We start from the raw sequence: 56,893 nt of genomic DNA on the forward strand, positions 1-56,893 counted from the left end.
GATGATCGGCCTCATCGAATCGCTGTGGTCGGCCTACTTCACCATCGCGTACAAGGATGTCGCGACCTTCGCCATCCTCGCTTTCGTACTGATCTTCAAGCCGACGGGTATCCTGGGGCGGCCGGAAGTCGAGAAGGTATAACGTCATGGCAAACATTGAGAATTCTGCAGGCAAGCCCGATGCCGGACTTGTCCGCAAAGGCCTTACCGAAGCCCTTTTCGCCGCTGTCCTGTCGTTTGGCATGTTCGTTCTCTATGTCGGCCTCAAGACCGACCAGAATATCAACAACGAGCTGATCATCGTCCAGCGCTGGGGATTGCTTGCAATCTTCGTCGCCGTTGCCGCGATCGGCCGCTTCGCCATGGTCGTTTTCATCAAACCGAATATCGACCGTCGCAAGCTCTCGAAGGCGCGCGAGGGCGAGCTCGACATCTCGACCGAGAAGGGCTTCTTCCGTCGGCATTTCCTGAAGATCTCGCTGATAGCACTGCTGCTCTATCCCGTGGTGATCGTGGCGTTGGTCGGCGCTCAGGGCTCGCTGAAATGGGTCGATAATTTCGGTATCCAGATCCTGATCTACGTGATGCTTGCCTGGGGACTCAACATCGTCGTTGGCCTGGCCGGCCTGCTCGATCTCGGTTATGTCGCCTTCTACGCGGTTGGCGCCTATTCCTATGCATTGCTGTCGAGCTATTTCGGCTTTTCCTTCTGGGTCTTGCTGCCGCTTTCCGGCATCTTCGCAGCCCTCTGGGGCGTCATCCTCGGCTTCCCGGTGCTGCGCCTGCGCGGCGACTACCTCGCCATCGTGACGCTTGCCTTCGGTGAAATCATCCGCCTCGTGCTCATCAACTGGACTGACGTGACCAAGGGCACTTTCGGTATCTCGAGCATTCCGAAGGCGACACTCTTTGGTATTCCCTTCGATGCGACGGCCGGCGGCTTTGCCAAGCTCTTCCACCTGCCGATGTCGTCTGCCTATTACAAGATCTTCCTCTTCTATCTTATCCTGGCGCTCTGCATGCTGACGGCCTACGTCACCATCCGGCTGCGCCGCATGCCAATCGGGCGTGCCTGGGAAGCGTTGCGCGAAGACGAGATCGCCTGCCGTTCGCTCGGCATCAACACGGTGACGACCAAGCTCACCGCCTTTGCGACGGGCGCCATGTTCGGCGGGTTCGCCGGCTCGTTCTTCGCAGCCCGCCAGGGCTTCGTCTCGCCGGAATCCTTCGTCTTTCTGGAATCGGCCGTCATCCTCGCCATCGTCGTTCTTGGCGGCATGGGGTCGTTGACCGGCATCGCGATCGCCGCGATCGTCATGGTCGGCGGCACCGAGGCGCTGCGCGAAATGGACTTCCTGAAAGCGGTCTTCGGGCCCGACTTCACGCCGGAACTTTACCGCATGCTGCTCTTCGGTCTCGCCATGGTCGTCGTCATGCTGTTCAAGCCGCGCGGTTTCGTCGGCTCACGTGAACCGACTGCCTTCCTCAAAGAGCGCAGGGCAATATCCGGAAGCTTCATCAAGGAGGGCCACGGTTGATGAGCCCCGTTATCAATACAATGTCGAGCGATACGCTTCTCAAAGTTGAACACCTGTCGATGAAGTTCGGCGGCCTGATGGCCATCAACGACTTCTCCTTCGAAGCCAAGCGCGGCGATATTACTGCGCTGATCGGGCCGAACGGTGCCGGCAAGACCACGGTCTTCAACTGCATCACCGGCTTCTACAAGCCGACGATGGGCATGATCACGCTCAACCAGAAGAGCGGCAAGCAGTACCTGCTGGAGCGTCTGCCGGACTTTCGCATCACCAAGGAAGCCAGGGTGGCGCGTACTTTCCAGAACATCCGGTTGTTCTCCGGTCTGACTGTTCTAGAAAACCTGCTCGTTGCCCAGCACAACAAGCTGATGAAGGCATCGGGTTATACCATCCTCGGCCTTATCGGCGTCGGTCCCTATAAGCGGGAAGCGGCCGGAGCGATCGAGCTTGCCCGCTTCTGGCTCGAGAAGGCCGACCTGATCGACCGCGCTGACGACCCTGCCGGCGATTTGCCTTATGGCGCCCAGCGGCGTCTGGAAATCGCTCGCGCCATGTGCACCGACCCGGAGCTGCTTTGCCTGGACGAACCGGCTGCAGGCCTGAACCCGCGGGAATCGGCAACGCTCAACGCGTTGCTGCAGAATATCCGTGCTGAAACCGGAACGTCGATCTTGCTGATCGAGCATGACATGTCGGTGGTCATGGAAATTTCCGACCACGTCGTCGTTCTCGAATACGGCCAGAAGATTTCCGATGGCACGCCGGATCACGTGAAGCACGATCCGAAGGTCATCGCGGCCTATCTCGGTGTCGAGGATGAAGAAGTGGAAGAGGTGATCGCGACCGTCGAGCAGCTCGAAGGAGGCGCAAACTGATGGGCGATGAAGTAATGACGGGTCAACCGCTCCTTCAGGTGAATGGCGTCGAAACCTATTATGGCAATATCCGTGCACTGGCCGGCATCGATGTTCACGTCAACAAAGGCGAGATCGTCAGCCTGATCGGCGCCAATGGCGCCGGCAAATCGACGCTGATGATGACGATCTGCGGCAGCCCGCAGGCCCGCACCGGTTCGGTCGTCTTCGAGGGCCGCGAAATCACTCGCATGCCAACTCATGAAATCGCCCGCCTGCGCATCGCGCAGTCACCGGAAGGCCGCCGTATCTTTCCGCGCATGACGGTTCTGGAAAACCTCCAGATGGGCGCCGGCCTCGACAATCTCAAATACTTCGCCGAGGACGTCGAGAAGATCTTCACGCTCTTCCCGCGCCTCAAGGAACGCCATGCCCAGCGCGGCGGAACGCTTTCGGGCGGTGAGCAGCAGATGCTGTCGATCGGCCGCGCCCTGATGGCGCGCCCGAAGCTGCTTCTTCTCGACGAACCCTCGCTCGGTCTTGCGCCGCTGATCGTCAAAGGCATTTTCGAGGCGATCAAGAAGCTCAACGAGGCAGAGGGGTTGACCGTTTTCCTCGTCGAGCAGAACGCCTTCGCCGCCCTCAGGCTGTCGCACCGCGCCTACGTGATGGTGAACGGCAAGGTGACGATGAGCGGCTCCGGCAAGGAGCTTCTCGCCAATCCCGAGGTCCGCGCTGCCTATCTCGAAGGCGGAAGACACTAGGTCGAAAGGAGAGTTTGATATGCAGGGACTTTTCTTCGAAGGCGATGCCGGCTCCCTTGTGGCGATCCGCGTCATCGTCGTGCTCTTGGGCTTCTGGACGGCTTGGCGTGCCGGCAAAGCGGTCGCCGAGAGCTGGAACAACTATCCGCTGGCCGTCGTCTACACCTTCCTGTTGGCCTGGGCGATGCAGTTCCTGCACCACGCCCTGTTCAACGGGCCGATGCTCGACGCTTTCTACTACATCATCGATTTCGTGACGCTGCTGGTCTTCTCGACGGCCGGCTTCCGCTACCGCCGCACCAATCAGATGGTCAACAACTATTACTGGCTGTACGAAAAAACTTCCGCGTTCTCGTGGAAGGACAAACATTGACAGTCCGTTGAAACTAGGCATGAATTGCCTTCCGAGTGGAACAGCTTCCCTGGTGCAGTCAATGGTGGGTAATGCGCCGGGTCTTGGACCGAAACCCGCCCAAAAATTGGGAGTAACAATATGAAGAAGTCTCTTCTGTCGGCAGTGGCTCTGACGGCGATGGTCGCCTTCAGCGGCAACGCTTGGGCCGACGTCCTCATCGCTGTCGCTGGTCCGCTGACTGGTCCGAACGCCGCATTCGGCGCTCAGCTTCAGAAGGGTGCCGAGCAGGCGGCTGCCGATATCAACGCCGCCGGCGGCATCAACGGCGAGCAGATCAAGCTCGAGCTCGGCGACGACGTCTCCGACCCGAAGCAGGGCATTTCGGTCGCCAACAAGTTCGTTGCTGACGGCGTCAAGTTCGTCATCGGCCACTTCAACTCGGGCGTTTCGATCCCGGCTTCGGAAGTTTATGCCGAAAACGGCATCCTCGAAATCACCCCGGCCGCAACGAACCCGAAGTTTACCGAACGGGGCCTCTGGAACACGTTCCGCACCTGCGGCCGTGACGACCAGCAGGGCGCCATCGCCGGCAAGTATCTTGCCGACCACTTCAAGGACGCCAAGATCGCCGTCGTTCACGACAAGACCCCCTATGGTCAGGGCCTTGCCGATGAAACCAAGAAGGCGATGAATGCCGCCGGTCTCACCGAAGTCATCTATGAAGGCATCAATGTCGGTGACAAGGACTTCTCCGCCCTCATCGCCAAGATGAAGGAAGCCGGCGTCTCGATCATCTATTGGGGTGGTCTGCACACGGAAGCCGGTCTCATCATCCGTCAGGCAGCCGACCAGGGCCTGAAGGCGACGCTGGTTTCGGGTGACGGTATCGTGTCGAACGAACTGGCCTCGATCGCTGGCGACGCAGTCGCCGGTACGCTGAACACCTTCGGTCCCGATCCGACGCTGAACCCGGCCAACAAGGAACTCGTCGAAAAGTTCAAGGCCGCCGGTTTCAATCCGGAAGCCTACACGCTCTATTCCTACGCTGCGATGCAGGCGATCGCCGGTGCCGCCAAGGCTGCCGGTTCGACAGACGCAGAAGCCGTTGCAACGGCCATGAAGGAAAAGGGTCCGTTCCCGACCGTTCTCGGCGACATCTCATTCGACGAAAAGGGCGACCCGAAGATCCCCGGCTACATCATGTATGAGTGGAAGAAGGGCCCGGACGGCAAGTACAGCTACTTCCCGCAGTAAGCTTCGCTTCCCCAATATGGGACATGACTATCGAAGCCCGGTTCCGACCGGGCTTCTTTTTTTGAATGTTTACATTCTCTTTCCTGGTTTGCTCGGCGTCACGAGGCCGAACCGATATGCCGGAGGCGTTACGGCGGATGGAGAACTCCGGGCATCGCCACGGAAGAGACGCGGACTGCCACGCTGTGTCAGGTATGTCTGCGAACACCTGTCAGCTATGTATCAGGGCCGTACAACAGGTGGGGAGATGGCCGGTAGGCCAGAGGGGGACTTTTGATGTTTCCTCACATCTCGTGCAGCACATGCGTTGCCTTTACGGCGGCTGATGCCCGGTTCTCGACGCCGAGCTTCACGTAGATCTGTTCGAGGTGCTTGTTGACCGTGCGCGCCGACAGTCCCAATATTTCGCCGATGTCGCGGTTGGCCTTGCCTTTGGCGATCCAGAGCAGCACTTCGGATTCGCGCTGGGTGAGCGAGAAGCGCTGGCGCAGCACCTCGTCGTCGCTGCGCTGATTGGCGGCGGTGAGGCGGAAGAGATATTCGTCGGGACCGATCGCGCCGAGGAAGGCGAGCTGCAGCGCCGCCTGGCCGGCATGGGCGATCGAGATGATACCGTCGCGCACCGCGGCGACACGGTCGCGCATCCAGCCGGCGATATGGCGGACGACGATGTCCATGCCGTCGTCGCTGCCCATGGCGGCATTGACCAGCCGTGTCGCTTGCGGCGTCGACCAGTGGATGGCGCCGTCGCCCTTGACTGCCAGCAGATGGCGGCCGGCTGCATCCAGCGCGATGCGGGCGCTTTGGGCCGAGCGAGCGTTGCGCAGATGCACGCGGATGCGGGCGCGCAGCTCGTCGATGTTGATCGGCTTACTGAGATAATCGACACCGCCGGATTCCAGCGCGTGCACGACATGCTCGGTCTCGGTCAGGCCGGTCATGAAGATGACGGGCACCTGCGCCACCGCGGCATTCGCCTTCAGCCGGCGGCAGGTCTCGAATCCATCCATGCCGGGCATCACCGCGTCGAGCAGGATGAGATCGGGGGTGATGCGCTCGACGATACCGAGCGCCGCCGCGCCCGATGTGGCGATCAGCACGGAGAAGCCGGATTGTTCGAGCGCGTCGCTCAAAAAGCCGAGCGCTTCGGCCGAGTCGTCGACGAGCAGAACGATGTCGCGGGGCAGGGCCGGCTCAGCCAATGGATTCCACCTTTTCGTCGAAGTCGTGCAGGAAGGTCATGAAGCCGGCAAGATCGAAGGCGGCGACATAGACGCGAAGCGCCTCGGTGAATGGCTGATTTGCCTCCACCTTGGCAAGGTCCGAAAGCTTGGCTTCGATGCCTCTGATGTAGCCGATTTCACCAAGCCGCAGCAATTCCTGCACATGGGCGGCACCTGGGCTTACCATCGGCGCTTCGATCTTGACAGGAATGGCAGGCGCGGCGTCGGCATAGATCCATTTCAAGCCAAGATGCAGGGCGAGCTTGTCGCGCAGCTGGCGGATGTCGACCGGCTTGCCGATCGCGTCGTTGTGGCTGTCGTCACTGTCGATCAGAACGGCCGCGTCGCCGATATTGGCCGAAAGCATCAGCACTGGCGCCGTCTGACCGGCCTCGCGCAGACGCGAGACGAGCTGCCAGCCGTTCATGCCGGGCATCAGGATGTCGACGAGGAAAAGGTCCGGCATGATGCCCTCGATCAGCGTCAGGCATTCGCCGCCGCCCGCCGCCGTCAGCACGATGAAATCGAGAGGCGCCAGGATTTCGCGCATCATCTCGCGATGGTCTTCGTTGTCATCGACGACGACGAGCGTGCGCCGCGGGCCGTCGTAGCCGGCGATGCGCTTTTCCTGCGGTGCCGCGACCGCCGCGCGCATGACGGCAGACAACATCAGCCGTACGCGGAAGGTCGAGCCTTCGTCCTTCACGCTCGAAACCGAAATCTCGCCGCCGAGCGTGTTGGTCAGAAGCCGGGTGATGGTGAGCCCGAGGCCGAGCCCCGGCATCGGCCGCACGCTTTCGGCCTCACCGCGCTGGAAGGGTTCGTAGATGCGGGTCAGGTCTTTCTCGGTGATGCCGCGGCCGGTATCGGCGACGGTGAAGGTCGCGACCTGGCTGCGATAGCCGATATCGAAGGTGACGCTGCCTTCGTCGGTGAATTTGATCGCATTGGAGAGCAGGTTGACGAGAATCTGGCGCAGGCGCTTTTCGTCGGTGCGGACGAATTGCGGCAAAGCGGCTGAGCGCTCATGGATGAAGGCGAGCCCCTTGGCCTGCGCCTGCGGGCGGAACATGTCGACGATCTGGTCGAGGAAATCCTGGATGTTGATTTCGTTGGAATAGACCTGCAGGCGGCCGGCCTCGATCTTGGAGATATCGAGCAGGCCGTCGATCAGCCCCGAGAGGTGTTCGGCGCTGCGGCGGATGACCTTGATCGAGGATTGGCGCGGCGCCGGGATTGTCTCGTCGCGCTCGAGAATCTGGGCATAGCCGAGCACGGCGTTCAGCGGCGTACGTAATTCATGGCTGAGCCCGACGACATAGCGGCTCTTGGCGCGGTTGGCGGCCTCGGCCGTTTCTTTGGCATTCTGCAGGGCGGCGTCGGTCTTCTTGTGGGCGGCGATTTCCTTGAGCAGCAGCGTGTTCTGGCGCGAGGATTCCTCCTCGGCGACGACGCGGCTGTCATGGGCGAGCACATAGAACCAGCAGACGACGCCTGATATCACCGAGAAGACGAAGAAGACGATGAGGATGGTGCGGTTGACGACCTCGGCCGTCTCGGGCGATGCGGCGGCGACCTGATGGGCGATCATTGCCAGGATCGCGCCGATGGCGGTCAGTGCCAGCACCACGGCGATGCCGTAGCGGCCGAGGCGCGTCGTCAGTTTCCCGACTATGGTATCCGGCAGCAGCGCCTTGGCGACGGTGCCGACCTGCGTGTTGAAACGGGCGGCCGGCTTGCACATGTCGTGGCAGCGGCTGTCGAGCGAGCAGCAGAGTGAGCAGATCGGCGCGGCATAGGCCGGGCACCAGGCCATATCCTCCGGCTCGAACGGGTGTTCGCAGACCGAACAGGTGATGTTTGTCAGGTTTTTCCAGCTCTGGCGCGGCTTGCGGGCGAGGTAGAATTTGCCTCTCGTCGCCCAGGCGATGACGGGCGAGGCGATCAGCGCGATGACGAGGGTGATATAGGGGGCGAGTGAGGCGGCGATCTCGCCGAAGGCGCCGAAATGGGCAATCAGCGATACCGTCGCCGACAGCGTCATGGCGCCGAGGCCGACCGGATTGATGTCGTAGAGGTGGGCGCGCTTGAATTCGATGCCGGGTGGAGCCAGCCCCAGCGGCTTATTGATGAACAGATCGGCGGAGATCGTGCAGAGCCAAGCCATGGCGATGATCGAGAAGATGCCGAGCGTCTCTTCCAGCAGCCGGTAGATGCCGAGTTCCATCAAAAGCAGGGCGATGGCGACATTGAAGACCAGCCAGATGACGCGGCCGGGATGGCTGTGCGTCAGCCGCGAGAAGAAATTCGACCAGGCGAGCGAGCCGGCATAGGCGTTCATCACATTGATCTTCAGCTGTGAGACGACGACGAAGGCGGCCATCAACAGCAGCGCCGCATTGTGCCAGGGGACCATGTAGCCGAAGGCGGTCAGATACATTTGCGCCGGGTCGGCGGCGCGGTCGAGGGGGACGCCCGAGGTGAAGGTGAGCACGACCAGGAAGGAGCCGGCAAGCAGCTTCGGCGCGCCGATGATGACCCAGCCGGGGCCGGCCAGAAAGACCGCCAGGCGATGGCGCCACTTGCGCTGCGGGTCCGGCGGCAGGAAGCGCAGGAAGTCGGCCTGTTCACCGATCTGCGACATCAGCGCCAGGATGACGGCGGAGGCCGCGCCGAACTCGACCAGATCGAATTCGGCGATGGTGCCCGGCGGGCCTGAGGCGTGGCGAATGCCGGCGAAGGCGCGCCAGAGATCGAATTTTTCCCAGTCCAAAAAGGCGATGAAGATGAAAGGCAGGATATTCAGCACGATCCAGAAGGGCTGGGTCATCAGCTGGAACTTGCTGATCAACCGCACGCCGTGCGTCACGAGCGGGATCACCATGACGGCGCTGATGATGTAGCCGATCCAGAGCGGGATGCCGAGGGTAAGCTCCAGCGCCCCGGACATGATCGATGCCTCGATCGCAAACAGCATGAAGGTGAAGCTCGCATAGATCAGCGAGGTGATGGTCGAGCCGATATAGCCGAAGCCTGCGCCGCGCGTCAGCAGATCGATGTCGACGCCGTGGCGGATGGCATACCGGCTGATCGGCAAGCCGATCGCCAACATGGCGATGCTGGCGACGATAATGGCATAAAAGGCGTTGGTGGTGCCGTAGGAGAGGGTGATCGCACCGCCGATCGCCTCAAGCGCCAGAAAGGAAATCGCGCCGATCGCCGTCTGCGAGATGCGCTGCGAGGAGAAATGGCGGGCGCTTTTGGCGGTGAAGCGCAGCGCGTAATCTTCCAGCGTCTGGTTGGCGACCCAGCGATTATATTCGCGTCTTACCGGAATGATGCGTTGGCGCGCTGCCATGTCTTCCTTTCGGCATTCCGGTTGGGGCTCATCGTCTCTCCGGCAGTTTTGGCGGGATGGGCGGGAAAGGCAAGAGGCGGGTGCCGGCTGGTTCACAGAATGGCAATATTTTTGCAATTGATCTGTCACATAAGCGCTCTAACTCTCCCGGCGTTCGTTCAACCATTTCGGGTATCACCATGTCTGTTTTAAGCCTTTGCCGCCTGAGCACCGCCCTTGTCTGCCTTCTTTCCATCGTGCCATCGCTTGCCAGCGCCGAGCAGGCCACGGCGGCGAAAGTTCCTTATGCGGAGGCTGGAAACACCAACAAGCGTGGTGACGCCTGCTTCTCGACGGCGGACACCAATGCCGCCGTTCACCTCCTCTCCGGCTTCCTCGAAATCTGGACCCCGCGCACGCCTTTCGTCGATGCGGGTGTCGAAGCCCCGGCCAAGGACAATTGTCCGGCAGTCGCCAAGACGGATTGGGACGGTATTCCCGCCAGCAAGACCGACGGCCATATCGTCAACCAGGCCGTCCATGACGCCAACATCGCCTATGTCGTCAATGCGACGCGGGCGCGGACGGCCGATCAGGCGTTGGCCGCCTATCTCGACGATCGGCGCGGCAAGAATGCCAGCATCGTCGATGGTCTCGGTCCGCTGACGGATGCCTGGAAGGCCGGCTCGAAGCAGACCACCACGATCACCGAGGTGGCGGCTGATGCGACGACGGTCAAATACGACGATAAGGGCAACAATCGCGGCGCCGGCAGCAAGCCGGACACGGAAAACAAGACCGATGCCAACCCCGACATGGGCCTTGCGATCGACTTCATCAACGCCGCAAGCGGCGACGGCTCGACGGAGCCTGCCAAGCGCTATTTCAAATATGGCCGTCCGTATCGCTGGAGCCAGGATGTGTCGGTCGTCCCGACGCTGGAGCCCGCCAAAAGCGTCAAGCCGGTCGAAGACGGCGGTTTCCCGAGCGGGCATACGGCGGAAGCCTGGCGGGATGCACTGGCCATGGCCTATCTCGTGCCGCAGCGCTTTCAGGAAATGATCACGCGCGCCAGCGAACTGGGTGAAGACCGCATCCTTGCCGGCATGCATTCTCCTCTCGACGTGATGGGCGGCCGCATGCTCGGCACCGCCACGGTCGTCTACAATCTGAACAAGGCCGACAACTCAGCGCTGAAGAGCGATGCGTATGCCCAAGCGCAGGCATGGCTCATCGCCAAATCAGGCGTTGCGGATGCGGCTGCGCTCGAAGTCGCCGCGCATGCAGCGCCGCTCGCGGCAGACCGTTTTGCCGATCATGACGCCAACCGCGCTTACGTGCTGCAGCGCCTGGGCTACGGCCTGCCGACCATCCATGCAACCGATCAGCCGGCGCGCGTGCCGCAGGGCGCCGAAGCGCTTCTCGAAACGCGTCTGCCCTATCTGGACGGCGCGCAGCGTCGCGACGTGCTTGGCACAACGGCGATTGCGTCCGGCTATCCGCTCATCGACGACGCGGAAGGGTACGGCCGCCTCAACCTGTTTGCCGCCGCCGATGGCTATGGCGCGTTCGACCAGGATGTCACCGTGACGATGGACGCGGCAGAGGGCGGTTTCAATGCGATCGATACCTGGCGGAACGATATCGGCGGCAAGGGCAAGCTGGTGAAGCGCGGCAGCGGCATTCTCGGGCTTTCGGGCGCCAACAGCTATGCCGGCGGCACCGTGCTGGAAGATGGCGTGCTGGTGGCCGGCTCGCCCTCGGCCTTCGGCACCGGCGGGCTGACGGTCAATGGCGGTTCGCTCATCGTGGCGGCTGACAAGCCGTTGACCGTAGGCGGCGATTATCAACAGCTCGCCAATGCGACAGCGAAGCCGACGCTGGGCGCGAACGGCGCAGGCGCGCTGGTCGTCGCAGGCAAGGCGGTGCTGGCCGGCGATCTCGACGTGACGCTTGCCGATGGCTATGCCCCGACGCCGGGAACGAAGATCGAGATCTTGAAGGCGAATGCCGTGACCGGCACCTTTGGCAAGCTCACGGTCTCCGGCCACAAGGCGAGCCTCTCCTACAGCCCGACAACGGTTACCTTGACGATCGACGGATAATTTCCGGTATCGAGCGGACAGGGCATCCCTGCTGTGGGATGCCCTTCCTGCCCCGGCCTGTCTGTTTGACCCCCGCACCTACGTCATTTTGCGTATGTGTTTTTGCGCTGCAGCACCCGATAGTCCCTTAAGCAACAGTTAATCTCCGTTTCCGGCCTGTTGCGGAACAAGAAGAGGGGCTCAACCTGATGAATCTCAAAACCACTATCACCGGTGCTGCGCTCGGCGCCGTCATGGCGGCATCGGCCGCTTTCAGCGGGGCGATTGCCGCCGACGACACGATCAAGGTCGGCGTATTGCATTCGCTCTCCGGCACCATGGCGATTTCCGAAACGACGCTGAAAGATGCCATGCTGATGCTCATCGACGAGCAGAACAAGAAGGGCGGCCTTCTCGGCAAGAAGCTCGAGGCCGTCGTCGTCGATCCGGCTTCCGACTGGCCGCTGTTTGCCGAAAAGGCACGCGAACTGATCGAGAAAGACAAGGTCGCTGCCGTCTTCGGTTGCTGGACCTCGTCTTCGCGCAAATCCGTGCTGCCGGTTTTCGAAGAGCTGAACTCGCTGCTCTTCTACCCGGTGCAGTATGAAGGCGAAGAATCCTCGCGCAACATCTTCTACACCGGTGCGGCTCCGAACCAGCAGGCGATCCCGGCCGTCGACTACCTGATGAACACCGAAGGCGTGAAGCGCTTCGTGCTCGAAGGCACCGACTACGTTTATCCCCGCACGACCAACAAGATCCTCGAAGCCTATCTCGAAGCCAAGGGCATTCCGAAGGAAGACATTCTCGTCAACTACACGCCGTTCGGTTTCTCCGACTGGCAGACTGAAGTCGCCAAGATCAAGGAATTCGGCTCGGCCGGCAAGAAGACTGCCGTCGTCTCCACCATCAACGGCGACGCCAACGTTCCCTTCTACAAGGAACTCGGCAACCAGGGCATCAAAGCCACCGACATCCCCGTCGTCGCCTTCTCGGTCGGCGAAGAAGAGCTTGCCGGTCTCGACACCAAGCCGCTCGTCGGTCATCTCGCCGCCTGGAACTACTTCGAGTCGGTCGAAAGCCCGGCCAACAAGAAGTTCATCAAGGAATGGCATGCGTTCACCAAGAACGACAAGCGCGTGACGAATGACCCGATGGAAGCCGCCTATATCGGCTTCAACGCCTGGGTCAAAGCTGTCCAGGCTGCCGGCACCACCAATACCGATGCCGTTCTCGACAACATCATCGGCGTCACCGTTCCGAACCTCTCCGGCGGCTATGCCACCGTCATGCCGAACCACCACATCACCAAGCCGGTGCTGATCGGTGAAATCCAGGCCGACGGCCAGTTCGAAATCGTCCAACAGACGCCTGCCGTCGTCGGCGACGAATGGTCGGACTACCTGCCCGACTCCAAGGACCTGATCTCCGATTGGCGCAAGCCTATGTCCTGCGGCAACTTCAATGTCGCGACCGGCAAGTGCGGCGGCAAGGGCTCCTGAGCGAACTGACCTGACACCAGCCTGAAGACTTCCGTCCGGATTGCAAATCCGGGCGGAAGCTCCGTCCCCGGCGGTCGCTGCCGAGAAGGCAACGCTGGAGCAATTCCAACAAAGGTGCACAGCGGTTCTGTGTCCGGAATTGCGTGAGAACACTGAGATAGAGCATTTCACACTATGCTCCGGTTAGGCGGGAAAGCCGATGTATCGCGCCATCAAGATTTTTCTTTTGACCCTTTGCCTGACCCTCTCGGGGCTGACGGCCGGCCTGAAGGCTCAGGACGATATCCATGCCCTCGTCGATGCGCTCGGCACCGGCGGGTTTCCGGAGCGCGAAGCCGCCATCAAGGCGCTCGTCGCCTCGAAGGATGCGCATGTCAGCCAGATATTGCAGCAGTTGAGCGACGGCCTGCTCTATGTCAATTCCGAGGAGGGCGGTCCAGTTCTCGTCCAAGGCGGCACCGAAGACGAGCCGACCTTTTCCGATCCGATCACCGGCGAGGCTGTCGCCGATCTCGATCCCGACATGATGTCCAAAGTCCGGATCAACAATTCCGTTCGTACCCTGATCGGCACCATCATGAGCCAGTTGACGCTGCTGAGCCCCGATCGCGGCGCTCGCCTTGCTGCGGCTCAAGGCCTGCTGAAGGATGCCGATCCCGCCAACCTTGATCTGCTTAATTCCGCGCTGGCGGATGAGAAGGACGCCGAGATCAAGAGCACCATGGAAGCGGCCCGTGCCGTGATGGTGCTGAAGGGCGATGTCAGCGCCGCCGAGAAGAAGGCGGCGATCGATACGGTCGCAGCCCGCGGCGGTCGCGACGCCCTGACCATTCTGACCACGGCGTTGACAACGGCGCCCGAAGATCTGAAGCCCGTCATCCAGGCGCATATCAGCTCGATCAACCGCAGCTTGGCGCTCTGGGATATCGTCCAGAACGTCTGGTACGGTCTGTCGCTCGGCTCGGTGCTGCTGCTAGCGGCAATCGGCCTTGCCATCACTTTCGGGGTCATGGGCGTCATCAACATGGCGCATGGCGAAATGGTGATGATCGGCGCTTACACCACTTATGTCGTGCAGGAATACATCACCTCGACCTTTCCTGAGCTTGCCGATTATTCGCTGGCCTTTGCGGTGCCGGCCGCCTTCATCTTCACCGGCTTCGTCGGCCTGATCATCGAGCGTGTCGTCATCCGCTATCTCTACGGCCGGCCGCTGGAAACCTTGCTTGCCACCTGGGGCGTATCGCTGATCCTGCAGCAGGCGGTGCGCAGCTATTTCGGCCCGACCAACCGCGAGGTTCGCAATCCGAGCTGGATGTCCGGCACCTTCGATTTCGGCGGGCTTGCCATCACTTGGAACCGGCTCTGGATCATCGTCTTTTCGGTCGTGGTATTCCTGACGCTGCTGATGCTGCTGAAGCGTTCCGCCTTCGGCCTGCAGATGCGGGCGGTGACGCAGAACCGGCGCATGGCCTCCTCAATGGGCATCCGGACCGGCTGGGTCGACGCCTTCACCTTCGCGCTCGGCTCCGGCATCGCCGGCATGGCGGGTGTCGCACTCTCGCAGATCGATAACGTCTCGCCGAACCTCGGCCAGAGCTACATCATCGACAGCTTCATGGTCGTCGTCTTCGGCGGTGTCGGCAATCTCTGGGGCACGCTGGTCGGCGCGCTTTCGCTCGGCGTCGTCAACAAGTTCCTCGAGCCTTTCGCCGGCGCCGTGCTCGGCAAGATCCTGGTGCTCGTCCTCATCATTCTCTTCATCCAGAAGCGTCCGCGCGGGCTCTTCGCACTCAAAGGAAGGGCGGTGGAAGCATGATTACGGCCTTCCTTCTCCGGTCTCTCGATCGCAGGATCTCGATTGCCATCGCCCTGTTGCTGGCGGTCGCCATTCTCGTACCGGTGCTCAATCTGGCGACCGGCCCGACCAACCCGCTGCACATCCCGACCTATATCATGGCGCTGTTCGGCAAATATCTGACCTATGCGCTGCTGGCGCTGGCGCTCGATCTCGTCTGGGGCTTCTGCGGCATCCTCTCGCTCGGCCACGGCGCCTTCTTCGCGCTCGGCGGTTATGCGATGGGCATGTATCTGATGCGCCAGATCGGCTCGCGCGGCGTCTACGGCGATCCTGTCCTGCCCGATTTCATGGTGTTCCTCAATTGGAAGGAGCTGCCCTGGTTCTGGTACGGTTTCGACCAGTTCTGGTTTGCGGCGCTGATGGTGCTCGCCGTGCCCGGCCTGCTCGCCTTCGTCTTCGGGTGGTTCGCCTTCCGCTCGCGCGTCAACGGCGTCTATCTTTCGATCATCACCCAGGCGATGACTTATGCGCTGCTGCTGGCCTTCTTCCGCAACGATATGGGCTTCGGCGGCAACAACGGCATGACCGATTTCAAGGACATCCTCGGCTTCAACATCCAGGCGGACGGCACGCGTGCGAGCCTCTTTGCGGCGACCGCGATCTTCCTGGCCCTGTCGCTGATGATCGCCTCGGCGATCGTGCGCTCGAAATTCGGCAAGGTGCTGGTCGGCGTGCGCGATGCCGAAAGCCGCACGCGCTTCCTCGGCTACCGCGTCGAGCATTTCAAGCTCTTCACCTTCGTCGTCTCGGCGATGATGGCAGGCATTGCCGGCGCGCTCTACGTGCCGCAGGTCGGCATCATCAATCCGGGTGAATTCGCCCCTGCCAATTCGATCGAAGTCGTCATCTGGACGGCGGTCGGCGGGCGGGCGACGCTGATCGGGCCCATCATCGGCGCGATCCTCGTCAACGGCGGCAAGACGATCTTCACCGGCCTCTTCCCGGAGATCTGGCTGTTTGCGCTGGGCGGCCTTTTCGTCGCCGTGACGCTGTTCCTGCCGAAGGGCGTCGTCGGCACGATTGCGCAATATCTCGGCAAGCAGAAGCTTGTCTCCAAGGCTGCCCCGCCGGCGGCTGAAGAAGACGACATCGAGCCGAAAATCCAGGCAGCGGAGTGAGCACAGTGATTCCCGACGTCAAACCCACCAGCGTGCTTTATCTCAACGGCGTGTCGGTTTCCTTCGACGGCTTCAAGGCGCTGAATTCGCTGTCGATCGTTATCGAGCCCGGTGAGCTTCGCGCCATCATCGGCCCGAACGGCGCCGGCAAGACGACGATGATGGATATCATCACCGGCAAGACCAGGCCCGATGAGGGCGAGGTGTTCTTCAACGGCACGATCGACCTGACCAAGAAGGATGAAGCCGATATCGCCCAGCTCGGCATCGGCCGGAAATTCCAGAAGCCGACGGTCTTCGAAAGCCATACGGTGTGGGACAATCTGGAGCTTGCGCTGAACCGGCGTCGTGGTGTGTTCCCGACGTTGTTCTACCGGCTTTCGGGCGAGGACAAGGCGCGCATCGAGGAGATCCTGGAAACGGTGCGGCTGACGCACCGCCGTGACGAATTCGCCGCCAACCTCTCGCATGGGCAGAAGCAGTGGCTGGAGATCGGCATGCTGCTGGCGCAGGAGCCGAAACTCCTGCTGGTCGACGAACCGGTGGCCGGCATGACCGATGCGGAAACGGCGGAAACGGCGGTCCTGCTCAAGGATATCGCCAGGACCCGCTCGGTCGTCGTCGTCGAGCACGACATGGGCTTCATCCGCGACCTCGGCGTCAAGGTGACGTGCCTTGCCGAAGGCTCGGTGCTGGCGGAAGGGTCGATCGATTTTGTCAGTTCCGATCCGAAGGTGATCGAGAACTATCTGGGGCGGTGATCAGTGCAACTTGGAGACTTGAACCTGACAAAAGAAGACGCTCTAAAACGGGCGGGTTTTACTGTGGGGTTTCATCATGGCTTTTCTCGGTATTCTGGTTGTGGCGCTCAGCGGCGCGGTCGTCTGGTATTGGCGTTTGAAAATGGCGCGTGAAGCGGGAAACGAGATCATCGATTCGGTCGAGCGGATGCGGGGCGCTTATAAGCGCAAAAAGTTTCGCAAGCAGGCCGAAGTCGCGCCGCTGGCCTCGATCGCCGATCCGGCGATTGCGGCGGTGGCCTTTTTCTTCTGCCTTGCCAAGGAAAAGCCGATCTATGTCGACGCTGCGAAGGATGTCGTTCGCAACCGCATGAAAGGCATCATCCGGCCGGGCGACATGGAAGAGGTGCTGGTTTTCGGCGAGTGGGCGTCCAAGAACGTCACCAGTCCCGAAGATCCGATCCGCCGGTTCCGGCCTCTCTGGATAGAGGCGCTCGACATGCAAGAGCGTCAGCAATTGATCGGTATTGCCGAGGACGTGGCCGCGGTCGGCGGCGAGAGAACGACGGAACAGGAGCACGCCCTGCAGACGCTGAGGCGTGGCCTAATGAACTGATGGGGAATGGGTGAACGGATGCTGACAGTCGAAAACGCAAATCTGCATTATGGCGCCGCCCAGGCGCTGCGCGGCATCTCGATCAAAGCGGAGATGGGAAAGATTACCTGCGTGCTGGGGCGTAACGGCGTGGGGAAGAGTTCTCTTCTGCGCGCCGTTACCGGCCAGCATCCGCTGTCGGCGGGTACCATCACCTTCAATGACACCAGACTCAACGGTCTGCCGCCCTTTGCCCGCGCCAAGCAGGGCGTCGGCTATGTGCCGCAGGGCCGCGAAATCTTCCCGCTGCTTACCGTCAAGGAAAATCTCGAAACCGGCTTCGCTCCGCTTGGTCGCCGCGACCGCAACATCCCCGACGACATCTTCAGCCTCTTCCCGGTGCTGAAGTCGATGTTGTCGCGTCGCGGCGGCGATCTTTCCGGCGGGCAGCAGCAGCAGTTGGCGATCGGGCGCGCCATGGTGACGCGGCCGAAGATCCTCGTGCTCGACGAGCCGACCGAAGGCATCCAGCCCTCGATCATCAAGGATATCGGCCGGGCGATCCGCTATTTGCGTGACTCCACAGGCATGGCGATCCTGCTCGTCGAACAATATCTGGATTTCTGCCGGGAGCTCGCCGATTACGTCTACATCATGGATCGCGGCGAGATCGTGCATGAAGGGCTTGCCGAAACGCTGGATACACCGGAGGCCCGCCGTCATCTGACCGTCTGACCGGCAGATGCCGCATTTTGCAGCAGTGGACCCAGCAATTCGCAGATCTGCCGCATCTGCTGCGGGCATCCTGGACGGCATGGGAATTGCTTGCTTTCTGCTATCTGCGCGCTTGAATGAAAATCAAAGGCGCGACCGAAAGGGACGATATGACGATTGCGGCGGCAGGCACGAGACCGCAAAGAGCGGAGGGGCGCGGGCATCTGGCGGCAAAGCTGTTCGATGGCCGTACGCGCATCCGTGAGCTCTATCAGGAGGGAGCGGCGAAGATCCGCCTGCCTGATACCTTCAATGCCTCCATGGAAGCCGTCATCATCAACACCGCTGGCGGGCTCACCGGCGGCGACCGGATGGATTGGAGCGTCGATGCCGGCGCCGGTACGCGCATCGACGTCACCACCCAGGCCTGCGAGAAGATTTACAAGGCATCGGCCGGCACCGCCGAGGTGACGACCAGCATCAAGGTTGGAGCCCAGGCTCGCGTCGACTGGCTGCCGCAGGAAACGATCCTCTTCGATAGAGCCGCACTTTTCCGCCGGCTGGATGTCGATCTTGACGAGAGTGCCGAATTTCTGGCCGTCGAAGCCGTCCTGCTCGGCCGCAAGGCGATGGGGGAGGCGGTGGAGACCGGGCTGTTCCGCGACCGCTGGCGCATCCGCCGCTCGGGCCAACTGATCCATGCCGAGGAACTCAGGCTTTCCGAAGGCGTGGCGGCGCTGGCCGCGCGGCAGGCCGTGCTCGGCGGGCAGGTGGCCTTTGCGACGCTGCTTTATGCCGGACCGCTTTCCGAAGCCTATCTCGCCAAGGTCCGGCCGCTCGTCGAAGGATCGATGGGCGGTGCAAGCGCCTGGGATGGCAAGCTTGTCGTCCGCCTTGCGGCGGCCGACGGATTCTCACTCAGAAAAATCCTGATCCCGGTCATTTCCGCCTTGCGCAATGGCGCGCCTGTGCCGAAAGTCTGGAATCTATGAACCTGGAGCATGATGCCGAAAAGTGTGAGCGGTTTTCGGACGACATCAGGCTCTAACTCTTTAATGCAGAACAGGATCATCCTGTTCTAGGTATGAAGCAGATGGGCAAGCAATGAACCTCACTCCGAGAGAAAAAGACAAGCTGCTGATATCAATGGCGGCGATGGTGGCGCGGCGGCGGCTGGAGCGCGGCGTCAAGCTGAACTATCCCGAAGCGATCGCGCTGATCAGCGATTTCGTCGTCGAAGGCGCCCGCGACGGCCGCCCGGTTGCCGAGCTGATGGAAGCCGGCGCCCATGTGATCGGCCGCGGCCAGGTGATGGAGGGCGTTGCCGAGATGATCCACGACGTGCAGGTGGAGGCGACGTTCCCGGATGGAACCAAGCTCGTCACCGTGCACGAGCCGATCCGGTGAGGAGATAGGAATGCTGGAGCTCAGGCCCAATTGCGAATGCTGCGATAAGGATTTGCCGGCGGACAGCACCGAGGCACGGATCTGCACCTATGAATGCACCTTCTGCGCCGATTGCGTCGAGGGTGTGCTGAAAGGTGTCTGCCCGAACTGCGGCGGCAATCTCGTCGCGAGGCCTATTCGGCCGGTTGATATGCTTGCCAAAAATCCGGCGTCGACGAAGCGCGTGCTGAAGGCCGAGGGCTGTGCGCCCAAGGCGGCTTAAGGAGGACGAGATGATTCCAGGTGAAATCATTGCCGCAAGCGGCGACATCGAACTGAATGCCGGCGCGCAGACGGTGACGCTGGAGGTTTCCAATACGGGCGACCGGCCAGTGCAGGTCGGCAGCCACTATCATTTCGCCGAGACCAATGCCGGGCTTTCCTTCGATCGCGCTGTTGCACATGGCAAGCGGCTCGATATCCCGGCGGGAACGGCGGTGCGCTTCGAGCCGGGGCAGACGCGCTCGGTGACGCTGATCCCGCTTTCCGGCAAGCGCGAGGTTTACGGCTTCCGCCAGCTGGTGATGGGCAAGCTCTAAGAGCGATGGTCGGGAGGAACGCATGCGTTTGAATATCTGCCTGGTCGGAGCGGCGATGCTGCTCATGGCTGGTAGCGCCTCCGCCGAGGAGATCGATTGCAACAGTCCCAAGACGCAATCGGACATGACGGCCTGCGAGGCGGCGCGCCATGAGGCTGCCGACAAGGCTCTGAATGCGCAATACAAGAAGACCCGCGCCGCCCTGGCGGCGATCGACAAGGACCTGGATGGCGACATGAAGGGCGCGGAGCAGGCGCTGGTCAAAGCGCAGCGCGCCTGGATCGATTATCGCGACGCCGAATGTGACGCCTTCGGCTTTCAGGCCCGCGGCGGCACGATGGAGCCGATGCTGGTCGCCGGATGTCTCGCCAACATCACGGACAAACGCACGAAAGAGCTAAAAGAGCTCGAAGACACGATGAGCAACTGAGGTGATCAGGAAGATCATGATCGTCGGCAATGGTGAGGTCGGAGAAGGGATGGCAGGCATCATCGATGCCGCCGATTTCGTCGTCCGCTTCAACGAATGTCGCTCCTATGGCGACGGCGGCAGCCGCACCGATGCCGTCGCGGTCTGCAATACCGGCCGGCCGGCGAAAGCGATGCTCGGTTCGCGTGAGTGGCGCGCCCATCCCGGCGTCGTTTCGGCGCGCGAGATCTGGAGCGTGCGCGATCCGGAAAAATTCGCCGCGCTGCGCGCGCCGCTTGCCGTCTCGCATCCGGAACTCGACGATTTCTGCGACGACTATACCGATGAGTTCAGTGCCTTCTGTGCCGATGCCGGCAAGAGGCACGTCGTCATCGGCAAGTCGATCCACGAGGCCGTCGACGTGTCGCTTTCGGCTTTTGATCCGCAGCCATATGTCGTGCCGAGCAGCGGCATGATCGTGATCGGCGAGGTGCTGGAGACATATGCCGATGCCGAGGTGACGCTCGCCGGCTTCGGCCATGCCGGCTGGGAATGGCACCCTTTTGCGGCCGAAAGGCAGCTTGTCGATAGTTATATTGCCGCCGGCCGCCTCACCCGGCTCGGCGGAAAAAACCTTATCTCTTCTTCCCACGGAGCCTGATGGATGCCCTACAAGATCTCGCGCGCCGCCTATGCCGGCATGTTCGGACCGACCACCGGAGACAAGGTGCGCCTTGCCGATACGGAGCTTTTCATCGAGATCGAGAAGGATTTCACCACCTATGGCGAGGAGGTGAAGTTCGGCGGCGGCAAGGTGATCCGTGACGGCATGGGCCAGAGCCAGGTGACGCGGGCGGATGGCGCGGTCGATACGGTCATCACCAATGCGGTGATCGTTGATCATTCCGGCATCTACAAGGCCGATATCGGGCTGAAGGACGGGCGCATCGTCGCGATCGGCAAGGCGGGCAATCCTGACATGCAGCCTGGCGTCAATATCATCGTCGGCCCGGGCACGGAGGCGATCGCCGCCGAAGGCAAGATTATCACCGCCGGCGGCATGGACAGCCATATCCACTTCATCGCGCCGCAGCAGATCGAAGAAGCGCTGATGAGCGGCATGACCTGCATGCTCGGCGGCGGCACGGGGCCGGCGCATGGCACGCTTGCCACCACCTGCACGCCCGGTCCCTGGCATCTGGCGCGGATGATCGAAGCGGCCGACGCCTTCCCGATGAACCTCGCTTTCGCCGGCAAGGGCAATGCCTCGCTGCCGGGGGCGCTCACCGAAATGGTGCTAGCCGGCGCCACCTCGCTGAAGCTGCACGAGGATTGGGGCACGACGCCAGGCGCCATCGACTGCTGCCTGTCGGTTGCCGACGAATATGACGTGCAGGTGATGATCCACACCGACACGCTGAACGAAAGCGGCTTCGTCGAGGATACGATCGGCGCGATCAAGGGCCGCACCATCCATGCCTTCCACACGGAAGGGGCGGGCGGCGGGCACGCGCCCGACATTATCAAGATCTGCGGCCAGCCGAACGTCATTCCCTCGTCCACCAATCCGACGCGGCCGTATACGGTCAACACCATCGCCGAGCATCTCGACATGCTGATGGTCTGCCACCACCTGTCGCCGTCGATCCCCGAGGATATCGCCTTTGCCGAAAGCCGGATCCGCAAGGAGACGATCGCGGCGGAAGATATCCTGCATGATATCGGCGCCTTCTCGATCATCTCGTCCGACAGCCAGGCCATGGGCCGCGTCGGCGAAGTGGCGATCCGCACCTGGCAGACGGCCGACAAGATGAAGCGTCAGCGCGGCCGGCTGAAGGAAGAAAAGGGTGACAACGACAATTTCCGCGTTCGCCGTTATATCGCCAAATATACGATCAATCCGGCGATCGCCCATGGTCTCAGCCATGAGATCGGCTCGGTCGAGATCGGCAAACGCGCCGACCTCGTGCTCTGGAACCCGGCCTTTTTCGGGGTGAAGCCCGACATGGTGCTGCTCGGCGGCTCGATCGCGGCCGCGCCGATGGGCGATCCGAACGCCTCGATCCCGACGCCGCAGCCGGTCCACTACCGGCCGATGTTTGCTTCCTACGGCAGGAGCCTCACCAATTCCTCCGTCACCTTCGTCAGCCAGGCCTCGCTCGACGCCGGCCTGAAGGGCCGGCTCGGCGTCGCCAAGCAACTGGTTGCGGTGAAGAATACGCGCGGCGGCATCTCCAAGGCATCGATGATCCACAACGACCTGACACCCGAGATCGAGGTCGATCCGGAGACCTACGAAGTGAGGGCGAACGGCGAATTGCTGACATGCGAGCCGGCGACGGTGCTGCCAATGGCGCAACGCTACTTCCTGTTTTAGGTCCACGTCCGATGTGCGACGGACGGCCCTGGTGAGAACAGGCATCCGCTGGCTGTTGCGGATCGTCTTCCTGCTTGTGCTTCTGGCGGCCAGCGGAATCTTCATTCCCAGGCCGCTGATTGCGCCGGGCAAGGCGTCGGCGGCGGTGACGCATCGGGTTCTCCTGCTGTCGGGTCCGATCCATACCGATATTGCCATTCCGCTCGACGCGGAAACGCGGGCGGCTTTCTCCTTCCTCGGCGATACCGGTTTTCCGCTTGGCCATCCGAATGCCGAATGGCTCATTATCGGCTGGGGCGGCCGTGCCTTCTATCTGGAAACGCCGACATGGGCGGAGCTGAAGCCGGTGCCGGTGCTGCGCGCGCTGACGATCGACCGTTCGGCGCTGCATGTGGACCTTGCCGGTCATATCACCGAGCCCCAGCCCACCGTTACGGCATTCGATGTCAGTGACGATCAATTGGCGCGGCTGCGCGATTTTATTTCGGAGAGCTTCGTCCGCGACGCAGGCACGGTGGTGCCGATCCCGGATGCAGGATACGGCGAGATCGACCGGTTCTTCGAGGCCAAGGGATACTTCAACGCCCTCTTCGGCTGCAACACCTGGACTGCCGCTGCCCTGCGCTCGGCCGGGCTTCGAACCGGCTTATGGAACCCGCTTCCACAAGCATTGCGATTATCTGTTTCTGTCTACAATTGAAGCAACCGCCGAGCTCGCCCACTCCTAAAGTGAATTGTGAATCGCACTCTCCATTTGGTTGTAAAAATCGCTGGGAAAACCGATGTTTTCCCCAGCTAAACCATTCTGGAACAGCGGCACTGACCAGCGTAGAAAATCGCTTTTATGTCAATTAGTTAAGTGTCTCTCTGAGCTGTTCGATTCAGGGATTGGAAAGCTGCATCCCCTGCTAGAAAAATTCTGTCCACCGAATCGTCTGAAACCGTTCGAATTTTAACGAGTCGATTAAGACACCCGCAGCAATTGGGCTCTTATCAATGCCTTGAAACGCCGGGCAGGAAGGTCGATTCTCATGAGAAACTGGATGTCGCTGCAGGCCGATTTTGGCAATTTTCAACATCGCAGAAACGTCTATGTCTTCGCGCTGAAGATGAGCTTTCTTGCCGTTGTCCTCTCCGGCGTCATCATGGTGCTGACGATACCGCCGCTTGGCTTTTTCGGCCTGTTGCCGGTGACACTCTCGCATGCGATCAGCTTCGGCGCCATTTTTTCCTGGCTCGTCGGCGGGACGGTTTCCGGCATGCTGTCGCTGGCTGCCGGTTTTGCCCTGCATGAGCTGACGCTGTCGCGGGCGGAGTTCGAAAAGCTCAGCCGCACGGACACGCTCTCCGGCCTGCTGAACCGGCGCGCCTTTACGGAGGCACTGGAAAAAACCGAGGGCAACGCTTCGCTTGTGATTTTCGATGTCGACCGCTTCAAGGCGATCAACGATCGCTTCGGCCATGCTTGCGGCGATGCCGTCATTACCGCAGTATCAGGCATGCTCACATCTACCTTCGATGAAATTTCCATTGTCGCACGGCTGGGTGGGGAGGAGTTCGGCGTCATCGTCTCCGGCGAGCCGCTGGAGGCACGGATGGAGCGCATCGAAGGTGTCCGAGCCCGGATCGCAAGCGGCGCCATCAAGGCGGACGGGCACGACATCCGCATTACCGTTTCCGGCGGTGTGGCCGATCTCGTCGCCGAGCGCAACAAGCAGCAGGTCTATGCTTCTGCCGACCGGGCGCTCTATCTGGCCAAGGCGCTTGGGCGCAATCGCGTCGTGCACGAGCGGGAGGGTTTGCATCATGCCTGGCACGGGCTTGCGGAGAACGGCGTCGATGTCGAAGGCAGGGGGCTGGAGAGCGACAACGTGATGCAGGCTTACGGAATATAAAGATGGATCCGAGTGAAAAACCATTGGTGCTTGCATCGGGAAGAGCTATTTTGCATGGTCGTCCTCTCAGAAAACGGACATACCATGCAGCGCGTTACTTCCTATCTTCCTGCCGGAACCCCTTCCTCCCATCCGACCGCCCAGGTCAAGCTGCCGCATGACTTGCGCCATTTGCGCCGCAAGCTGCTGCATCTGGAAAATGGCGAGATGGTCATGCTCGATCTCAAGGATGCGGTGCTTTTCGCCAATGGCGATCTGTTGGTACGTGACGACGGCGAGTTGATCGAGATCCTCGCTGCCGACGAGAAGCTCTTCGAGGTTCGCGGACGCGACCGCACGCATCTCGTGGAACTCGCCTGGCATCTCGGCAACCGGCATCTTGCTGCGCAGATCGAGGAAGACCGCATCGTCATCCTGCGCGATCATGTCATCCGCACCATGCTGCAGGGCCTCGGCGCCGTCGTTCTCGAAATCGACGAGCCGTTCCAGCCGGCGCGCGGCGCCTACCATTCTCACGGCGGGCATTCGCATGGGCATGATCACGATCTTGCTCATAATCACGGCCATGACCATGATCACGAACATGGCTACGAGCATGAGCATGAGCACCGCCACGATCGCGGTCATGATCATGACCATAGTCATGACCATGGACGGGATCATGACCATGGACATCACGACCACAAGCACGACTGAGCCTTGATGACGAGTGATCGCGAGCTCCAGGCATTGCTGCGCCTGACGGCATGGCTCTCGCCGGCCTTTCCGATCGGCAGCTTTGCCTATTCGGGAGGGCTGGAGCGGGCAGTGTCCGACGGGCTGGTTACAGATTCGAGCTCGCTTGCGGCCTGGATCGGCACGCTGATCGGCCATGGGTCGGTCTGGAACGATGCCGTGCTTCTGGCCGAAAGTCACAGGTACCAGGCAGAGCCCCTGCGCCTTGCCGAGATTGCCGCACTCGCCGAAGCGCTTGCCGGGTCGCGCGAGCGCCATCAGGAAACGATGTTGCTCGGCGAGGCTTTTCTTGCGGCGGCGCGGGCCTGGCCGGACGAGGTGTTCGAGCGATTGCCTGACAAGGTCGCTTATCCCATTGCGGTCGGGGCGGTGACGGGCGCCCACGACATAAAGCCCGAGAAGGCGCTTGCCATCTTCCTGCATGCCTATGCATCGCAGGCGATATCGGCAGGCATCCGTCTCGGCGTTGCCGGACAGAGGAATGGCGTTGCCATCCTTGCCGGTCTTGAAGAATGTATCGCGGAGGTCGCCCGACGGGCGGCAGCCTCGACGCTCGACGATCTGGGCTCGGCGACCGTGCAGGCCGATATTGCCAGCCTGCGCCACGAGATGCAGACGACGCGGCTGTTCCGCTCGTGACGGTGCGAAATTATCGCTGTGGCTAGAGCAATTCCAGCAAAAGTGCGCAGCGGTTTTGCGCCCGGAATTGCGTGAAAACAACGAGATAGAGCGCTTCCGTGATTCGAAGAAAAACAAGCGCTCTAAGTCATTTGACGGTGGCGCGGGCGGGCGGCTTCGCTATCATCAGCTTGGATTGGAGTAAGGCACATGAAATCAAGAAACGGACCTTTGCGTGTCGGCATCGGCGGGCCGGTCGGTTCGGGCAAGACGGCGCTGACCGAAAAGCTCTGCAAAGCGATGCGCGACGATTATTCCGTCGCCGTCGTCACCAACGACATCTATACGACCGAGGATGCCGAAGCGCTGGTGCGCATGCAGGCACTGCCTTCCGACCGCATCGTCGGCGTCGAGACCGGCGGCTGCCCACATACCGCTATTCGCGAGGATGCGACGATTAATTTGCAGGCGATCGCCGGCCTCAACCAGCGGATCCCCGATCTCGACGTCGTCTTCATCGAATCCGGCGGCGACAATCTGGCGGCGACCTTTTCGCCCGATCTTGCCGATATCACCATCTATGTCATCTCCGTCTGCCAGGGCGAGGAAATCCCGCGCAAGGGCGGGCCTGGCATCACCCGCTCGGACCTGCTTGTCATCAACAAGAAGGACCTGGCGCCCTATGTCGGCGCCGATCTCGAGGTGATGGACCGGGATGCGACGCGGATGCGTGCGAGCCGCCCCTTCGTCTTCTCCGACATGAAGCGCGGCGACGGCATCAGCTCGATCGTCAGCTTCCTCAGGGAGCAGGGCGGGCTCTGACGGTCAGAACGGCGAAAAAGGAATGGCAAAATAAACGGGCCGGGAGTTGACTCCCGGCCCGTTCATTTTGTGGGTTTTTTGACTATTCCGCCGCGAAGGGCGGCAGGCGGAGCACGTTGGTGTCGTTGCTGTTGGCGGTCTTGCGCTTGCTTTCCGGCTTTTCGATCGCGGTCAGGCGCTCCTCCAGCGAGTCGATCTCGCTGCGGTTCTCGCGGGTGACGCGGGTGAGATCCTCGCGCGACAGCGGCAGGTCCTCATTGTCCTTCCGGCCCACCAGCCGGCCGAAAGCCCAGCCGAGCAGGCGGGACAGATCGTCCATGATCAGGAAGAAGGAGGGCACGACGACGAGCGAGAGCACCGTCGAGACGATGATGCCGCCGATCACCGCGATCGCCATCGGCGCCCGGAAGGAGCCGCCTTCGCCGACACCGAGCGCGGAAGGCAGCATGCCTGCCGACATGGCGATCGAGGTCATGATGATCGGCCGGGCGCGCTTGCGGCCGGCTTCGACCATGGCTTCGACCCGGGCTATGCCCTGGTGGCGCATCTCGATGGCGAAATCCACGAGCAGGATGGCGTTCTTGGTGACGACACCCATCAGCATCAGGATACCGATCATGACGGGCATGGACAGCGGATTGCTGGTGAGGATCAGGCCGGCTGCGACGCCGCCAATGGCGAGCGGCAGTGAGAACAGGATGGTGAAGGGCTGGATCACGTCCTTGAAGAGCAGGATCAGCACCGTCAGCACCAGCAGGAGGCCCATCAACATGGCGTTGACGAAGCTCTGCTGCATCTCGGACTGGACTTTGGTGTCGCCGCTTTCGGCAAGGTGCACCGTGGCCGGAATATTGGCCTCCTTGACGATTTCACGGAACCGGGCCGAAGCCGTGTCGAGCGCCACGCCCTGCGGCAGGTCGGAACCGATCGAGACGACGCGGTAACGGTTGTTGCGCTTGATCGAGCTTACGCCCTCCGAATAGTCGATATTGGCGACGCTCGCGAGCGGAACGGTGCCGCCGCTGGCGGTCTGGATCTTCAGTGCCCGCAGCGCCGCAAGGTCGCGACGCATGTCGAGTGCCGCCTGGACACGGATCGGGATCTGGCGATCGTCGAGCGAGATCTTGGCAAGGGCCGCATCGACATCGCCGATGGTGGCGACGCGGATGGTCTCGGAGATCTGCTGCGGCGTGATGCCGAGGCGGGCGGCCTCGTCCTTGCGCGGGTAAACCTGCAGTTCCGGGCGGGGCAGGGCGCCGTCGGCGCTGACATTGGCCAGCAGCGGATCAGCGCGAAGCTTGGATTCCAGAATGCCGACGGCGTCGTTCAGGTCCTTCTCGTTCTTGGAGAGGAAGTTGAAGGAGAGGTCGCGTTCGCCGCGGTCGTTGAGCTTGAGGATATGAACGTCGGGAATGTCGCGCAACTTGGCGAAGACTTCCTTTTCGATATCCCATTGCGGACGTTCGCGGCCGTGGACTTCCACCTTCGGCAGCATCGGCCCGATGACCGGGATATGGCCGAGCCCGTCATTGACCATCTTCTTGATCAGCGATTGGTCGAGCTTGTGAAGCGCCAGCGTGATGGTGGCGCGGCGCAGTTCGAGATCCCCCTTCGGCGATGCGCCGCCGAGGACGAAGACGCTTTCGACGCCGTTGATGTCCTTGACCCGATCGTAGATCGCATCCGTCGTCTTCTCGGTATCGTCAAGCCGTGCATTGGGCGGCAGTTCGACGGAGAGAACGATGCGCGAGGCATCTTCCGGCGGCAAAAAGCTGCCGGGAACCTGCATCAGCAGCAAAACGGAGCCGACCAGGAAAGCGAAGGCGACAATCAGCGTCGCGTAACGCGTATACCAGCGCCCGGTCGTGCCGCGTATGAGACGGGTGTATCCACGCATCAGCAGGCCGTCATTGTCGTGATGGTCTTCCATGCCGTCTTCGGCGCGCATGAGATAGGCAGCCATCATCGGGGTGATGAGGCGCGCGACCATCAGCGAGAAGAAGACGGAGAAGGCGACCGTCAGGCCGAACTGGATGAAGTACTGGCCCGGAATGCCCGGCATGAAGGAAACCGGCACGAAGACGGCAATGATCGTGAAGGTGGTGGCGATGACGGCAAGGCCGATTTCATCAGCCGCCTCGATCGCCGCCCGATAGGGCGTCTTGCCCATCTTGATGTGGCGGGCGATGTTTTCGATTTCGACGATCGCATCGTCGACGAGAATACCGGTCGCGAGCGTCAAAGCAAGGAAGCTGACGAGGTTCAGCGAGAAGCCCATCATGTCCATGATCCAGAAGGTCGGGATCGCAGACAGCGGAAGGGCGATTGCCGAAATCAGCGTCGCGCGCCAGTTCCTGAGGAACAGGAAGACGACGATGACGGCGAGCAGCGCGCCTTCGAGCAGCGTATGGATGGCGGCTTCGTAATTGCCATAGGTGAAATACACCGAATCGTCGATCAGTTCGATCTTCACGTTCGGGTTTTCGGTCCGCACCTTGTCGAGGCTTTGCGCTACGGTTTCGGCGACGCTGACTTCGCTGGCGCCCTTCGAGCGGAAGACGCCGAAGGTGACAACCGGCGTGGCGTTGAAGCGCGAGAAGGATTTCGGCTCTTCATAGGTGTCCTTGATGACACCGAGATCGGACAGTTTGACGAAGCGGCCGTTCGGCAGTGCGATCGTCGTGTCGGCGAGTTCGGCGACGTTGCGGGCATCGCCCAGAACACGGATCGCCTGTTCGCTGCCGGCCACCTGGCCGCGGCCGGAGCCGAGGTCGATGTTGGTGCCACGCAGCTGCTGGTTCACGCTTGCAGCGGTGATGCCATAGGCATCGAGCTTGCCGGGGGTGAGTTCAATGCGCACTTCGCGCTCGGCGCCGCCATAGCGATCGACGCGGCCGATACCGGCCTGGCCCTGCAGCGCACGCTTGACGGTATCGTCGACGAACCAGGAGAGTTCTTCCAGCGACATATCGGGCGAGGAAACGGCGAAGGTCTGGATCGCCTGGCCCTCGACATCGACCTTGGTGACGATCGGCGCTTCGGCAGTCGCCGGCAGGTCGCTGCGGATTCGGTCGATCGCGTCCTTGACGTCCTGTACGGCCTGTTCCGTCGGCACTTCCATCCGGAACATCACATTGGTCTGCGAGCTGCCGTCGGTCACCGTCGACTGGATTTCGTCGATGCCGGTGATCGAGGCGATCGCGTCTTCGATCTCCTTCGTCACCTGCATTTCGAGTTCAGCCGGTGAGGCGCCGCTCTGGGTCACGCTGATCGAAACGAGCGGCACATCGATGTTCGGGAAGCGCGTGATCGGCAGCGAATTGAAGGACTGCATGCCGATGAACACCAGCAGGCAGAAGGCCAGAAGCGGCGCGATGGGATTTCGAATGGACCAGGCTGAAAAATTCATCGGATGGTCTCTTTAGTTGGAAGCCGGGGGCTGTTCACGCACCGGAGTGATGTGGTCGCCGTCACGGACATAAGCGCCCGCCTTGGCCACGACCTCGTCGCCGGTCTTCAATCCATCGACGATCTCGACATAGGCACCGTCCTGGATGCCGGTCTCGATCTTGGCGAATTTCACCACGCCATCCTCGACCTTGCGGGCGGAGGAGCCTTCATTGCCGGTCAGCACGGCGGTCAGGGGAAGCGATACGCCCTCGGTCTCGCGGACGATGATCTCGGCGCTGCCATACATGCCGGAACGCGCCTTGCTGTCATCGTCGATGGAGATATGGACGAGGCCGAGGCGGGTGACCGGATCGACGGTCGGCGACACCAGGCGGATGGCGCCGGAAAGCTTCTCGCGGCTGCCGGAAAGCGAAATTGCCGCCTTCTGGCCGGCCACGACCCTGACGATATCGCTTTCGGCGACCTCGGCGACAAGCTCGACATCACCGTCGCGGATGATGGTGAACAATGGGTCGCCGTTGCCGGCAGCTATCGCACCGACCTTGGCGTTTTTCGCCGAGACCGTGCCGGCGACCGGCGTCTTCACGTCGGTGCGTGCCAGCTTCAGATCGGCATCGGCGATCTGGCTGTCGAAGACCTTGAGATCGGCTTCGGCGACCTCGATCGCCTGTTCGGCGGAGACAACGCGGGCATTGGCGGCGGCGGCAGTCGCATCGGCCTGTTCGACCTGGGCGGTGGAAACCGTGCCCTTCTTGACCATTTCCTGGGCGCGGGCCTGCTGCTGCCTTGCCTGTTCGGCATTGGCCTGTGCCTCGATGAGCTGGGCGCGCAGCTGGGCGAGACTTGCCTGACCCTTGGCTTTCGTCGCCATCATCTGGCTCTTTTCCAGCACCAGCGCGTCGTCATTGAGCGTCGCCAGCGTGCTTTCCGCCTGAACCTTGTCGCCGACATCGGCTTTCAGCGTGCGGATCGACAGACCTTCGACCTGCGGCTGGATATAGACTTCCTCGACGGGCTTGATCGTTCCCGTGCCGATGACACGGTCGACGAGAGTGCGATTGACAGCCTTGGTGACGACGATTGCCGGCAGGTTCTGCTGCGGTTTTGCGACCGGCGTTTCCTGCGAAAATGCGGTTGATGCAGCCAGAGCTGCTGCGAAAAGGGTGGAGGCGCCTAGAATTCCAATCGGCTTACGTGCCATGCGTCTTCGTCCAATCTTATGATAAGGTTGGCCGAACTCGCGCGTCTGCCACTCAGCGCGCGATCAGGCCACTGCCCTTCCTGCATTCTCAGAGGTATCCGCCGATCCTTTGCCGTCTTGATCCCTCGCCGGCAAATTCGGCTTGTAGGTGGTATCGATTTGCTCGATCTACAAGTCCGGCAGAAAACAATTCCCCATGAGGCGATAATAATTACCATTCCGACGTCAATCAATCACCGCAAGGTTATGTCAACATTACGAAGATTGATCGCGCTTCTACCCCATGACGTTTGACGCCCGATAAATGCGACAGTTGCAAGGTGTTTTTTCCGGTCTTGCGCCGAAAAAACAAAACGCGCGGAAATCTTCCGCGCGTTTCGCTTCGCAATATTGCCGAAACTACTTGGCAGCGGCGTCGGTAATGTCGTGCGTCCAGGCGCCCGCAGGCTCCTTGCTGATGATCTTCTGGTCGAGCAACGCCTTTGCCGTGCGGGCATAGAGCGCTTCGTCCAGCTTGCCGGAGCCGTCGCCGACCAGCTTGGCGACTTCGCCCATCATGCGCTTCTGGTGGTTTTCGTCCTGACCGCCATTGTCCATGACGATCTCGGCGGCTTCATCGGGATTCTCGGTCGCATATTTCCAGCCCTTCAACGAAGCGCGGACGAACTTGACCATCTTTTCCTTGAAGGCCGGGTCCTTCAGCTTGTCTTCCATCGCATAGAGGCCGTCTTCGAGAAGGTCGTTGCCCATCTCGGTATAGTTGAAGACCGTCAGTTCTTCCGGCTTGAAGCCGGCATCGATCGCCTGCCAGTATTCGTTATAGGTCATGACGGAAATGCAGTCGGCCTGCTTCTGGACGAGCGGCTGTACGTCGAAGCTCTGCTTCAGCACGGTGACGCCGTTCGGGCCGCCTTCCGTGGACAGGCCGAGCTTGTTCATCCAGGCAAAGAAGGGATATTCGTTGCCGAAGAACCAGACGCCGAGCGTGTGGCCCTTGAAGTCGGCTTCGGTCTTGACCGGGCCGTCCTTGCGGCAGACCATTTCCAGGCCGGACTTCTGGTAGGGCTGGGCGATGTTGACGAGCGGAACGCCCTTTTCGCGGGCAACCAGGGCGCCGCCCATCCAGTCGACGATGACATCGGCGCCGCCGCCGGCGATCACCTGCTCGGGGGCGATATCGGGGCCGCCCGGCTTGATGTCGACGTCGAGGCCTTCTTCCTTGTAAAAGCCCTTGTCCTTGGCGACGTAATAACCGCCGAACTGGCTCTGCGTGACCCATTTCAACTGCAGCACCACCTTGTCGGCGGCCATCGCATGGGCTGCTGCAAGCGACATCGCGCTTGCCATCATTGCAACCATCAACTTTCTCATTTTCTTATCCTTACCCTCTGAAGTTATGCCCGGACCTGTTTGCAAAGCCCGCGCGCGTCTAGCCACCACGGATAGACGGATGCCAGAACGTCACCGCCCGTTCGGTCAGGGCGATGACACCATAGAAGATCGAGCCGGCCAGCGCCGCGACGGCGATTTCCGCCCAGACCATGTCGACATTCATGCGGCCGATCTCGGTGGAGATGCGGAAGCCCATGCCGACGATCGGCGTTCCGAAGAATTCCGCAACGATGGCACCAATCAGCGCCAGCGTCGAGTTGATCTTCAGTGCATTGAAAATAAAGGGCATTGCTGCCGGAAGCTTGAGCTTGAGCAGCGTCTGCCAGTCGCTCGAGGCATAGGTGCGCATCAGGTCGCGCTCCATGCTGCCGGAGGCGGCAAGGCCGGCGACGGTGTTCACCAGCATCGGGAAAAAGGTCATGATGATGACGACGGCGGCCTTCGACGGCCAGTCGAAGCCGAACCACATGACCATGACGGGGGCAACGCCAATGATCGGCAGAGCCGACACCATGTTGCCGATCGGCAGCAGGCCGCGGCGCAGGAAGACGATGCGATCGGCCAGCACCGCGACGGCGAAGCCGCTGAGGCAGCCGACGATGTAACCGATCAGCACCGCCTTGAAGATCGTCTGCCTGACATCGTCGCCGAGGATCGGCAGCGAGGCCATGATGCGCGCGCCGATGGCGCTCGGCGGCGGCAGCAGGATGAAGGGGACGCCGGCACCGCGCGTAACCGCCTCCCAGAGGATGAGTATCCAGGCGCCGAAGATCGCCGGGATCAGCAGTTGGAGTGTTGATCTGCCGAAGGTGGTGACGGGCTGCAATTTCGACAGCTCGGTGACGCATCGCCAGGCAAGCAGCCAGCAGGCAAAGAGCAGCAGGAAGAAAGCCCGTGTGGCCGCGCCGTCATTGCCGGAGAGAGCGGAAAGCAGCATCCAGGCGGCGCCATGTGCGCCGATAAACAAGACGGTGGCACGATAGGCCGGCGGCTGCGGCGCGAAGGACAGGAGGGCTGCCGCGATGACGATGGTGAAAGTGAGGCTTGCCGTGCCGTCGGTGAAGGGGCGCGGCGCGCCATCGGCCAGGAGCGGCAGGGCCGTCAGCGCCGCGAGACAGAGAAGGAGGGCAACGACGCCTTGCCAGGAAAAGCTCAGATGTCTCATGCCGGCCTCCCGCCCATGGTGCGGTCGACGATCTTCGCCGCAAGGCCGACGATCGCGACCAGGATACCGGCCAGCAGCGATCCGGCGACGAGGGCGGCCCAGATGTCGATGGTCTGGCTATAATAGGAGCCGGCGAGCAGCTTCGAGCCGATGCCGGCGACAGCCCCCGTCGGCAACTCGCCGACGATGGCGCCGACCAGGCTGGCGGCGATCGCGACCTTCATCGAGGTGAAGAGGAAAGGGATCGAGGCGGGAACGCGGAGCTTCCAGAACGTCTGCATCGGGCTGGCATAATAGGTGCGCATCAGGTCGAGATGCATGATTTCGGGCGAGCGCAGCCCCTTCACCATGCCGACGGCGACCGGAAAGAAAGAGAGGTAGGTGGAGATCAGCGCCTTGGAAACGAGGCGGGAAGCGTCGGAATCGAGGTTCAGCAGATGCGCAATTGCATTGTCGCCGGTCAGCACATTGTAGGAGATGATGACGATCATCGGTGCAATCGCAAGGATCGGTATGGTCTGGCTCGCCACCAGCCAGGGCATCAGCGAGCGGTCCATGGCGCGATTGTGCACGATCAGCACGGCAAGAAGGATGCCGAGCAGCATGCCGAAACCGAAGCCGAGCAGGGTCGAGGAGAGCGTCACCCAGCTGTGATAGACGAGGCTGCGATTGCTCGAAAGGCTGCGCAGGAAGGTGTTCTCGTAGACGTTCTGCGCCACCTGATGCGGCGCCGGCAGGATCGGCTTCGGCTGGGCGAGCGTCTTGCCGATGAATTCGATGGTCGTAGGGGTGGCGCCGGCGCGGCCGTCCATGTCGCGCTGGAACGGCGCGTTCATCAGGACCGCAGCGACATACCAGATGACGAGGAGGGCCAACAGAATGGTGGTGACGGGGACGATCTTGTCTTTGAAGGTGTCGGGTTTCACAGCGACTGCCCCCATTTGCTGGCCCCGGACGCCCAACCATCCCTCGAACTCAACCGGCTAAACCTCATGGCTATGCCCCGTTCTCAGCCCCTCGCGGACGCGATGGGCGATTTCCAGGAATTCGGGGGTGTCGCGGATGTCGAGCGGGCGTTCGGCAGGCAGGGTCGAGTCGATCACGTCGGTCACGCGGCCCGGACGCGGCGACATCACCACGATCTTGGTCGAGAGGTAGACCGCCTCGGGGATGGAATGGGTGACGAAGCAGATCGTCTTGTTGGTGCGGGTCCAGAGCTTCAGCAGCTCTTCGTTCAGATGGTCGCGGACGATCTCGTCCAGCGCGCCGAAGGGCTCGTCCATCAGCAGCAGGTCGGCGTCGAAGGCGAGCGCGCGGGCGATCGAGGCGCGCTGCTGCATGCCGCCGGAAAGCTGCCAGGGGAATTTCTTCTCGAAGCCGGAAAGACTGACGAGATCGAGCGCTTCGGCGATGCGCCTCGTCCGGTCCGCGCCAGAATATCCCATGATCTCCAGCGGCAGGGCGATGTTGTTTTCGATGGTGCGCCAGGGGTAGAGCGCCGGCGCCTGGAAGACATAGCCGTAGGCACGGGCCTTGCGCGCCTCTTCCGGCGTCATGCCATTGATCGAGATCTCGCCCGAGGTGCTCTTCTCCAGATCGGCGATGACACGCAGGAAGGTCGTCTTGCCGCAGCCCGACGGGCCGATGAAAGAGACGAAATCGCCCTTGCGGACATCGAGATTGACATTGCTCAGGGCACGCACCGGGCCGTCATTCGCCTGGTAGGTGAGACAGAGATCCTTGGCGGATACGACGGAAGGTGCTTGCATCAATGCGACCAGTCTTGTTTTCCCCGCGGGAACGCGGTTTGCGTGTTATCATTATCGCCGGTTTTATCGACGATACATTCCATGGAGGATGAGGATGGACGTGACATCAAAGCCCACCTGCCACATCGTTCGCCCCAATCATGCCTATGACGGCAAGCAGGGGCTCAGCTATTTCGAAGGGGTCGCGGCCGAGACGGTCGGCGCCAAGGGCATCTGCATGCACCTCCTGACGATCCCACCCGGCGTGCGCGCCAAGGCGCATCTGCATGAGGCGCACGAGACGGCGATCTACATGCTCTCCGGCGAGGCGCATACCTGGTACGGGGACCGGCTGGAGCATCACGTCGTCGTCCATGCCGGCGAACTTTTCTATATCCCGGCAGGCGTGCCGCATCTGCCGGCAAACCTCAGCAGCACGCCGTGCACGGCGGTCATCGCGCGCACCGATCCGAACGAGCAGGAGAGCGTCGTGCTGCTGCCGGAGTTGGACGCTTTGGTGCCGGCGTGAGGTCATTGGCATGGAGGCGTCGGTCCCCGGTTGATGGCCGTATCGTTACGCACCATCATCATACGCCGGTTGCCGGAATGCCGCTGCGCTCCACCTTGCGCGGAGAGGTGATCTCCTTCCAGGTGGACAGCGCCTTGCTGACGGCCGTCACCGGCTCGCGCCGGACGAATTCGCCGTGGCCCTCGCGGGTCTTGATGGTGCTTTCCTCGATCGCGACGATGCCGCGCGTCAGCGTGTAGCGCGGCAGGCCGGTCACTTCCTTGCCCTCGAAGACGTTGTAGTCGATCGCCGACTGCTGGGCCTTGGACGAGATGGTCTTGGAACGTTTCGGATCCCAGACGACGATATCGGCATCGGCGCCGACCAGGATCGCGCCCTTCTTCGGATAGATGTTGAGGATCTTGGCGATGTTGGTCGAGGTGACGGCGACGAATTCGTTCATCGTCAACCGGCCTGTGTTGACGCCATGCGTCCAGAGCATCGGCATGCGGTCTTCGAGGCCGCCGGTGCCGTTCGGGATCTTGGTGAAATCGCCGACGCCGAAGCGCTTCTGCGCCGTGGTGAAGGCGCAATGGTCGGTGGCGACCACCTGCAACGAGCCGGAGGCAAGGCCCGCCCAAAGCGAGTCCTGATGCTGTTTGCTGCGGAAGGGCGGCGACATCACTCGGCGGGCGGCGTGATCCCAGTCGGGGTTGGAATATTCGCTCTCGTCGAGCGTCAGGTGCTGGATCAGCGGTTCGCCATAGACACGCATGCCTTTGGCGCGGGCGCGGCGGATCGCCTCGTGCGCCTGTTCGCAGGAGGTGTGGACGATATAGACCGGGCAGCCGGCCATATCGGCGATCATAATGGCGCGGTTGGTGGCTTCGCCCTCGACTTCTGCGGGCCGCGAATAGGCATGCGCCTCGGGGCCGTTATTGCCTTCGGCCAGCAGCTTTGCCGACATCGAGGCGACGACGTCGCCGTTTTCGGCATGCACCAGCGGCAGGGCGCCGAGTTCGGCGCAGCGCTGGAAAGACGCGAACATCTCGTCGTCGTCCACCATCAGCGCGCCCTTATAGGCCATGAAGTGCTTGAAGGTGTTGATGCCCTTGTCGCGGACGATGGTCTCCATCTCCTTGAAGACCTGCTCGCTCCACCAGGTAACCGCCATGTGGAAGGAATAATCGCAATTGGCCCGGGTCGATTTGTTGTCCCACATGGTCAGCGCTTCGAGCAGGGACTGGCCGGGGGCGGGGAGCGCAAAATCGACCACCATCGTCGTGCCGCCGGAAAGGGCCGCGCGCGTGCCGCTCTCGAAATCGTCAGAGGAATAGGTACCCATGAAGGGCATTTCGAGATGGGTGTGCGGGTCGATGCCGCCCGGCATGATATAACAGCCGGAGGCGTCGAGGGTTTCGTCGCCGGAGAGGTTCGGGCCAATCTCGACGATCTTGCCGCCATCGATCTTGACATCCGCCTTGTAGGTCAGGTCGGCGGTGACGATGGTGCCGTTCTTGATGACTGTGGTCATGGCTGCTGTTCCTTTTCCCCGCGATCTTGTTGCTCTTATGGCTCCACTGCCATCGTCAGTGTGCCGTTTCTAAGGAGTTCCGCACCCTTGGCGATAAGGCTGTAGACGTCCGCCTCGCTCAACTCATCGTGCGCGTCATGCTCTTCCTCATAATACCAGTCGGGCCGCTCGACGACATCGGTGCCGCCGATTGACAAGGACCAAAAACCATCGCTTTCGCGAAAGTAGAAATCCTTGCCGTCGATCAGCCCGGTTGACTGTACGGGTTGGCTGCCCTGGGGGCGTTTGATCAGTATGCCGGGCATGGAGGGGCCGAGCTCGATTCGAACGACGCCAGTCCCAGGCCCAGAGATATAATAGGTCTGGTGGGGCGCATCTGGGTCGCGGTCATCTGAATGGGCCAGTTGAACACCAGAAGGTTTATAGCGCCAAAGGCTCGATATTTGCGGAAGCCTGATCCGCTCGCCTGCCGTGTTGATGCCAATGTAGAAAATCTGCATGCCAGGTACATCGCCCCACGGACCTTCGTTCACCGGCGTCTCATTGGCACTAGCCCATGCAAGATCGTCGGGAGTTTGCTGAAAGTAGAACTTAAAAGCATCAGGATAATCGAGATAAGTCGTCGGCAAGTCTGACGTCATCACACCACGATCTCCGCCGTCTCGACCACCGCATGGAACAGCACGTCGGCTCCAGCCGTCGCCCATTCCTTGGAAATCTCCTCGGCCTCGTTGTGAGAGAGACCACCCACGCACGGGCACATGACCATCGTCGCAGGTGCAACCTTGGCGGCCCAGCAGGCGTCGTGGCCGGCGCCGGAGATGATGTTCATGTGGCTGTAGCCGAGCCTCTCGGCGGCATCGCGCACCGAGGTGACCAGTTTCGGATCGAAGGTGATCGGCTCGAAGTGGCCGATTGCCTCGATGGAACAGCCGACGCCGAGCGCATCGGTGATCTCGGGCGCCTTCGCCTCGATCTTGGCCCGCATCCGGTCGAGCTTCTCTTTGTCGGGCGAGCGGATGTCGACGGTGAAGACGACCTTGCCCGGCAGCACGTTGCGGGAATTCGGCGAGAAGAACACCTGGCCGACACCGCCGACGGCGCCCGGCTGTTCGCCCATCGCCACACTCTGGACCATTTCCAGAATGCGGGCCATGGCAAGGCCGGCATTGACACGCAGGTTCATCGGCGTCGAACCGGTATGGGCTTCCTTGCCGGTCAGCGTGAATTCCAGCCACCAGAGGCCCTGGCAATGGGTGACGACGCCGATCTGCTTTTCCTCGGCCTCGAGGATCGGCCCCTGCTCGATGTGATATTCGAAATAGGCATGCATCTTGCGGGCGCCGACCTCTTCGTCGCCGACCCAGCCGATGCGCTTCAGTTCGTCGCCGAACAGATTGCCCTCGGGGTCCTTGCGATTATAGGCAAAATCCAGGCTGTGCACGCCGGCGAAGACGCCCGACGCCAGCATGGCGGGGGCAAAACGCGCGCCTTCCTCATTCGTCCAGTTGGTGACGACAACAGGATGTTTGGTCTTGATGCCGAGGTCGTTCATGGTGCGGACGACTTCGAGGGCGGCAAGCACGCCGAGCACGCCGTCATATTTGCCGCCGGTCGGCTGGGTGTCGAGATGCGAGCCGACATAGACCGGCAAGGCATCGGGATCGGTGCCGGGGCGGGTGGCGAACATCGTGCCCATGCGGTCGATCCCCATGGTCAGACCGGCATCGTCGCACCATGTCTTGAAGAGGCTGCGGCCTTGCGCATCCGCATCCGTCAGCGTCTGGCGATTGTTGCCGCCGGCGATGCCGGGGCCGATCTTCGCCATGTCCATGAGACTGTCCCAGAGACGGTCGCCATTGACGCGCATGTTCTCGCCTGGTGCTGCCACCATTTCCTATGCCCTCACCTGTTTGCGGCAGTCATGCAAAGGGCATGCCTGCCTGTTCCCGTGGTCTATTCCTGCGCTTCTTATTGGTTTTGTCGAGCGCCGGAAAATCGCCAGTTGCCTTTGTTTTTCATCTGGCGGATAATTTGACCGATTGGTAAACATTACAACTTCCACCGCCGGGCTCAAGACGAAAATCACGAAAATCGCCGATAAAAATACGGGCAGTTGCTCAACAAAGCGGCAGGAGGTGTCTCCGGGCAAAACTTGAGCGAAGAAGTTGAATTTCAAGGGGAAATAACAGCCTGTGACCATACCGAGAGCAGCGAAAACCCTAAGGCGGACGCGAATCCAGGAGGAGAAGGAAGAGCAGATCCTGGAGGCGGCGCTCGACGTGTTTTCGGCAAGCGGCTTCCGCGGCTCGACCATCGACCAGATCGCCGAAGTGGCCGGCATGTCGAAACCCAATCTGCTCTATTACTTCCGCACCAAGGAAGCCATGCACCGGGCGCTGATCGACCGGGTGCTCTACACTTGGCTGGAGCCGCTGCGGGCCTTCGACGCCGAGGGCAATCCCGAGGAGGAAATCCGCAGCTACATCAGACGCAAACTGGAGATGGCCCGCGATTTTCCGCGCGAGAGCCGGCTTTTCGCCAATGAGGTGCTGCAGGGCGCGCCGCATATCGAGGACGAGCTGAAGGGGCCGCTAAAGGAACTGGTCGACGAGAAGGCGGAGGTCATCCGCGCCTGGGCGAAAGCCGGCAAGATCGTCAAATGCGACCCCTACCATCTGATCTTCTCCATCTGGTCGACGACGCAGCATTACGCAGATTTCGACGTCCAGGTGCGGGCCGTGCTCGGACAGGAGCATTCCGGCGATGGGCGCTTCGAGGATGCGGCGCGGTTTCTGGAGCAGCTCTTCATCGGCGGGCTGCGACCGGATCCCATCGGGACGTGACCTTTACTCTCTCCTAGGAAGCGGCACCCGGGCAAGAATATCCGTCATGCCTTCCATCGTATAGGGCTTCTGCAGCACAGGTGCGTCCGAATGGCTGTTCGCCTGGGCGATGCCTTCCCCATAACCTGTGGCAAAAATGAAGGGCACGCCGTCAGCTGCGAGCCGGTCGGCGATCCCGAAACTCGTCTCATCGCCGAGATTGACATCGAGAAGCGCCAGATCGAAGGACCGGCCAGCCAGGATTTCCATCGCCTCGGTGACACTTGGCGCCGTTGCCACCTCGGCGCCGAGCCGGCGCAGGATGTCCTCGCCATCCATGGCGATGATCAGGTTGTTTTCCACCAGCAGAACATTCAGGCCGGAGAGTGGCTGAGCGTCGGCAATCGTCTTGCGATCGGCCGCTCCGACCGGAGCCGGCTTTGACGGTTCGCTCGTCGGGCCGACGACATGTCGCGCCGGAATGCAGAAATCCGCCTCGAGCCCGTCCTTGGCGTAGCGGACCTCCGCCTTGCCGCCGAGGTCATAGGGAATCGAGCGGCGGATGATGGTCGAACCGAAGCCGTGGCGTTTGGGTTCGATGACGGGCGGGCCGTCCTTTTCGTGCCAGTCAATGTGCAGATTGCCCTCGTCGTCGCGCCGCCAGCCGAGTTCGACGGTGCCGCTGCCGTTGCCGGAAAGACTGCCGTATTTGGCGCTGTTGGTCATCAGCTCATGGAAAACAAGGGCGGCGGTGGAGAATGCCTGCGGTTCCAGCAGTACGTCCTCGCCGCTCATCCGGATGCGTTGTGCGTTTTTCCCGAGATAGGCGGCAGTTTCCGCCAGCAGCAATTGCCGGAGCGAAGCGGGCGCCCAGTGGTCGCGGGTAATCTGATCATGGGCACGGGCGAGCGACTGGATGCGGCCCTCGAGCTGGCGGATGTAGTCGCCAAGGCTGACGGAGGTTGCCTGTGACTGCCGGACGATACCGGTGATGAGGCTCAATATGTTGCGGACACGGTGGTTCAGTTCGGCGATCAGCAGTTCCTGGCGCTCGTTTGCCGTCTGGCGCGCCATGCTGACCTCGTCGGTGAGGCGCAACACCACCTCGATCAATGTAACGCGGATGGTTTCGGCGACGCGGTGCTCGGCTTCGGTGAAGGGCAGCGAGCGGCCGCGCACCAGTTCAGACCAGGCTTCGAAACTCTTGCGCGGCGTCAGCCGCGGGCCGTTAGGGCCGTACTCCACCGGCTTATACGGGTCGCCGCCCCAGCGGACAGTGCGCACCAATTCCTGACGGAAAAGCACGACATAATCGCGCGGCGAACGCGAGATGGGGATGGCGAGCATGCCCGCCACCGCGTCGTCGACTTCAAGATCCGGATAGGCTTCTGCGAGCCTGTCCACGGCATAGATGCGGCCGGCGGCATTGCGGTTGAGGTGGCGGACGAGGGCTGTGAAGCCTCTCTCGTCCGGCCCGATGCCGGCAAGTGCCAGCCGGCCGTTGATCCAGACGCCGATGCCGTCGGCAGGAATGGCGTCGGCAAGCGCCTCGATCAGCCAGGCGGGATCGTCGAGCAGGCTTGCATTGTCCGCCACGGAGGTGAGGAGCCGGTCGGCGATGCGGCGCGCCTTGGTCTCGTATTCGAGAGCCTGCCGCCGTTCGCGGCTTTCAAGGCGCGAAGCAAACATCTGGCCGAAGAGTTCGGCAGTGGAGCGGCTTTGGGCCGAAGGCAGACGCGGGCCGTAGTGATGGCAGGCAAACAGGCCCCAGAGCCTGCCGTCGACGACGATCGATATGGAGAGCGAGGCGCCAACGCCCATGTTTTTCAAATATTCGATATGGATCGGCGAGACCGAACGCAAGACCGACATGGAAAGATCGAGCGGCTGGCCGTGTTCGTCGAGCGGCGGGAGGATCGGGACCGGGACGGCGTCGACATCGGCAATGATGCGGAACAGGTTGCGCAGATAAAGCGCGCGTGCCTGCACCGGAATGTCGGAAGCCGGGTAGTGCAGCCCGAGAAACGAGCCGATCCCGGCCCGGGCGGCTTCCGCCACGACTTCGCCGGAACCGCTTTCGTCGAAACGGTAGACCATGACCCGATCGAAGCCGGTGAGGGCGCGCGCCTGTCTTGCTCCTTCGCGGAAAAAAGCCTCCATTGTTTCCGTGTGATCGAGGCGGGACATCATGCTGCGCATTGAGAGGGAAGCGGCGTCGCGCCTGTCTTCCTGGCAGCGCTCGCCTTCGATGATGACCTGACCTTTGTTCAGATGCACGGCAACGTCGAACCTGTTTTGATCGGGCGTCAGAGCAATGCCGAAAATGCGCTCGACGACGTCGGAGCTGCGCAACGTGGTCAGCTTGTTGCGGACCGTGTGGAGTGCTTCAGGGGTGATCAGGGAGACAATGGGACGGCCGATCGCGTCGGTCTGCGCAACACCGAGGAACTCCACCAGATTTGTAGAGGCGCGCGTGACAATCCAATCTGAGGATACCGCCAAGAGAAAACCGAAGGGTTGAACCGAGCCGAGCTGGTGTATCGGCTCGCGGTCGCAATTGGTGAGATCGACGGGTTCGTGCGTGCCGCTCATTGGACAGCTTCCGTGGGGACCGCTTCCATCGGGGCCGCTTCCAGCGTGAGTTGCCCGGCTTTGAGGAAGAGGTCGAAGACATCGCGGGCAGCGGTTATGGCAGCGGCGGGATCGTCGACGTTGCTCCCGTCAAGACGATCCATGAAGAGCCGCATGGCGTCCTTTGGGCCTTGCGGGCTCAGGTAGCTGCCGGGCAAGTGATCAGGGATGGCCTTGGCGAGCAGGGCGCCGCCGAGCTTGGAGCCTTCAAGGACGTAGGCAGCCCCCCAGACCGCCGCGTCGCAATGCAATGCCGGTTGCGGAAGGAGCGGGGGCAATCGATCGTCGAGCGCCCTTATGTCGGCAGCGAGCAGGTGTGCACGCCTTCGTCCCGTCCAGTCGGGGAGCAGGCGGGCGATTCCGGCTTGCTCAAGCGCATGTTCGACTGATGGTACGACCTGGGCATGGGCGCGCAGGAAGGCCTTGTAATCCTGGGGGCGTGAGAGGTTGAAACTGCCGAAGAGAGTGTCGACCGCGGCGTGGCAATCTGCTGTTTGTGCGCGGAGGGCGCTGCGAAGTGACATGCTGACCGTGTTCCGAGTGATATGGCGTGCGCTATGAGGGGCGACGAACTAGCGATATACTGCGGCATCGGGTTATTTCCAGAGAAACGGCTAGGAATAACATAGGTTTCTCGCCAGCTGGTGGCTGCAATCCACCATTGGCGATCAGCACCCAACGTTCAGCCCATCATTGCGGGCAGTCTGGCGGCGAGCGTGTCGATCGCGAGCCTCACCTTGGGCAGCATGACCGGGGAGCGTAGCCAGATGGCATGGGCATCGAAGACATTGGCCGGTTCGTGCTTCAGCACCTGAATGAGCCGGCCTGCCAGCACCTGCTCGCGTACCAGCCAGCAAGGCAGCCAGGCCAGGCCGCGCCCGGCGACGGCGGCATCGGAAATCGACGCGAGGTCGTCGAGCCGCAGCCGTGCCTTCGGCTGCATCCGCCGTCCGGGATCGGCTGCAGTGGGGAATATCCACCCTTTGTCGTTATCGCCCCGCCTGTAAACGATGCCTTCATGCAGCGGAATATCGGAGATCGTCTGCGGCGCGCCATATCTTTCCAGATAGGCGGGCGATGCACAGACGGTCATGCGCTGGCGGGCGATCGCCCGGGCCATCAGATCCGGATTGTCCTTCAGCGGTCCGTTGCGGATGGCAAGGTCGAAGCCGTCCTCGAGCAGGTCGACGATCCGGTCGCTGAAGGAAAGGTCGAGTTCGAGATCCGGATGTTCATCGAGCAGGCTTGCGAGGATCGGCGCGATGCAATGGCGGCCGAAAAGCACGGGCATGGAGATGCGCAACCGGCCGCGCACATCACGCCGGCCGGATTCCAGCATGGCTTCCCCGAGGCGGATTTCCTCGACCGCTCGCAGGCAGCGCTCGTAGAAGAAACGGCCTTCCTCGGTCAGGCTCTGCATGCGCGTCGTGCGGTTGAAAAGCCGAACGCCGAGACGCTGTTCCAGACGTGCGATCGTCTTGCCGACGGCCGAGCGCGTGAGGTGGAGCCGCTCGGCGGCAGCCGAAAAGCCGCCTGCCTCGACGGCTTCGACAAAAATCGAGATCCCCTTCAGCTGTTCCATTTGTTTCCTCTTTGGAACCATTCTGGCGAATTAATATCGCAACTGGCGCAAAATATTCAACGATATGTTTTCGCTCCCTGTAATGGACAAGGAGCAAGACAATGCAGACAACACGGCAATGGCAGATCGATGCGGTTGGATCGGAGCACAATCTCACGGTCGGCGAGCGGAGGCTCGAACCGGTTTCGGGAAACAGGATCCTGGTCCGGACGGAAGCCGTCTCGCTCAATTTCCGCGACCGGCTGGTGATGGAGAGCGGTATGGGATTGCCGCTGCAATTTCCCTTCGTGCCGGCCTCCGATATGGCGGGGGTCGTGGAGACGGTCGGGCCTGAGGTCACCCGTTTCAAGCCGGGCGACCGGGTCATTTCGACCTTTTCGCCCGACTGGATCGACGGACGCGGGTTGGGCGATGCCCGCACGCCGCCTTACAAGACACGCGGCGGCGTCTATCCCGGCGTCCTTTCCCAATACACCGTTCTGTCGGAGGAATGGTATTCGCGCGCACCCGATACGCTCGATGCAGCACAGGCGAGCACCTTGCCCTGCGCCGGGCTGACTGCCTGGTTCGCCTTGATCGAACGCGGCGGTCTGAAGGCCGGTGACAAGGTGCTGGTGCAAGGCACCGGCGGCGTGGCGCTTTTCGGCCTGCAGATCGCCAAGGCGCACGGCGCCGAGGTCTTCATCACCTCAGGCAGCGCGGAGAAGCTCGAGCGCGCCGTTGCTCTCGGCGCCGATCACGCGATCAACCGCCGCGAGGGCGACTGGGTTGAGCAACTCTACCAACTGACCGGCGGCTATGGCGCCGACCACGTGCTTGAGATCGTCGGCGGCCCGCATCTCGACCTGGCACTGAAAGCGGTGGCGATCAATGGCCGCATTTCCGTGATCGGCGTGCTCGAAGGCTTCGAAGTCTCCGGCCAGGCCGCTCCGCTGCTGCTCAAGGCGCCTGTCGTGCAGGGCATTTCCGTCGGCCATCGCCGCGCGCTGGAAGACCTGGTGCGGGCAGTCGACCAGAACGGGCTGAAGCCCGTGATCGACAAGCGCTATGCCTTCGACGAATTCCCGCAGGCGCTCGATCATCTCTATCGCGGGCCCTTTGGCAAGGTGGTCGTCGAGTTCTGACGGTCGCGATCTTCCGTTCGATTAAGTTATGCGGCCATTCAAAGGGCGACAGCGCCGGGCATCTGAAAAGACGCGCGGCGCTGCCGGCGGAGAAGGGAGGCCGCTCAGGCCGCGGCTGGAACGCCTTGTTCGAAGGTGAAGCGTTCATCGGCCCAGCCGGTCATGCCGCCGATCATCAGTTTCACGGACAGGCCGAGGCGGGAGAGGCGAAGTGCGGCCTTGTCAGCGCCGTTGCAATGCGGGCCGGCGCAATAGACGACGAAGAGCGTGTCGGAGGGCCAGGCCGACATGCGGTGCGCCGTCATCTTTCCATGCGGCAGGTTGATGGCGCCGGGAATGTGGGACTGTGCAAAGAGCGTCGGCGAGCGTACGTCGAGAAGAACGAAATCGACCTTGCCAGACGCAAAGGCTGCGTGGACGTCGGAGCAATCGGTCTCGAAGGCAAGCTTGGCGGCAAAATGGGCAGCGGCGATATCAGCAGCGGCGGCGGGGATGTCTGCGACGGGGCTTGGCATTTGCGATTTCCTTTTTGGTTCGAATTGCAGCCTGGTATCGCCGATGCTAAAGCTCTGCGAAATTGGCCATCATGACTGACAGCGTAAAGATCATGCCAAACTCCTCGCCGCAGCAGACGAAAGGACCGCTGGTCGCAGCGCTTGCCTATGACGGGCTCTGCACTTTCGAATTCGGCATCGTCTATGAGGTCTTCGGCCTGCCACGCCCGGAGATGGGGGAGGATTGGTATCGCTTCTCGGTCTGCGGCATCGAACCGGGGCCGCTTCGCGCCGCCGGAGGGCTGACGGTCGCCGTCGACAAGGGCCTGGAGGTGCTCGATGAGGCGGATCTGATCGTCGTGCCCGGCTGGCGGGCGATCGATGCGCCGGTGCCGGCACCCCTCGCGAGAGCACTGACGGCAGCGCATCAGCGCGGCGCGCGCATCATGTCGCTCTGCTCGGGCGTTGCAGTTCTTGCCGGATCGGGACTGCTTGCCAACCGCAGGGCGACGACACATTGGCGCTATGTCGCCACGATTGCCGCGCGTTATCCCGACATCACGCTCGATGCCGACGTTCTCTACATGGACGAAGGCAGCCTGCTGACGGCGGCAGGCAGTGCTGCCGGCATCGATCTCTGCCTGCATGTGGTGCGCGGCGATTTCGGTTCGGAGGCGGCAAACAGCGTCGCCCGCCGGCTGGTCGTGCCACCGCATCGCGAAGGCGGACAGGCGCAATTCATTCGCGCGCCGGTTCCCGAGGAGCGCGAGGGCATCCGCTTGGGGCCGCTGATCGAATGGATGCGCGAAAGCCTTTCCGAGGACCAGCCGATCAGCCTGCTTGCCAAAAGAGCCGGTATGAGCATGCGCACCTTTCAGCGGCGCTTCGAAGCGACGACGGGTCTCAGCGTCGGCGAATGGCTGCTGACGGAGCGGCTGCGCCATGCCCGCGATCTGCTGGAGAGGGAACTTGCCGTTTCGCTCGACGATATCGCCGTCGCCAGCGGCTTTGGAACACTGGCGACGATGCGGCATCATTTCCGCAGGCGGCTCGGGACGAGCCCGAATGCCTATCGGAAGTCGTTCGGCGGTTAGATCGACCGTTGGCGAGAAGACTGCAACGCCGCGGAACGATATTCTCCGCGGCGTTGCAAATCCCTATTCCGCCGCCTGGCGTGCCATCGGGTTGTTCGGGTGCGTCGTCCAGTTGGCATAGTTCGGGTCGACGACGCGGCCGGTGCGCTTGTCGAGGGTGCCGGCGGGAAGCTGCTCCATGGTGATGCAGTTCTCGACCGGGCAGACGCTGACGCAGAGATTGCAGCCGACGCATTCCTCGTCCATCACCTCGAAATGACGAGCGCCGTTGACGAAGTTGGTGATTGCCTGGTGCGAGGTATCCTCGCATGCGATGTAGCAGCGGCCGCACTTGATGCAGGCGTCCTGGTCGATCTTGGCCTTGGCGATGTAGTTGAGGTTCAGATACTGCCAGTCGGTGACGTTGGGCACGGCGCGGCCGGTAATGTCGTCGAGGTTGCGGTGGCCTTTTTCGTCCATCCAGTCGGAGAGGCCCGTGATCATCTCCTGGACGATCTTGAAGCCGTAGGTCATCGCCGCTGTGCAGACCTGGACGTTGCCGGCGCCGAGAACGAGGAATTCGGCCGCGTCCCGCCAGGTGGTGATGCCGCCGATGCCTGAGATCGGCAGGCCGTAGGTTTCGGGATCACGGGCGATCTCGGCCACCATGTTGAGCGCGATCGGCTTGACCGCCGGGCCGCAATAACCGCCGTGGCTGCCCTTGCCGCCAACCGTCGGGTTGGGGGCGAAGTTGTCGAGATCGACGGAGACGATCGAATTGATCGTGTTGATCAGCGAGACGGCATCGGTGCCGCCCGCCTTGGCGGCGCGGGCGGGGCGGCGGACATCGGTGATGTTGGGCGTCAGCTTGGTGATGACGGGCATTCGGGTGTACTGCTTGCACCAGCGCACGACCATTTCGATATATTCCGGCACCTGGCCGACCGCGGAACCCATGCCGCGCTCGGACATGCCGTGCGGACAGCCGAAATTGAGCTCGATGCCGTCGGCGCCGGTCTCTTCGACCAGCGGCAGGATCGCCTTCCAGGCCTGCTCCTCGCAGGGTACCATGATCGAGGCGATCAGCGCCCGGTCCGGCCAGTTCATCTTCACCTGCTTCATTTCCCGCAGGTTGGTATAGAGGTCGCGGTCGGTGATGAGCTCGATATTGTTCAGCCCCAGCAGGCGGCGGTCGGCGCCCCAGATCGCGCCGTAGCGCGGGCCGTTGACGTTAACGACAGGCGGGCCTTCCTCGCCCAGCGTCTTCCAGACCACGCCGCCCCAACCGGCCTTGAAGGCACGCTCGACGTTGTAGGCCTTGTCGGTCGGCGGCGCCGACGCCAGCCAGAACGGGTTCGGGGACTTGATGCCGACGAAATTATTGCGGAGATCAGCCATTGTTCATTCTCCCCTTCATGCAACCGCGACAGCCGGAGCGGCGGCCGCGGTGAGGGTGCGGTGGATGGATTCAGCCGCGTCGCGACCGTGGGCGACGGCGGAAACCGTGAGGTCGTCGCCGCCGAAGACGCAGTCACCACCGGCCCAGACGCCGTCGAGCGAGGTATGGCCTTCGCCATCGACGGCGATGCGGCCGCTTTCCATGCGCAGCGAACCGAGACCGGAGGCGTCAAAGGTCTGGCCGATCGCCTTGAAGATCTGGTCGGCGGCAATGACGCCGGTTTCGCCGGTCCCGACCAGGCGGCCTTCGAGAAGCTTGGTATATTCCACTTCGATGGCGGCGACTTTGCCGTCCTGCGACAGGATCGATTTCGGCGCCAGCCAGTGGCGGATGATGACGCCCTTGGAGCTTGCCAGATCCTGCTCGAATTCCGAAGCGTTCATGTGTTCCTTGCCACGGCGGTAACAGATCGTCACCTCCTCGGCGCCAAGCAGCTTCGCCTGCACGGCAGCGTCGATCGCCGTCATGCCGCCGCCAAGGACGACGACGCGGCGGCCGACGGCGATTTCGCTCTTGTTTTCAGCCTGACGCAGTGCCGCGATGAAATCGACGGCGTCGTCGACGCCTGCGAGGTTCTCGCCCTCGATGCGCAGCGCGTTGACGCCGGCAAGGCCGATACCGAGGAAGACGCCGTCATATTGGGCCTGCAGATCGGCAAGCGAGAAATTGCGGCCGAGAAGCTGCCCATGCCGGACCTCGATGCCGCCGATCGAGAGGATGTAGTCGACTTCCTTCTGGGCGAAATCGTCGACCGTCTTATAGGTGGCGATGCCGTATTCGTTGAGGCCGCCGGATTTTTCCCTGGCATCATAGATGACGACGGAATGGCCTTTCACGGCCAGGCGATGGGCGGCGGCAAGGCCGGCTGGGCCTGCGCCGACGACGGCGATCGTCTTTCCGGTCGGTTCGGCCCTGGCATAGAACTGCTTGCCGGCCTGCATGGCGGCATCTGTCGCATAACGCTGCAGGCGGCCGATCTCGACGGGCCGCTCTTCGGCCGTGTTGCGCACACAGGCCTGTTCGCAGAGTTCTTCGGTGGGACAGACGCGGGCGCACATGCCGCCAAGGATGTTCTGATCGAAGATCGTCTTTGCCGAGCCGATCGGATTGCCCGTCGAAATCTGGCGGATGAACAGCGGAATGTCGATCGAGGTGGGACAGGCCGTCATGCACGGCGCGTCATAACAGAAATAACAGCGGTCGGCGGCGACCAGCGCCTCGTGATTGTCGAGGCGCGGATGCAGATCGGAAAAATTAGCCTCATACTCGGCGGGCGAAAGCCGGCCAGCATGAATCCCAGTTTCCAGTCGTTCCATTGAAGTTCCCTCATTATTGGTAAACGGCCTGTGAGGGAAAGCGTAACTCAGGTTTAAAAATTTATCAAACGGTAAAATTTTGACGGTTTTCTCTTGCTGGATGCCAAGTAATCAATTGTTTTTATTGGAAGAATTTATCTGGTCCGCATTCGTGAAATGGCTGGACGCGCCCCGCGCCAAGGGCATCGGAAAAAAGATTCAAAAAAGTCGAATTTTTTTCCGATCGGAGGGAACCAAAGTTTGATGTCGCCGTTATTGCGATATCCGGATGGTGATCGCATCGACCCAACATGCGCGCCCCCAACCCACTATCCGGACGTACTCACGGTCCCCTCCCGGTGAGTGAAGACAGCCGGTGCGCCGCCCTCGCACCGGCTGTTTTTCCGTTTGGCGCCTATTTCCAGGCTTTCACACGCGTTTGAAGATCTCGAATTCGGTTTCCGGAATGGTCAGGCGATACTCGATGCGGCCGGGAACGAGTTTCAGCTCCGCCTTGCCATTGACCGACGAAGGCACGACCCGCTCCAGCACGGTGCGGCCGAAGCTGTTGTCGCTGAATTCGTGGACTTCCGACTGATCATGAAGCACCTCCGCCCAAGCGACTTCGATCGCCTTCCTGTCGCCGATTGCGGCTTCGCGGCAATTCAGCGTGATCGAGGCGGCGCCGCCTGATATCGCGCCGTAGGAGGCGGAGTTGACGATGAGTTCGTGGAGGGCGAGCCCGAGATGCACGGCGGCATTCGGCGTCAGATGCGCATTGATGCCATAGATCGGCATGGAGCCTGATGTTTCCGGCCAATAGGGGGCGAACTGCTTTTCGGCGAGTTCGAAGAGATAGGCGCCGCGCCAGCTCGAATCGGTAATCAGATCCTGCGAGTTGGAAAGCGATTGCAGCCGTCCGCGGAATTTGAGGAGGAAGGTGTCGAGAGACAGCGTGTTGCGCGCGGTCTGCGTGGCAATCCCCTGGATGATGGCGAGAAGGTTCTTCGAGCGGTGTGAGAGTTCGCGCAGCAGCGATTTCAGCACTTTTTCGCGGTGCCGGCTTTCGGTCACTTCGGCCATGACGGAGAGAAGTCCGTGCGCGCCGCGTTCACCGGTGCGCTGGATCTTCAGTTCATAGGTACGCCTTTCGCCGTCGACGTCGATCTCGACCTCGGCATTGTTGGGGATCCCGGTTTCCAGCACCTTGTGTTTCAGCGCTGTCAGATATCGCCCATGGGCGTCGCCGAAAAGGGCAGCGTCGCTGTTGCCGGGCATAAAGAGCGCTGCAAAATGCGGCGGCAGATTTTCGGCGTAGAAGATCGACAGCCGGGCGTCTTGGCAGAGGATTGAAATCCCGGCGCTGCCGAGCGCGCGTTCCATCATTGCGGCTTTGCCTTCGAAGGTGAAAGGCACGCCGGACAATGGTTCAGTCGTATTCACTCGACCGCCTTTCCTTGTGACATCTTGAACGTCGCTGAAGGGAGCGCCCTTCCAGACACCGCCTGTCAACTCTAGAACAAAGCGCTGCAAAAACCGTTAAAGCCACCGGAGTCCCGGTAGCACCGGAACGCATGCTTTGGCGATTTGGTTCCGAAGTCCGGAAAATTGCGTCTCAGGCGGCCACTCTGGTCGATTCGTTGAAGAAAAGAGCTTGGCTGATCAGTGCCTTGACCATGTCCGGATTGAAGGGCTTGGTGACAAGGAAAGTCGGCTCAGGGCGCTCGCCGGTCAGAAGCCGTTCAGGGAAAGCGGTGATGAAGATCACCGGCACGCTCGACGTCTTCAGGATGTCGTTGACTGCGTCGATACCGGAACTGCCGTCGGCAAGCTGGATGTCGGCCAGCACCATGCTCGGCTTGGTCTTATTGTAGAGCGCGACGGCTTCGGCATGCGTGCGGGCGATGCCGGTGACGCGATGGCCGAGGCTTTCGACCATCTGCTCAATATCCATGGCGATCAGCGGCTCGTCCTCGATGATCATGATATCGGTGGCGACCTGACGGGAAATTTCCTGCGAGGCCACGTCGAGCAGATGCATGACGTCCTGTTCCTCGGTTTCCAGGATATCGGCGATTTCGGCGACGCGAAAATTTTCCACGGAGGCGAGCAAAAAGGCCTGACGGGCACGAGGCGAAACCTTGGAAAGGTTCAGTGTGGCGCGTTGCTCCCAGGCATAGGGCGAAGTCGGCTCTGGAATCTGGACTGCGGTGGAACCAAACAGTTGCGTAAACAGTTTGTAGAGTGCGACCCGGTCGTTCGCCGTATCCGGGAAAATCGACAGATCGGCGATGATGGCTTCGAGGACGGCGGCGACATAGGCGTCGCCCGAAGTCTGGGTGCCGGTGAGGGCGCGGGAATAGCGGCGCAGATAAGGAAGGTGCGGCGCAATTCGAGTAGAAAGTGTCATTAATGGCTCCTGCATACAGGCCGGCATTGGCTTCAATGAGCGGTTAACGTCGCCTTGCTAAAAAAGTTCCGGAACGGGAGGAACTTTTTTTGTCGCGCCGCATTATTCCAGCCGACAATGAAAGGGCGTAGCGTTTTGACCCATGCAACGGCAAATACTGGCGACATCGACACTGGAACGTTCGGAGTCGATGGTTGAAATCATGATTGATCCCCTGCACGCCCCTCTAACAGACAACCGGCGAGAAGACGAATTGATGACTACACGCAAGAAAGAGGCAGCCGATCAGCGAAAGCTGGAGCTGCGGGCAAGCGACATCCTGGACCCGAACAATCAGATCGGCGTCAGGTTGCGGTCGCTTTATGCGGCCGCACAGGATGAAGCGATTCCCGATCGTTTTCTCGACCTTCTCGAAAAGCTCGACCATGCTGAAATGATGGCTTCCGCCAAAATGGCCGAATAGGATCGCCGCATGGAAGATAAAGCGCAACCCAGCTTCAAGCGGGAACTGCTGGCGGCACTCCCCAGTCTTCGCGCCTTCGCGATCTCGCTCATCGGACGGCACGACCGTGCCGACGATCTCGTCCAGGACACCATCATGAAAGCCTGGGCCAAACAGGATCATTTCGAGATGGGCACCAATATGAAGGCCTGGCTCTTCACGATCCTGCGCAACGAACTCTACAGCCAGATGCGCAAGAGCGGCCGCGAGGTTCAGGACAGCGACGGGCTGTTTACGGAATCGATGGCGATGCATCCCTCGCAATATGGCGCGCTCGATCTGCAGGACTTCAAAAAGGCGCTCGACCAGCTGCCGCCGGACCAACGCGAAGCGATCATCCTCGTCGGCGCCTCGGGTTTCTCCTATGAGGAGGCCGCCGAAATCTGCGGCTGCGCCGTCGGCACCATCAAGAGCCGCGTCAACCGGGCCCGCCAGCGACTGCAGGAATTGCTGCAGATATCAGGCGAGGCGGATTTCGGCCCCGACGCCACGTCGGCGCCGCTGACGTCGAAGGCCTTTGCCTTCTGACAAGAGTTATACTTGGGAGGAAGGCCGGCTGCCCCTTCGGGCGCCGGCTTTTTTGCGTTCGTGGGAGTGTTAGAAGGGCGTGTATCCAAAAGTGGTGGATAGTTGTCTAACGCGCACTACTGTTCGTCCCTCATTCCTGTGCTCGTCACAGGAATCCAGTGCGCCCAAGTCCTTGGGCGCGAAAGGTTTTTCCCACCTGCCGTGTCGGTTCATTCACCGCGCGGAACGCGCCGTAGCTGGATTCCTGTGACAAGCACAGGAATGAGGGAGAGCGAGGTGGGAGTCATGCCTAATCTTCCGCTGGTAATGTGAAGAGGAAATACTTTCCCCTCTCCATTCTCGTGACAGTTGCGGGATAGGAGCAGGTGGGTTGCCACCTCAATCAATCCTCGCGCTTCGAGCCCACCAGATTGGCCGCGACGATTGCCGCCAGGACGCCGGCGGTCAGGAGCGGCTGGGCGCGGACGAGGCCGAGCCCGACCGTTGCCAGCGATTCCAGTGCCGCGCGGCGTTCACGGGCGCGGCGCGCTTCCCGGGCGTTGATGATCGCCATCACCACCAGCGCGATGATGGCGATCAGCAGCGCGCAGGCGGCCAGGAAGAGGGCCGCGCCGACCGGGCCGTAGATGCCGGCGAGCCAGATGGCGCCGGCGGTGACGGCCAGCGCGTAGGCGGTGAGGAGGAAGAGCACGGCAAGCGCAATGAAGATGCCATTGCGCTTGGCGCGTGCAACGGTGCGGTGCACGCTTGCGCCCGTCAGCAGGCTGAGGATCGATAACAGCATCGCGCTTCCTCAGCGCCGGGCGAGGAAGGCGATGGCAAGGCCGAAAGCGGCTGCGGCGCCGATCGTTGCCAATGGATGCTTGCGCACGGTCTCGCGCATTTCGGTTGCGCCGCGCTCATAGCCCTGCTGCAATTCGCGCAGCAGATCCTCGCTCCGGCCGAGCAGTTCCTCATAGCCGGCGCTGGCCTGGCCGCGGATTTTGTCGCCCTGGTGGCGTGAGCTCTTGCCAACGAGGCGGGTCAGTTCCGCGAGTTCGTCGCGCAACGCTTCGATCTGCTCCTCGATGCCGGATTCCAAATTGTGGAAGGTGCCGTTGCGGCGGCTGCGGCCGGACTGGAAGATAGAATAGCTCATGGCTGTCTCCATTGGCTGGGGCGCGCGCAAGCTCGCCTGTTTCGCACGTGGGTCACCACCGTCCGTTGCATGAATCATATCGCCCGGCATTGACCCAGATCACTGCCGACAACGTGTCGCACGGTCAAAAGTTCCGTGCAGACAGGCTCAGGGGCGGGAAACGGCGCTGTGGGCGAGCACGAAGGGGGTGCCGTCGGCCGGCACCTGATTGATCCGCAGCGCGCAGCCGAACACCGACAGCATCGTTTCGTCGGTCAGCACGTTACCGATGCTGCCGGCGGCGGCGAGGCGGCCGGATTTCATCAGCACGATGCGGTCGGCAAAGAGCGCCGTCAGGTTGAGATCGTGCATGACGGCGATGACACCGCCGCCGCGTTGGCAGAAGTTGCGGGCGAGCGTCATGATGGTCAGCTGGTGGCTGATGTCGAGGCTCGAGACCGGCTCGTCGAGCAGCAGCCAACAGGGCTTGCCATCGACGACGGGCTCGGCGATCTGGCAGAGCACGCGGGCAAGCTGCACGCGCTGCTGCTCGCCGCCGGAGAGTTCCTGATAGAAACGGCCTTCGAAGCCGGTCAGGTCGACGGAGGCGAGCGCGGCCGCCGCCGTCTGCTCGGCCTTGTCGGGATGCAGGTTGAGGCCTGATGTCAGGCCCATGCGGACGATCTCGCGCACGGTGAAGGGAAAGGAGATGGTGCTTGCCTGCGGCAGCACGCCGCGGATGGCGGCAAGCTGCCAGGGTTTCAGCCCCTTGACCTCGTCGCCGCCGATGCGCACCGAGCCGCCATAGGCAAGTTCGCCGGAGATGGCTTTCATCGTCGTCGTCTTGCCGGAGCCGTTCGGTCCGGCAATCGCCGTCAGTTCGCCGCCCTTTGCGGTGAAGGCAACGTCGCTGATGATGGCCTTGCCGGAAAGGCGCACGGAGACGCCGGAAACTTCGATCATCTGAACGTCACTCACAACATCCGCTCACAGCGCAAGACGCGAACGCTGCCTCAGCAGGATCCACAGGAAGAACGGCCCGCCGACCGCCGCGGTGATGATGCCGATCGGCAGTTCGGCCGGCGCAACCAGGGTGCGCGCCAGGACATCCGCGAAGATCAGCAGCGAGCCGCCGAGAAGCGCTGCGGCCGGCAACAGGAAACGATGGTCCGGGCCGATCGCCATGCGCAGGATATGCGGCACGACGATCCCGACGAAACCGATGCCGCCGCTGACGGCGACGGACGCGCCGGTCGCCGCGGCGACCCCGACGATCGCGACATTTTTCAGCCGTTGCACCGGCACGCCCATATGAAAGGCGGCCGCCTCGCCGAGCGTGATGGCATTGAGGCCGCGCGCCATGAAGGGCAGGGCGGTGAAGGACAACAGGATGATTGGGCCGGCCGCGGCGATCTTCGTCCATGTGGCGCCGGCAAGCGAGCCCATGCTCCAGAAGGTCAGGTCGCGCAACTGCTGGTCGTTGGCCATGTAGATCAGCAGTCCTGTCATGGCGAGGGCAAGCGCGCCGAGTGCAATGCCGGCAAGCAACATCGTTGCCACGGAGGTCTGGCCGTGACGGGTGGCGATCCGGTAGAGCAACAGCGTCGTGACGAGACCGCCGCCGAAGGCGGCCGCCGGCAGAGCGTATATGCCGAGAAGGGCTGAGAGCGGGGCTGCGATGCCGCCGCCGAGCACGATGATGGTGACTGCGCCGAGGCTTGCGCCGGAGGAGACGCCGACGAGGCCTGGATCGGCCAGCGGATTGCGGAACAGGCCCTGCATCACCGCACCGGAAACCGCGAGCGAGGCGCCGATCAGGAAGCCGAGGATCGCCCTGGGCAGGCGGATATCGAAGATGATGATCCGGTCACGCATGCTGAGCGCCGTCTCGGAGCCGGCCATCTTGCTGATAACGTCGAGGATCGAGGCATCTGAAGCGCCTGTCGTCACCGAAAACAGCATCGAGAAGACCGAGCCGGCGGCAAGCAGAACGATTGCCAGCAAGGCAAGCCGCGTCCGGTCGCCCGCCGGCCTGATTTCGCGCATGTCTGCCATCGACACGTGTCGCCCTCGTTCCATGGCTTGCGGCAGGGCCATGATCAGCCCCCGTAGAT

At 61.8% G+C, this 56,893-nt stretch carries 55 protein-coding genes (2 of these 55 running past the window's edge); 31 read left to right on the forward strand and 24 right to left on the reverse strand.

Going from position 1 to position 56,893, the window contains the following annotated elements:
* The 6 genes from EEQ99_RS26930 to EEQ99_RS26955 form a co-directional block, all read left to right on the forward strand.
* Positions 1-142 carry the final stretch of a branched-chain amino acid ABC transporter permease gene (locus EEQ99_RS26930; RefSeq protein ID WP_025554735.1) on the forward strand. The gene continues 761 nt to the left of window position 1, outside the view, so only the last 142 of its 903 coding nucleotides appear in the window; the start codon falls outside the window, past its left edge; the stop codon is at positions 140-142.
* A gap of 4 nt (positions 143-146) precedes the next feature.
* Complete coding sequence (gene livM / locus EEQ99_RS26935; protein WP_025570336.1) at positions 147-1,538, forward strand: high-affinity branched-chain amino acid ABC transporter permease LivM; 1,392 nt, start codon at positions 147-149, stop codon at positions 1,536-1,538.
* Entirely contained in the window at positions 1,538-2,413 is an 876-nt protein-coding gene (locus tag EEQ99_RS26940) for an ABC transporter ATP-binding protein (RefSeq protein WP_025554934.1), read from the forward strand. Before livM ends, EEQ99_RS26940 begins: the two co-directional genes overlap by 1 nt.
* Positions 2,413-3,156 carry an ABC transporter ATP-binding protein gene (locus EEQ99_RS26945; protein ID WP_025554932.1) on the forward strand — a complete coding sequence of 248 codons (744 nt, stop codon included), beginning with the start codon at positions 2,413-2,415 and terminating at the stop codon, positions 3,154-3,156. The genes EEQ99_RS26940 and EEQ99_RS26945 overlap by 1 nt, the downstream gene beginning before the upstream one ends.
* Positions 3,157-3,175: 19 nt before the next feature.
* The gene (locus EEQ99_RS26950) at positions 3,176-3,529 is read left to right on the forward strand and encodes a DUF6867 family protein (RefSeq protein ID WP_025570339.1); all 354 of its coding nucleotides are present in this window, start codon (positions 3,176-3,178) and stop codon (positions 3,527-3,529) included.
* A 120-nt stretch (positions 3,530-3,649) separates the two neighbouring features.
* Complete coding sequence (locus EEQ99_RS26955; RefSeq protein ID WP_025570341.1) at positions 3,650-4,765, forward strand: branched-chain amino acid ABC transporter substrate-binding protein; 1,116 nt, start codon at positions 3,650-3,652, stop codon at positions 4,763-4,765.
* 284 nt (positions 4,766-5,049) lie between these two features.
* Here the strand turns inward: EEQ99_RS26955 and EEQ99_RS26960 are convergent, their stop codons facing one another.
* Entirely contained in the window at positions 5,050-5,967 is a 918-nt protein-coding gene (locus EEQ99_RS26960; protein WP_127431356.1) for a response regulator transcription factor, read from the reverse strand.
* Positions 5,960-9,346 carry a hybrid sensor histidine kinase/response regulator gene (locus tag EEQ99_RS26965; RefSeq protein WP_127431357.1) on the reverse strand — a complete coding sequence of 1,129 codons (3,387 nt, stop codon included), beginning with the start codon at positions 9,344-9,346 and terminating at the stop codon, positions 5,960-5,962. The genes EEQ99_RS26960 and EEQ99_RS26965 overlap by 8 nt, the downstream gene beginning before the upstream one ends.
* Positions 9,347-9,525: 179 nt before the next feature.
* Between EEQ99_RS26965 and EEQ99_RS26970 the strand changes: the two genes are divergently transcribed.
* The 19 genes from EEQ99_RS26970 to ureG all read left to right on the forward strand — a co-directional run bounded on the left by EEQ99_RS26970 (position 9,526) and on the right by ureG (position 26,780).
* Positions 9,526-11,430, forward strand: a complete 1,905-nt coding sequence (locus EEQ99_RS26970) for an acid phosphatase (protein WP_127431358.1) — start codon at positions 9,526-9,528, stop codon at positions 11,428-11,430.
* 188 nt (positions 11,431-11,618) lie between these two features.
* Positions 11,619-12,911: an urea ABC transporter substrate-binding protein gene (gene urtA / locus EEQ99_RS26975; RefSeq protein ID WP_025570349.1), complete on the forward strand. Its 1,293-nt coding sequence runs from the start codon at positions 11,619-11,621 to the stop codon at positions 12,909-12,911.
* A gap of 199 nt (positions 12,912-13,110) precedes the next feature.
* Positions 13,111-14,730 (forward strand): urea ABC transporter permease subunit UrtB, encoded by a 1,620-nt coding sequence (gene urtB, locus EEQ99_RS26980; protein WP_127431359.1) that lies wholly within the window; start codon positions 13,111-13,113, stop codon positions 14,728-14,730.
* Entirely contained in the window at positions 14,727-15,890 is a 1,164-nt protein-coding gene (gene urtC / locus EEQ99_RS26985; protein ID WP_025570352.1) for an urea ABC transporter permease subunit UrtC, read from the forward strand. Before urtB ends, urtC begins: the two co-directional genes overlap by 4 nt.
* Before the next feature lie 5 nt (positions 15,891-15,895).
* Entirely contained in the window at positions 15,896-16,651 is a 756-nt protein-coding gene (gene urtD, locus EEQ99_RS26990; RefSeq protein ID WP_025570354.1) for an urea ABC transporter ATP-binding protein UrtD, read from the forward strand.
* A gap of 76 nt (positions 16,652-16,727) precedes the next feature.
* Positions 16,728-17,246 (forward strand): hypothetical protein, encoded by a 519-nt coding sequence (locus EEQ99_RS26995; RefSeq protein ID WP_029868294.1) that lies wholly within the window; start codon positions 16,728-16,730, stop codon positions 17,244-17,246.
* 18 nt (positions 17,247-17,264) lie between these two features.
* The gene (urtE, locus tag EEQ99_RS27000) at positions 17,265-17,960 is read left to right on the forward strand and encodes an urea ABC transporter ATP-binding subunit UrtE (protein ID WP_025570357.1); all 696 of its coding nucleotides are present in this window, start codon (positions 17,265-17,267) and stop codon (positions 17,958-17,960) included.
* Positions 17,961-18,109: 149 nt separating this feature from the next.
* On the forward strand, positions 18,110-18,931 hold the full coding sequence (locus EEQ99_RS27005; RefSeq protein ID WP_025570358.1) for an urease accessory protein UreD: 822 nt from the start codon (positions 18,110-18,112) through the stop codon (positions 18,929-18,931).
* Between the two features lie 112 nt (positions 18,932-19,043).
* A complete protein-coding gene (locus EEQ99_RS27010; RefSeq protein ID WP_025570360.1) occupies positions 19,044-19,346 on the forward strand; it encodes an urease subunit gamma in 303 nt (100 codons plus the stop codon).
* Between the two features lie 10 nt (positions 19,347-19,356).
* On the forward strand, positions 19,357-19,608 hold the full coding sequence (locus EEQ99_RS27015) for a DUF1272 domain-containing protein (RefSeq protein WP_029868293.1): 252 nt from the start codon (positions 19,357-19,359) through the stop codon (positions 19,606-19,608).
* Positions 19,609-19,618: 10 nt separating this feature from the next.
* A complete protein-coding gene (locus EEQ99_RS27020) occupies positions 19,619-19,924 on the forward strand; it encodes an urease subunit beta (protein WP_025570364.1) in 306 nt (101 codons plus the stop codon).
* Between the two features lie 22 nt (positions 19,925-19,946).
* Positions 19,947-20,354 (forward strand): lysozyme inhibitor LprI family protein, encoded by a 408-nt coding sequence (locus EEQ99_RS27025; protein WP_029868292.1) that lies wholly within the window; start codon positions 19,947-19,949, stop codon positions 20,352-20,354.
* A 16-nt stretch (positions 20,355-20,370) separates the two neighbouring features.
* Positions 20,371-20,994 (forward strand): hypothetical protein, encoded by a 624-nt coding sequence (locus EEQ99_RS27030; protein WP_025570367.1) that lies wholly within the window; start codon positions 20,371-20,373, stop codon positions 20,992-20,994.
* A gap of 3 nt (positions 20,995-20,997) precedes the next feature.
* Positions 20,998-22,710, forward strand: coding sequence for an urease subunit alpha (ureC, locus tag EEQ99_RS27035; RefSeq protein ID WP_047618681.1), 1,713 nt, complete (start codon positions 20,998-21,000; stop codon positions 22,708-22,710).
* Between the two features lie 31 nt (positions 22,711-22,741).
* Complete coding sequence (locus EEQ99_RS27040) at positions 22,742-23,410, forward strand: TIGR02117 family protein (RefSeq protein ID WP_127431360.1); 669 nt, start codon at positions 22,742-22,744, stop codon at positions 23,408-23,410.
* 331 nt (positions 23,411-23,741) lie between these two features.
* Positions 23,742-24,605 (forward strand): GGDEF domain-containing protein, encoded by an 864-nt coding sequence (locus EEQ99_RS27045; protein WP_025570373.1) that lies wholly within the window; start codon positions 23,742-23,744, stop codon positions 24,603-24,605.
* An 84-nt stretch (positions 24,606-24,689) separates the two neighbouring features.
* The gene (locus tag EEQ99_RS27050; protein WP_082008852.1) at positions 24,690-25,301 is read left to right on the forward strand and encodes an urease accessory protein UreE; all 612 of its coding nucleotides are present in this window, start codon (positions 24,690-24,692) and stop codon (positions 25,299-25,301) included.
* Positions 25,302-25,307: 6 nt separating this feature from the next.
* The gene (locus EEQ99_RS27055) at positions 25,308-25,979 is read left to right on the forward strand and encodes an urease accessory protein UreF (RefSeq protein WP_063474388.1); all 672 of its coding nucleotides are present in this window, start codon (positions 25,308-25,310) and stop codon (positions 25,977-25,979) included.
* A 189-nt stretch (positions 25,980-26,168) separates the two neighbouring features.
* On the forward strand, positions 26,169-26,780 hold the full coding sequence (gene ureG, locus EEQ99_RS27065) for an urease accessory protein UreG (protein WP_063474389.1): 612 nt from the start codon (positions 26,169-26,171) through the stop codon (positions 26,778-26,780).
* Between the two features lie 82 nt (positions 26,781-26,862).
* Here the strand turns inward: ureG and EEQ99_RS27070 are convergent, their stop codons facing one another.
* The 6 genes from EEQ99_RS27070 to EEQ99_RS27095 all read right to left on the reverse strand — a co-directional run bounded on the left by EEQ99_RS27070 (position 26,863) and on the right by EEQ99_RS27095 (position 35,718).
* Entirely contained in the window at positions 26,863-30,189 is a 3,327-nt protein-coding gene (locus EEQ99_RS27070) for an efflux RND transporter permease subunit (RefSeq protein ID WP_047618693.1), read from the reverse strand.
* Positions 30,190-30,201: 12 nt separating this feature from the next.
* Positions 30,202-31,392 (reverse strand): efflux RND transporter periplasmic adaptor subunit, encoded by a 1,191-nt coding sequence (locus EEQ99_RS27075; RefSeq protein WP_063474390.1) that lies wholly within the window; start codon positions 31,390-31,392, stop codon positions 30,202-30,204.
* 399 nt (positions 31,393-31,791) lie between these two features.
* Positions 31,792-32,763, reverse strand: a complete 972-nt coding sequence (locus EEQ99_RS27080; protein ID WP_047618698.1) for an ABC transporter substrate-binding protein — start codon at positions 32,761-32,763, stop codon at positions 31,792-31,794.
* Positions 32,764-32,821: 58 nt separating this feature from the next.
* Positions 32,822-33,949 (reverse strand): ABC transporter permease, encoded by a 1,128-nt coding sequence (locus EEQ99_RS27085; RefSeq protein ID WP_025570397.1) that lies wholly within the window; start codon positions 33,947-33,949, stop codon positions 32,822-32,824.
* A complete protein-coding gene (locus EEQ99_RS27090; RefSeq protein WP_025570395.1) occupies positions 33,946-34,875 on the reverse strand; it encodes an ABC transporter permease in 930 nt (309 codons plus the stop codon). The genes EEQ99_RS27085 and EEQ99_RS27090 overlap by 4 nt, the downstream gene beginning before the upstream one ends.
* 57 nt (positions 34,876-34,932) lie before the next feature.
* Positions 34,933-35,718 (reverse strand): ABC transporter ATP-binding protein, encoded by a 786-nt coding sequence (locus tag EEQ99_RS27095; RefSeq protein WP_063474392.1) that lies wholly within the window; start codon positions 35,716-35,718, stop codon positions 34,933-34,935.
* A 94-nt stretch (positions 35,719-35,812) separates the two neighbouring features.
* Here EEQ99_RS27095 and EEQ99_RS27100 point away from each other — a divergent pair, with 94 nt between their 5' ends.
* Positions 35,813-36,226: a cupin domain-containing protein gene (locus EEQ99_RS27100; protein WP_025570392.1), complete on the forward strand. Its 414-nt coding sequence runs from the start codon at positions 35,813-35,815 to the stop codon at positions 36,224-36,226.
* A 58-nt stretch (positions 36,227-36,284) separates the two neighbouring features.
* On the opposite strand, the gene hydA is transcribed toward EEQ99_RS27100, so the two are convergent.
* From hydA to EEQ99_RS27115, 3 genes are read right to left on the reverse strand one after another with little or no spacing between them, the layout of a single operon-like run.
* A complete protein-coding gene (hydA, locus tag EEQ99_RS27105; RefSeq protein ID WP_063474393.1) occupies positions 36,285-37,739 on the reverse strand; it encodes a dihydropyrimidinase in 1,455 nt (484 codons plus the stop codon).
* 35 nt (positions 37,740-37,774) lie between these two features.
* Positions 37,775-38,380: a hypothetical protein gene (locus tag EEQ99_RS27110; protein WP_063474394.1), complete on the reverse strand. Its 606-nt coding sequence runs from the start codon at positions 38,378-38,380 to the stop codon at positions 37,775-37,777.
* The gene (locus EEQ99_RS27115; protein WP_127431361.1) at positions 38,380-39,633 is read right to left on the reverse strand and encodes a Zn-dependent hydrolase; all 1,254 of its coding nucleotides are present in this window, start codon (positions 39,631-39,633) and stop codon (positions 38,380-38,382) included. The genes EEQ99_RS27110 and EEQ99_RS27115 overlap by 1 nt, the downstream gene beginning before the upstream one ends.
* Before the next feature lie 301 nt (positions 39,634-39,934).
* Between EEQ99_RS27115 and EEQ99_RS27120 the strand changes: the two genes are divergently transcribed.
* On the forward strand, positions 39,935-40,585 hold the full coding sequence (locus tag EEQ99_RS27120; protein WP_063474396.1) for a TetR family transcriptional regulator C-terminal domain-containing protein: 651 nt from the start codon (positions 39,935-39,937) through the stop codon (positions 40,583-40,585).
* A gap of 3 nt (positions 40,586-40,588) precedes the next feature.
* On the opposite strand, the gene EEQ99_RS27125 is transcribed toward EEQ99_RS27120, so the two are convergent.
* From EEQ99_RS27125 to EEQ99_RS27135, 3 genes are all read right to left on the reverse strand, one after another.
* Positions 40,589-43,156: an HWE histidine kinase domain-containing protein gene (locus EEQ99_RS27125; RefSeq protein ID WP_063474397.1), complete on the reverse strand. Its 2,568-nt coding sequence runs from the start codon at positions 43,154-43,156 to the stop codon at positions 40,589-40,591.
* Complete coding sequence (locus EEQ99_RS27130) at positions 43,153-43,719, reverse strand: biliverdin-producing heme oxygenase (protein WP_127431362.1); 567 nt, start codon at positions 43,717-43,719, stop codon at positions 43,153-43,155. The genes EEQ99_RS27125 and EEQ99_RS27130 overlap by 4 nt, the downstream gene beginning before the upstream one ends.
* 158 nt (positions 43,720-43,877) lie before the next feature.
* Positions 43,878-44,777 (reverse strand): LysR family transcriptional regulator, encoded by a 900-nt coding sequence (locus EEQ99_RS27135; RefSeq protein WP_063474399.1) that lies wholly within the window; start codon positions 44,775-44,777, stop codon positions 43,878-43,880.
* 101 nt (positions 44,778-44,878) lie between these two features.
* Between EEQ99_RS27135 and EEQ99_RS27140 the strand changes: the two genes are divergently transcribed.
* Complete coding sequence (locus EEQ99_RS27140) at positions 44,879-45,901, forward strand: zinc-dependent alcohol dehydrogenase family protein (protein WP_063474400.1); 1,023 nt, start codon at positions 44,879-44,881, stop codon at positions 45,899-45,901.
* Between the two features lie 104 nt (positions 45,902-46,005).
* Here EEQ99_RS27140 and EEQ99_RS27145 read toward each other — a convergent pair whose 3' ends face one another.
* Positions 46,006-46,416 (reverse strand): rhodanese-like domain-containing protein, encoded by a 411-nt coding sequence (locus EEQ99_RS27145; RefSeq protein ID WP_063474401.1) that lies wholly within the window; start codon positions 46,414-46,416, stop codon positions 46,006-46,008.
* Between the two features lie 71 nt (positions 46,417-46,487).
* Here EEQ99_RS27145 and ftrA point away from each other — a divergent pair, with 71 nt between their 5' ends.
* Complete coding sequence (ftrA, locus tag EEQ99_RS27150; RefSeq protein ID WP_063474402.1) at positions 46,488-47,489, forward strand: transcriptional regulator FtrA; 1,002 nt, start codon at positions 46,488-46,490, stop codon at positions 47,487-47,489.
* A 63-nt stretch (positions 47,490-47,552) separates the two neighbouring features.
* Here the strand turns inward: ftrA and preA are convergent, their stop codons facing one another.
* From preA to EEQ99_RS27170, 4 genes are all read right to left on the reverse strand, one after another.
* Positions 47,553-48,866: an NAD-dependent dihydropyrimidine dehydrogenase subunit PreA gene (gene preA, locus EEQ99_RS27155; RefSeq protein WP_047618719.1), complete on the reverse strand. Its 1,314-nt coding sequence runs from the start codon at positions 48,864-48,866 to the stop codon at positions 47,553-47,555.
* 15 nt (positions 48,867-48,881) lie between these two features.
* Complete coding sequence (locus tag EEQ99_RS27160; RefSeq protein WP_063474403.1) at positions 48,882-50,243, reverse strand: NAD(P)-dependent oxidoreductase; 1,362 nt, start codon at positions 50,241-50,243, stop codon at positions 48,882-48,884.
* A gap of 408 nt (positions 50,244-50,651) precedes the next feature.
* The gene (locus EEQ99_RS27165; protein WP_047618776.1) at positions 50,652-51,647 is read right to left on the reverse strand and encodes a sensor histidine kinase; all 996 of its coding nucleotides are present in this window, start codon (positions 51,645-51,647) and stop codon (positions 50,652-50,654) included.
* A gap of 190 nt (positions 51,648-51,837) precedes the next feature.
* Positions 51,838-52,632: a response regulator gene (locus EEQ99_RS27170; protein ID WP_047618726.1), complete on the reverse strand. Its 795-nt coding sequence runs from the start codon at positions 52,630-52,632 to the stop codon at positions 51,838-51,840.
* 256 nt (positions 52,633-52,888) lie between these two features.
* Here EEQ99_RS27170 and EEQ99_RS27175 point away from each other — a divergent pair, with 256 nt between their 5' ends.
* Together EEQ99_RS27175 and EEQ99_RS27180 are read left to right on the forward strand one after the other, a co-directional pair.
* Positions 52,889-53,095, forward strand: a complete 207-nt coding sequence (locus tag EEQ99_RS27175; RefSeq protein WP_024319398.1) for a NepR family anti-sigma factor — start codon at positions 52,889-52,891, stop codon at positions 53,093-53,095.
* Between the two features lie 9 nt (positions 53,096-53,104).
* Positions 53,105-53,662, forward strand: a complete 558-nt coding sequence (locus EEQ99_RS27180; protein ID WP_007630757.1) for an RNA polymerase sigma factor — start codon at positions 53,105-53,107, stop codon at positions 53,660-53,662.
* A 382-nt stretch (positions 53,663-54,044) separates the two neighbouring features.
* On the opposite strand, the gene EEQ99_RS27185 is transcribed toward EEQ99_RS27180, so the two are convergent.
* The 5 genes from EEQ99_RS27185 to EEQ99_RS27205 form a co-directional block, all read right to left on the reverse strand.
* Positions 54,045-54,446: a hypothetical protein gene (locus tag EEQ99_RS27185; protein ID WP_063474404.1), complete on the reverse strand. Its 402-nt coding sequence runs from the start codon at positions 54,444-54,446 to the stop codon at positions 54,045-54,047.
* Positions 54,447-54,455: 9 nt separating this feature from the next.
* On the reverse strand, positions 54,456-54,800 hold the full coding sequence (locus EEQ99_RS27190) for a DUF883 family protein (protein WP_063474405.1): 345 nt from the start codon (positions 54,798-54,800) through the stop codon (positions 54,456-54,458).
* Positions 54,801-54,947: 147 nt separating this feature from the next.
* Entirely contained in the window at positions 54,948-55,742 is a 795-nt protein-coding gene (locus EEQ99_RS27195; RefSeq protein ID WP_097595704.1) for a heme ABC transporter ATP-binding protein, read from the reverse strand.
* A 24-nt stretch (positions 55,743-55,766) separates the two neighbouring features.
* Positions 55,767-56,876: a FecCD family ABC transporter permease gene (locus tag EEQ99_RS27200; RefSeq protein WP_097595705.1), complete on the reverse strand. Its 1,110-nt coding sequence runs from the start codon at positions 56,874-56,876 to the stop codon at positions 55,767-55,769.
* Between the two features lie 2 nt (positions 56,877-56,878).
* Positions 56,879-56,893 carry the final stretch of a heme/hemin ABC transporter substrate-binding protein gene (locus EEQ99_RS27205; RefSeq protein WP_097595706.1) on the reverse strand. The gene runs 915 nt beyond the window's last position, so 15 of the gene's 930 nt are visible here — the last part of the coding sequence; the start codon falls outside the window, past its right edge; its stop codon occupies positions 56,879-56,881.

It is taken from the genome of Rhizobium anhuiense, assembly GCF_003985145.1.
Classification (GTDB): domain Bacteria; phylum Pseudomonadota; class Alphaproteobacteria; order Rhizobiales; family Rhizobiaceae; genus Rhizobium; species Rhizobium anhuiense.

Coding starts and splice junctions, on each gene's coding strand:
- EEQ99_RS27050 (WP_082008852.1), top strand. CDS start 24,690: ATGCAGCGCGTTACTTCCTATCTTCCTGCCGGAACCCCTTCCTCCCAT.
- EEQ99_RS27160 (WP_063474403.1), bottom strand. CDS start 50,243: ATGGAACGACTGGAAACTGGGATTCATGCTGGCCGGCTTTCGCCCGCC.
- hydA (WP_063474393.1), bottom strand. CDS start 37,739: ATGACCACAGTCATCAAGAACGGCACCATCGTCACCGCCGACCTGACC.
- EEQ99_RS26940 (WP_025554934.1), top strand. CDS start 1,538: ATGAGCCCCGTTATCAATACAATGTCGAGCGATACGCTTCTCAAAGTT.
- EEQ99_RS26945 (WP_025554932.1), top strand. CDS start 2,413: ATGGGCGATGAAGTAATGACGGGTCAACCGCTCCTTCAGGTGAATGGC.
- EEQ99_RS26965 (WP_127431357.1), bottom strand. CDS start 9,346: ATGGCAGCGCGCCAACGCATCATTCCGGTAAGACGCGAATATAATCGC.
- EEQ99_RS27080 (WP_047618698.1), bottom strand. CDS start 32,763: ATGAGAAAGTTGATGGTTGCAATGATGGCAAGCGCGATGTCGCTTGCA.
- urtB (WP_127431359.1), top strand. CDS start 13,111: ATGTATCGCGCCATCAAGATTTTTCTTTTGACCCTTTGCCTGACCCTC.
- EEQ99_RS27195 (WP_097595704.1), bottom strand. CDS start 55,742: ATGATCGAAGTTTCCGGCGTCTCCGTGCGCCTTTCCGGCAAGGCCATC.
- EEQ99_RS27185 (WP_063474404.1), bottom strand. CDS start 54,446: ATGCTGTTATCGATCCTCAGCCTGCTGACGGGCGCAAGCGTGCACCGC.
- EEQ99_RS27180 (WP_007630757.1), top strand. CDS start 53,105: ATGGAAGATAAAGCGCAACCCAGCTTCAAGCGGGAACTGCTGGCGGCA.
- EEQ99_RS27025 (WP_029868292.1), top strand. CDS start 19,947: ATGCGTTTGAATATCTGCCTGGTCGGAGCGGCGATGCTGCTCATGGCT.
- urtE (WP_025570357.1), top strand. CDS start 17,265: ATGCTGACAGTCGAAAACGCAAATCTGCATTATGGCGCCGCCCAGGCG.
- urtC (WP_025570352.1), top strand. CDS start 14,727: ATGATTACGGCCTTCCTTCTCCGGTCTCTCGATCGCAGGATCTCGATT.
- EEQ99_RS27075 (WP_063474390.1), bottom strand. CDS start 31,392: ATGGCACGTAAGCCGATTGGAATTCTAGGCGCCTCCACCCTTTTCGCA.
- EEQ99_RS26970 (WP_127431358.1), top strand. CDS start 9,526: ATGTCTGTTTTAAGCCTTTGCCGCCTGAGCACCGCCCTTGTCTGCCTT.
- EEQ99_RS27010 (WP_025570360.1), top strand. CDS start 19,044: ATGAACCTCACTCCGAGAGAAAAAGACAAGCTGCTGATATCAATGGCG.
- EEQ99_RS27015 (WP_029868293.1), top strand. CDS start 19,357: ATGCTGGAGCTCAGGCCCAATTGCGAATGCTGCGATAAGGATTTGCCG.
- EEQ99_RS27005 (WP_025570358.1), top strand. CDS start 18,110: ATGACGATTGCGGCGGCAGGCACGAGACCGCAAAGAGCGGAGGGGCGC.
- EEQ99_RS27085 (WP_025570397.1), bottom strand. CDS start 33,949: ATGAGACATCTGAGCTTTTCCTGGCAAGGCGTCGTTGCCCTCCTTCTC.
- EEQ99_RS27115 (WP_127431361.1), bottom strand. CDS start 39,633: ATGGTGGCAGCACCAGGCGAGAACATGCGCGTCAATGGCGACCGTCTC.
- ureG (WP_063474389.1), top strand. CDS start 26,169: ATGAAATCAAGAAACGGACCTTTGCGTGTCGGCATCGGCGGGCCGGTC.
- livM (WP_025570336.1), top strand. CDS start 147: ATGGCAAACATTGAGAATTCTGCAGGCAAGCCCGATGCCGGACTTGTC.
- EEQ99_RS27020 (WP_025570364.1), top strand. CDS start 19,619: ATGATTCCAGGTGAAATCATTGCCGCAAGCGGCGACATCGAACTGAAT.
- ftrA (WP_063474402.1), top strand. CDS start 46,488: ATGACTGACAGCGTAAAGATCATGCCAAACTCCTCGCCGCAGCAGACG.
- EEQ99_RS27130 (WP_127431362.1), bottom strand. CDS start 43,719: ATGTCACTTCGCAGCGCCCTCCGCGCACAAACAGCAGATTGCCACGCC.
- EEQ99_RS26950 (WP_025570339.1), top strand. CDS start 3,176: ATGCAGGGACTTTTCTTCGAAGGCGATGCCGGCTCCCTTGTGGCGATC.
- EEQ99_RS27070 (WP_047618693.1), bottom strand. CDS start 30,189: ATGAATTTTTCAGCCTGGTCCATTCGAAATCCCATCGCGCCGCTTCTG.
- EEQ99_RS27100 (WP_025570392.1), top strand. CDS start 35,813: ATGGACGTGACATCAAAGCCCACCTGCCACATCGTTCGCCCCAATCAT.
- EEQ99_RS27125 (WP_063474397.1), bottom strand. CDS start 43,156: ATGAGCGGCACGCACGAACCCGTCGATCTCACCAATTGCGACCGCGAG.
- EEQ99_RS27110 (WP_063474394.1), bottom strand. CDS start 38,380: ATGACGTCAGACTTGCCGACGACTTATCTCGATTATCCTGATGCTTTT.
- EEQ99_RS27135 (WP_063474399.1), bottom strand. CDS start 44,777: ATGGAACAGCTGAAGGGGATCTCGATTTTTGTCGAAGCCGTCGAGGCA.
- EEQ99_RS27190 (WP_063474405.1), bottom strand. CDS start 54,800: ATGAGCTATTCTATCTTCCAGTCCGGCCGCAGCCGCCGCAACGGCACC.
- EEQ99_RS27095 (WP_063474392.1), bottom strand. CDS start 35,718: ATGCAAGCACCTTCCGTCGTATCCGCCAAGGATCTCTGTCTCACCTAC.
- EEQ99_RS27045 (WP_025570373.1), top strand. CDS start 23,742: ATGAGAAACTGGATGTCGCTGCAGGCCGATTTTGGCAATTTTCAACAT.
- EEQ99_RS26995 (WP_029868294.1), top strand. CDS start 16,728: ATGGCTTTTCTCGGTATTCTGGTTGTGGCGCTCAGCGGCGCGGTCGTC.
- EEQ99_RS27170 (WP_047618726.1), bottom strand. CDS start 52,632: ATGACACTTTCTACTCGAATTGCGCCGCACCTTCCTTATCTGCGCCGC.
- ureC (WP_047618681.1), top strand. CDS start 20,998: ATGCCCTACAAGATCTCGCGCGCCGCCTATGCCGGCATGTTCGGACCG.
- urtA (WP_025570349.1), top strand. CDS start 11,619: ATGAATCTCAAAACCACTATCACCGGTGCTGCGCTCGGCGCCGTCATG.
- EEQ99_RS27145 (WP_063474401.1), bottom strand. CDS start 46,416: ATGCCAAGCCCCGTCGCAGACATCCCCGCCGCCGCTGCTGATATCGCC.
- EEQ99_RS27140 (WP_063474400.1), top strand. CDS start 44,879: ATGCAGACAACACGGCAATGGCAGATCGATGCGGTTGGATCGGAGCAC.
- EEQ99_RS27175 (WP_024319398.1), top strand. CDS start 52,889: ATGACTACACGCAAGAAAGAGGCAGCCGATCAGCGAAAGCTGGAGCTG.
- EEQ99_RS27200 (WP_097595705.1), bottom strand. CDS start 56,876: ATGGCCCTGCCGCAAGCCATGGAACGAGGGCGACACGTGTCGATGGCA.
- EEQ99_RS27055 (WP_063474388.1), top strand. CDS start 25,308: ATGACGAGTGATCGCGAGCTCCAGGCATTGCTGCGCCTGACGGCATGG.
- preA (WP_047618719.1), bottom strand. CDS start 48,866: ATGGCTGATCTCCGCAATAATTTCGTCGGCATCAAGTCCCCGAACCCG.
- EEQ99_RS27030 (WP_025570367.1), top strand. CDS start 20,371: ATGATCGTCGGCAATGGTGAGGTCGGAGAAGGGATGGCAGGCATCATC.
- EEQ99_RS26955 (WP_025570341.1), top strand. CDS start 3,650: ATGAAGAAGTCTCTTCTGTCGGCAGTGGCTCTGACGGCGATGGTCGCC.